This window comes from Nitrospira japonica (assembly GCF_900169565.1).
Taxonomy (GTDB): Bacteria; Nitrospirota; Nitrospiria; order Nitrospirales; family Nitrospiraceae; genus Nitrospira_C; species Nitrospira_C japonica_A.
Map to the genome: position 1 here is coordinate 1,485,125 of NZ_LT828648.1, position 56,366 is coordinate 1,541,490.

Annotated in this window: 53 protein-coding genes (2 of these 53 running past the window's edge); 24 read left to right on the forward strand and 29 right to left on the reverse strand. The window is 60.6% G+C overall.

What is annotated here, in order from left to right:
* The 3 genes from NSJP_RS07120 to NSJP_RS07130 all read left to right on the forward strand — a co-directional run.
* Window positions 1-177: the 3' end of an ATP-binding cassette domain-containing protein gene (locus NSJP_RS07120; protein WP_080886220.1), read on the forward strand. 795 nt of this gene lie to the left of the window's left edge; the window shows 177 of its 972 coding nt (coding positions 796-972); the start codon falls outside the window, past its left edge; it ends in the stop codon at window positions 175-177.
* A 78-nt stretch (window positions 178-255) separates the two neighbouring features.
* Window positions 256-1,035: an ABC transporter permease gene (locus NSJP_RS07125; RefSeq protein WP_080886221.1), complete on the forward strand. Its 780-nt coding sequence runs from the start codon at window positions 256-258 to the stop codon at window positions 1,033-1,035.
* A gap of 66 nt (window positions 1,036-1,101) precedes the next feature.
* Window positions 1,102-1,965: a transglutaminase-like domain-containing protein gene (locus NSJP_RS07130; protein WP_080886222.1), complete on the forward strand. Its 864-nt coding sequence runs from the start codon at window positions 1,102-1,104 to the stop codon at window positions 1,963-1,965.
* Window positions 1,966-2,101: 136 nt separating this feature from the next.
* On the opposite strand, the gene NSJP_RS07135 is transcribed toward NSJP_RS07130, so the two are convergent.
* From NSJP_RS07135 to NSJP_RS19205, 3 genes are read right to left on the reverse strand one after another with little or no spacing between them, the layout of a single operon-like run.
* On the reverse strand, window positions 2,102-2,857 hold the full coding sequence (locus NSJP_RS07135; RefSeq protein WP_080886223.1) for an MBL fold metallo-hydrolase: 756 nt from the start codon (window positions 2,855-2,857) through the stop codon (window positions 2,102-2,104).
* Between the two features lie 21 nt (window positions 2,858-2,878).
* The gene (locus NSJP_RS07140) at window positions 2,879-3,343 is read right to left on the reverse strand and encodes a MarR family winged helix-turn-helix transcriptional regulator (protein WP_231989507.1); all 465 of its coding nucleotides are present in this window, start codon (window positions 3,341-3,343) and stop codon (window positions 2,879-2,881) included.
* A gap of 53 nt (window positions 3,344-3,396) precedes the next feature.
* Complete coding sequence (locus NSJP_RS19205) at window positions 3,397-3,543, reverse strand: hypothetical protein (RefSeq protein WP_155969968.1); 147 nt, start codon at window positions 3,541-3,543, stop codon at window positions 3,397-3,399.
* 18 nt (window positions 3,544-3,561) lie between these two features.
* Between NSJP_RS19205 and NSJP_RS07145 the strand changes: the two genes are divergently transcribed.
* On the forward strand, window positions 3,562-4,200 hold the full coding sequence (locus NSJP_RS07145) for a HEAT repeat domain-containing protein (RefSeq protein ID WP_080886224.1): 639 nt from the start codon (window positions 3,562-3,564) through the stop codon (window positions 4,198-4,200).
* Window positions 4,201-4,218: 18 nt separating this feature from the next.
* Here NSJP_RS07145 and NSJP_RS07150 read toward each other — a convergent pair whose 3' ends face one another.
* Together NSJP_RS07150 and NSJP_RS07155 are read right to left on the reverse strand one after the other, a co-directional pair.
* A complete protein-coding gene (locus tag NSJP_RS07150; RefSeq protein ID WP_080886225.1) occupies window positions 4,219-5,076 on the reverse strand; it encodes a metallophosphoesterase in 858 nt (285 codons plus the stop codon).
* On the reverse strand, window positions 5,073-5,705 hold the full coding sequence (locus tag NSJP_RS07155; protein ID WP_080886226.1) for a hypothetical protein: 633 nt from the start codon (window positions 5,703-5,705) through the stop codon (window positions 5,073-5,075). Before NSJP_RS07155 ends, NSJP_RS07150 begins: the two co-directional genes overlap by 4 nt.
* 90 nt (window positions 5,706-5,795) lie before the next feature.
* Between NSJP_RS07155 and truD the strand changes: the two genes are divergently transcribed.
* From truD to NSJP_RS07170, 3 genes are all read left to right on the forward strand, one after another.
* Window positions 5,796-6,824 (forward strand): tRNA pseudouridine(13) synthase TruD, encoded by a 1,029-nt coding sequence (gene truD / locus NSJP_RS07160; RefSeq protein ID WP_080886227.1) that lies wholly within the window; start codon window positions 5,796-5,798, stop codon window positions 6,822-6,824.
* 83 nt (window positions 6,825-6,907) lie between these two features.
* Window positions 6,908-8,152, forward strand: a complete 1,245-nt coding sequence (locus NSJP_RS07165) for an ornithine cyclodeaminase, nickel-pincer nucleotide-dependent (protein ID WP_080886228.1) — start codon at window positions 6,908-6,910, stop codon at window positions 8,150-8,152.
* A gap of 159 nt (window positions 8,153-8,311) precedes the next feature.
* A complete protein-coding gene (locus NSJP_RS07170; protein WP_080886229.1) occupies window positions 8,312-9,112 on the forward strand; it encodes a dimethylarginine dimethylaminohydrolase family protein in 801 nt (266 codons plus the stop codon).
* Window positions 9,113-9,157: 45 nt separating this feature from the next.
* On the opposite strand, the gene NSJP_RS07175 is transcribed toward NSJP_RS07170, so the two are convergent.
* Window positions 9,158-9,529, reverse strand: coding sequence for a zinc ribbon domain-containing protein (locus tag NSJP_RS07175; RefSeq protein WP_080886230.1), 372 nt, complete (start codon window positions 9,527-9,529; stop codon window positions 9,158-9,160).
* Window positions 9,530-9,602: 73 nt separating this feature from the next.
* On the reverse strand, window positions 9,603-10,304 hold the full coding sequence (locus tag NSJP_RS07180) for an outer membrane beta-barrel protein (RefSeq protein WP_080886231.1): 702 nt from the start codon (window positions 10,302-10,304) through the stop codon (window positions 9,603-9,605).
* A 310-nt stretch (window positions 10,305-10,614) separates the two neighbouring features.
* Between NSJP_RS07180 and NSJP_RS07185 the strand changes: the two genes are divergently transcribed.
* Complete coding sequence (locus tag NSJP_RS07185) at window positions 10,615-11,631, forward strand: NAD(P)H-dependent glycerol-3-phosphate dehydrogenase (RefSeq protein ID WP_080886232.1); 1,017 nt, start codon at window positions 10,615-10,617, stop codon at window positions 11,629-11,631.
* Window positions 11,628-12,404: a nickel pincer cofactor biosynthesis protein LarB gene (gene larB, locus NSJP_RS07190; RefSeq protein ID WP_080886233.1), complete on the forward strand. Its 777-nt coding sequence runs from the start codon at window positions 11,628-11,630 to the stop codon at window positions 12,402-12,404. Before NSJP_RS07185 ends, larB begins: the two co-directional genes overlap by 4 nt.
* Here larB and NSJP_RS07195 read toward each other — a convergent pair.
* On the reverse strand, window positions 12,401-12,955 hold the full coding sequence (locus tag NSJP_RS07195; RefSeq protein ID WP_155969969.1) for a hypothetical protein: 555 nt from the start codon (window positions 12,953-12,955) through the stop codon (window positions 12,401-12,403). The two genes, larB and NSJP_RS07195, sit on opposite strands and share 4 nt — an antisense overlap.
* Before the next feature lie 154 nt (window positions 12,956-13,109).
* Here NSJP_RS07195 and larC point away from each other — a divergent pair, with 154 nt between their 5' ends.
* Genes larC through rsmA form a run of 5 tightly spaced genes read left to right on the forward strand, consistent with a single transcriptional unit; the run spans window position 13,110 to window position 17,552 of the window.
* On the forward strand, window positions 13,110-14,312 hold the full coding sequence (larC, locus tag NSJP_RS07200) for a nickel pincer cofactor biosynthesis protein LarC (protein WP_080886235.1): 1,203 nt from the start codon (window positions 13,110-13,112) through the stop codon (window positions 14,310-14,312).
* Window positions 14,309-15,316, forward strand: a complete 1,008-nt coding sequence (locus NSJP_RS07205) for a sodium:calcium antiporter (RefSeq protein WP_172834218.1) — start codon at window positions 14,309-14,311, stop codon at window positions 15,314-15,316. Before larC ends, NSJP_RS07205 begins: the two co-directional genes overlap by 4 nt.
* Before the next feature lie 13 nt (window positions 15,317-15,329).
* Entirely contained in the window at window positions 15,330-16,391 is a 1,062-nt protein-coding gene (pdxA, locus tag NSJP_RS07210) for a 4-hydroxythreonine-4-phosphate dehydrogenase PdxA (RefSeq protein ID WP_080886237.1), read from the forward strand.
* A 15-nt stretch (window positions 16,392-16,406) separates the two neighbouring features.
* Window positions 16,407-16,733 carry a hypothetical protein gene (locus tag NSJP_RS07215; protein ID WP_080886238.1) on the forward strand — a complete coding sequence of 109 codons (327 nt, stop codon included), beginning with the start codon at window positions 16,407-16,409 and terminating at the stop codon, window positions 16,731-16,733.
* A 3-nt stretch (window positions 16,734-16,736) separates the two neighbouring features.
* Entirely contained in the window at window positions 16,737-17,552 is an 816-nt protein-coding gene (rsmA, locus tag NSJP_RS07220) for a 16S rRNA (adenine(1518)-N(6)/adenine(1519)-N(6))-dimethyltransferase RsmA (protein ID WP_172834219.1), read from the forward strand.
* 63 nt (window positions 17,553-17,615) lie between these two features.
* On the opposite strand, the gene NSJP_RS07225 is transcribed toward rsmA, so the two are convergent.
* Complete coding sequence (locus NSJP_RS07225) at window positions 17,616-17,996, reverse strand: PilZ domain-containing protein (protein ID WP_172834220.1); 381 nt, start codon at window positions 17,994-17,996, stop codon at window positions 17,616-17,618.
* A gap of 189 nt (window positions 17,997-18,185) precedes the next feature.
* Between NSJP_RS07225 and NSJP_RS07230 the strand changes: the two genes are divergently transcribed.
* The 3 genes from NSJP_RS07230 to NSJP_RS07240 are packed head-to-tail and all read left to right on the forward strand — an operon-like array spanning window position 18,186 to window position 22,133.
* The gene (locus NSJP_RS07230) at window positions 18,186-20,612 is read left to right on the forward strand and encodes a DNA translocase FtsK (RefSeq protein WP_080886241.1); all 2,427 of its coding nucleotides are present in this window, start codon (window positions 18,186-18,188) and stop codon (window positions 20,610-20,612) included.
* Entirely contained in the window at window positions 20,609-21,319 is a 711-nt protein-coding gene (locus NSJP_RS07235) for a LolA family protein (RefSeq protein WP_080886242.1), read from the forward strand. Before NSJP_RS07230 ends, NSJP_RS07235 begins: the two co-directional genes overlap by 4 nt.
* Before the next feature lie 55 nt (window positions 21,320-21,374).
* Entirely contained in the window at window positions 21,375-22,133 is a 759-nt protein-coding gene (locus NSJP_RS07240; protein ID WP_080888533.1) for a phytanoyl-CoA dioxygenase family protein, read from the forward strand.
* Window positions 22,134-22,215: 82 nt separating this feature from the next.
* Here the strand turns inward: NSJP_RS07240 and NSJP_RS07245 are convergent, their stop codons facing one another.
* Window positions 22,216-22,581 carry a hypothetical protein gene (locus tag NSJP_RS07245; protein ID WP_080886243.1) on the reverse strand — a complete coding sequence of 122 codons (366 nt, stop codon included), beginning with the start codon at window positions 22,579-22,581 and terminating at the stop codon, window positions 22,216-22,218.
* A gap of 153 nt (window positions 22,582-22,734) precedes the next feature.
* Between NSJP_RS07245 and NSJP_RS19850 the strand changes: the two genes are divergently transcribed.
* Window positions 22,735-22,857 carry a hypothetical protein gene (locus NSJP_RS19850; protein ID WP_269457719.1) on the forward strand — a complete coding sequence of 41 codons (123 nt, stop codon included), beginning with the start codon at window positions 22,735-22,737 and terminating at the stop codon, window positions 22,855-22,857.
* 285 nt (window positions 22,858-23,142) lie between these two features.
* On the opposite strand, the gene NSJP_RS07250 is transcribed toward NSJP_RS19850, so the two are convergent.
* The 4 genes from NSJP_RS07250 to mpqE form a co-directional block, all read right to left on the reverse strand.
* Complete coding sequence (locus NSJP_RS07250) at window positions 23,143-23,652, reverse strand: DUF4149 domain-containing protein (protein ID WP_080886244.1); 510 nt, start codon at window positions 23,650-23,652, stop codon at window positions 23,143-23,145.
* A gap of 86 nt (window positions 23,653-23,738) precedes the next feature.
* On the reverse strand, window positions 23,739-25,124 hold the full coding sequence (locus NSJP_RS07255; RefSeq protein ID WP_080886245.1) for a radical SAM/SPASM domain-containing protein: 1,386 nt from the start codon (window positions 25,122-25,124) through the stop codon (window positions 23,739-23,741).
* Between the two features lie 27 nt (window positions 25,125-25,151).
* Window positions 25,152-27,236, reverse strand: a complete 2,085-nt coding sequence (locus NSJP_RS07260) for a universal stress protein (protein WP_080886246.1) — start codon at window positions 27,234-27,236, stop codon at window positions 25,152-25,154.
* Window positions 27,237-27,930: 694 nt separating this feature from the next.
* Window positions 27,931-28,692, reverse strand: coding sequence for a methyl-plastoquinone biosynthesis methyltransferase MpqE (mpqE, locus tag NSJP_RS07265; RefSeq protein ID WP_231989508.1), 762 nt, complete (start codon window positions 28,690-28,692; stop codon window positions 27,931-27,933).
* Window positions 28,693-28,832: 140 nt separating this feature from the next.
* On the opposite strand from mpqE, the gene uvrA reads away from it, so the two are divergent.
* Both uvrA and NSJP_RS07275 read left to right on the forward strand, forming a co-directional pair.
* Window positions 28,833-31,340: an excinuclease ABC subunit UvrA gene (gene uvrA, locus NSJP_RS07270; protein ID WP_080886248.1), complete on the forward strand. Its 2,508-nt coding sequence runs from the start codon at window positions 28,833-28,835 to the stop codon at window positions 31,338-31,340.
* Between the two features lie 1,272 nt (window positions 31,341-32,612).
* A complete protein-coding gene (locus tag NSJP_RS07275) occupies window positions 32,613-33,005 on the forward strand; it encodes a beta/gamma crystallin domain-containing protein (RefSeq protein WP_080886249.1) in 393 nt (130 codons plus the stop codon).
* A 96-nt stretch (window positions 33,006-33,101) separates the two neighbouring features.
* Here the strand turns inward: NSJP_RS07275 and NSJP_RS07280 are convergent, their stop codons facing one another.
* A complete protein-coding gene (locus NSJP_RS07280) occupies window positions 33,102-34,238 on the reverse strand; it encodes an AI-2E family transporter (RefSeq protein WP_080886250.1) in 1,137 nt (378 codons plus the stop codon).
* A gap of 195 nt (window positions 34,239-34,433) precedes the next feature.
* Between NSJP_RS07280 and NSJP_RS07285 the strand changes: the two genes are divergently transcribed.
* Window positions 34,434-36,941, forward strand: a complete 2,508-nt coding sequence (locus NSJP_RS07285; protein ID WP_080886251.1) for an ATP-binding protein — start codon at window positions 34,434-34,436, stop codon at window positions 36,939-36,941.
* A gap of 19 nt (window positions 36,942-36,960) precedes the next feature.
* Here the strand turns inward: NSJP_RS07285 and NSJP_RS07290 are convergent, their stop codons facing one another.
* The 8 genes from NSJP_RS07290 to NSJP_RS07325 form a co-directional block, all read right to left on the reverse strand.
* Window positions 36,961-39,600: a patatin-like phospholipase family protein gene (locus NSJP_RS07290; RefSeq protein ID WP_080886252.1), complete on the reverse strand. Its 2,640-nt coding sequence runs from the start codon at window positions 39,598-39,600 to the stop codon at window positions 36,961-36,963.
* Between the two features lie 16 nt (window positions 39,601-39,616).
* Window positions 39,617-41,053, reverse strand: a complete 1,437-nt coding sequence (locus NSJP_RS07295) for a patatin-like phospholipase family protein (protein ID WP_080886253.1) — start codon at window positions 41,051-41,053, stop codon at window positions 39,617-39,619.
* A 40-nt stretch (window positions 41,054-41,093) separates the two neighbouring features.
* Window positions 41,094-42,188 (reverse strand): hypothetical protein, encoded by a 1,095-nt coding sequence (locus NSJP_RS07300; RefSeq protein WP_080886254.1) that lies wholly within the window; start codon window positions 42,186-42,188, stop codon window positions 41,094-41,096.
* Between the two features lie 32 nt (window positions 42,189-42,220).
* Window positions 42,221-42,781: a TIGR00645 family protein gene (locus NSJP_RS07305; protein ID WP_080886255.1), complete on the reverse strand. Its 561-nt coding sequence runs from the start codon at window positions 42,779-42,781 to the stop codon at window positions 42,221-42,223.
* 227 nt (window positions 42,782-43,008) lie between these two features.
* Window positions 43,009-43,689 (reverse strand): response regulator transcription factor, encoded by a 681-nt coding sequence (locus NSJP_RS07310; RefSeq protein ID WP_080886256.1) that lies wholly within the window; start codon window positions 43,687-43,689, stop codon window positions 43,009-43,011.
* Window positions 43,689-45,761 carry a sensor histidine kinase gene (locus tag NSJP_RS07315; protein ID WP_080886257.1) on the reverse strand — a complete coding sequence of 691 codons (2,073 nt, stop codon included), beginning with the start codon at window positions 45,759-45,761 and terminating at the stop codon, window positions 43,689-43,691. Before NSJP_RS07315 ends, NSJP_RS07310 begins: the two co-directional genes overlap by 1 nt.
* A 75-nt stretch (window positions 45,762-45,836) precedes the next feature.
* Window positions 45,837-46,514 (reverse strand): response regulator, encoded by a 678-nt coding sequence (locus NSJP_RS07320; RefSeq protein WP_080886258.1) that lies wholly within the window; start codon window positions 46,512-46,514, stop codon window positions 45,837-45,839.
* Window positions 46,511-47,323: a sensor histidine kinase gene (locus tag NSJP_RS07325; protein WP_155969971.1), complete on the reverse strand. Its 813-nt coding sequence runs from the start codon at window positions 47,321-47,323 to the stop codon at window positions 46,511-46,513. Before NSJP_RS07325 ends, NSJP_RS07320 begins: the two co-directional genes overlap by 4 nt.
* A gap of 205 nt (window positions 47,324-47,528) precedes the next feature.
* Between NSJP_RS07325 and NSJP_RS07330 the strand changes: the two genes are divergently transcribed.
* Window positions 47,529-48,266 (forward strand): acyl-homoserine-lactone synthase, encoded by a 738-nt coding sequence (locus tag NSJP_RS07330; protein ID WP_080886260.1) that lies wholly within the window; start codon window positions 47,529-47,531, stop codon window positions 48,264-48,266.
* Between the two features lie 85 nt (window positions 48,267-48,351).
* On the opposite strand, the gene NSJP_RS07335 is transcribed toward NSJP_RS07330, so the two are convergent.
* The gene (locus NSJP_RS07335) at window positions 48,352-49,167 is read right to left on the reverse strand and encodes a helix-turn-helix transcriptional regulator (RefSeq protein WP_172834221.1); all 816 of its coding nucleotides are present in this window, start codon (window positions 49,165-49,167) and stop codon (window positions 48,352-48,354) included.
* A gap of 212 nt (window positions 49,168-49,379) precedes the next feature.
* Here NSJP_RS07335 and NSJP_RS07340 point away from each other — a divergent pair, with 212 nt between their 5' ends.
* Window positions 49,380-50,729, forward strand: a complete 1,350-nt coding sequence (locus NSJP_RS07340; protein ID WP_080886262.1) for an OmpP1/FadL family transporter — start codon at window positions 49,380-49,382, stop codon at window positions 50,727-50,729.
* A 23-nt stretch (window positions 50,730-50,752) separates the two neighbouring features.
* Here the strand turns inward: NSJP_RS07340 and uvrC are convergent, their stop codons facing one another.
* The 5 genes from uvrC to NSJP_RS07365 form a co-directional block, all read right to left on the reverse strand.
* Window positions 50,753-52,567 carry an excinuclease ABC subunit UvrC gene (uvrC, locus tag NSJP_RS07345; protein ID WP_080886263.1) on the reverse strand — a complete coding sequence of 605 codons (1,815 nt, stop codon included), beginning with the start codon at window positions 52,565-52,567 and terminating at the stop codon, window positions 50,753-50,755.
* Window positions 52,568-52,661: 94 nt separating this feature from the next.
* A complete protein-coding gene (dapF, locus tag NSJP_RS07350) occupies window positions 52,662-53,546 on the reverse strand; it encodes a diaminopimelate epimerase (RefSeq protein ID WP_080886264.1) in 885 nt (294 codons plus the stop codon).
* Window positions 53,547-53,799: 253 nt separating this feature from the next.
* On the reverse strand, window positions 53,800-54,198 hold the full coding sequence (locus NSJP_RS07355) for a VOC family protein (protein WP_080886265.1): 399 nt from the start codon (window positions 54,196-54,198) through the stop codon (window positions 53,800-53,802).
* Between the two features lie 11 nt (window positions 54,199-54,209).
* A complete protein-coding gene (locus tag NSJP_RS07360; RefSeq protein WP_172834222.1) occupies window positions 54,210-54,659 on the reverse strand; it encodes a GNAT family N-acetyltransferase in 450 nt (149 codons plus the stop codon).
* A 20-nt stretch (window positions 54,660-54,679) separates the two neighbouring features.
* Window positions 54,680-55,387: a polysaccharide deacetylase family protein gene (locus tag NSJP_RS07365; protein WP_080886267.1), complete on the reverse strand. Its 708-nt coding sequence runs from the start codon at window positions 55,385-55,387 to the stop codon at window positions 54,680-54,682.
* A 71-nt stretch (window positions 55,388-55,458) separates the two neighbouring features.
* Between NSJP_RS07365 and NSJP_RS07370 the strand changes: the two genes are divergently transcribed.
* Window positions 55,459-56,366: the 5' portion of a site-2 protease family protein gene (locus tag NSJP_RS07370; protein WP_172834223.1), read on the forward strand. Its footprint extends 238 nt past the window's final position; the window shows 908 of its 1,146 coding nt (coding positions 1-908); its start codon is at window positions 55,459-55,461; its stop codon lies off the right edge, out of view.

The following is a 56,366-nucleotide window of genomic DNA, read 5'->3' on the forward strand; positions in this document are numbered from 1 at the left end:
TTGGACATCCGGGTCGAGTCGCCCGAGAAAGCGTTGCCGGCGATTCTGGAGTCTGCAAACCGGCTGGGCTGCGGGCTCAAGTTCATCCGATACAACCGTCCGCGGCTGGACGACGTGTTTATCGCCCATACCGGGCGCCGCATCCAAGAGGAAACTCCGAATGCGGGCAGTGAGTAGGTTTTCATTTTGTAGGGTTCAGTTCGCTATCGATAACTTACACTTCCAAACATAGAACTCAAACCCCCCTAGGAAACGATGAACGAGTACTGGCAAGAAATTCATGCCTTGACCATGCGGTGGGTACGGCGGTTGAGCCGTGAAAAATTCAGCATGCTGTTTACGCTGGTCCAGCCGATGCTGTTCTGGCTGATTTTTTTCGGCAATCTGTTCCAACGCGCCGCCGACTCGCAGGTCATGCAGGCTCCGAACTACATCAGCTTCCTTGCGGCCGGCGTCGTCGTCATGACGGTGCTCAACAACGGACTGGCCGGAGGGGTGGATCTCCTCTTCGACAAGGAAAACGGGTTCCTGGAGCGGTTGATGTCCACGCCGATCCGCCGGAGTTCCGTCATCCTGAGCCGGTTCCTCTTTGTGATGACGATCACCTCGCTTCAAGTACTGGTCATCCTGGGCGTGGCGTTCCTGTTCGGCGTCCGTCCGGCGACCGGCTTGCTCGGCATCGCCGTTATCTTATTGATCGGCATTTTGTTCGGCGTCGGATTGACGGCGATCTCGATGGCCATGGCCTTCTCTGTCAAAAGTCACGGGGATTTCTTCTCTGTCCTCGGGTTTCTGTCGCTCCCCATGATATTCTTGAGTTCGGCATTGGTGCCGCTCGCGGCGATGCCGGGATGGATGGGATTTCTTGCCCAGTTCAATCCCATGACCTGGGCCATCGATGCCGTGCGGCCTTTGATCCTCTCGAGTTGGGCCGACGCGCTTCCGCACGTGGGAATGGTCGTAGTGGTGATGATCGTCTTCGACGCGCTGTGTCTGTACGGCGGGGCCAAAGCCTTTCGCCGCGCGATGGGTTAGCGCGCATCGATTCCGCAGCGGTCGCGGCGTTGACCATCTTGCCGACGGGGTGGTAGAGAGTTCACCATGGTGGTCATTCCAGAGAGTCAGATTAGAGCCCTCATCAGATTGCTGGCCGATGAGGATGAGAGAATCGTCCAGACGATCAGCGACAAGCTGATCGACATCGGTCCTTCCGCGGTCCCCCTTCTCCAGGAAGCTGAAATCGAACAGCCGGAAATGGCCGAACGGATCGCCTCCGTCTTGGAAGAGATTCGGGGAGGCAAACTCGAAGACGAGCTGCTTCGCCTCGTCGCTGGACCGGATGATCAAGTGGATCTGGAACAGGGCGGGTTTTTGATCGCCCGGTACGCGTATCCCTCGCTCGACGTGCCGATCTATACCCGGCTGCTCGACGAGATGGCCCAAGAGGTACAGGACCGCATAGGCCCGCGCGCGTCAGGAGAAGAAACCGTCAAGACGCTGAACCGGTACCTTTTTACGGAACAGGGCTTCAAGGGAAACACCAAGAACTATTACGAGGTCGAGAACAGCTATCTGAACCGCGTGATCGACCGGCGAACCGGCATTCCCATCAGTCTGTCGGTCATCTACCTCCTGATCGGAAAGCGGCTGCGCCTTCCGGTCCACGGGATCGGCATGCCGGGGCATTTTCTGGTCAAGTACGAGTCGGATCGATACAAGATCTTCGTCGATTGCTTCAACGGCGGAGCCTTGCTCACCGAGAAGAATTGTCAGCGGTTTCTCACCGAAGCCGGATACGGGTTCGACGAGAAGTATCTGCAGCAAAGCCCGGTTCGCGCGATCCTCTCGCGTATGACCAAGAACCTGTTGGCCATTTACGCCAAACTCGACGATCCGATCAGAAAGTCCCGTCTGAACCGGTTTATCGAGATCCTGGGGTGTGACAACCGCGAAGGCGGTCTTTAAAGACTCGACGTACCAGCAAACGTGCGACTCGCCTTTTCGCTCGTTGCGGCCTTGCGCAAAACGATTGTGAGCAGCCTGCAATTCGGTAAGGGACTGGCTCCGGCGCGGCCGCGGCCTGTCCCTGTCTTCACGGGCGTTAAACTCTGATCGTCAACAGATCCTTCCCGATCGTGATCGGTCCGGTAAATTCCTCTCCCGCCTGTGCCCGCACGTCATACCGTTCGGCGATCGGATAGAAATGAGACAACACGAGGCGCCCGATCCCCGCCTCCTTCGCAGCCAGGCCACATTGCCCCGCATGCAGATGCGCTGCTCCCGGCTTGTTCGCGGGGAAGGAGCAATCGAGCACCGCGACATCGGCCCCGTCGCATAGCCGCAGCAGATTGCCGCAGTATTGGGTATCGCCTGAGTAGGCGACGGTCTTGCCGCGGTATTCGACGCGATAGCCGACACAATGCAGATCCGGCACGTGGGTCATGACACGGGGAGCGATCCGCGTCTCTCCGATCATGAAACTGCGGTCACTCACTTCTTTGAAGAACACACGAAAAGGCGGGGCGGAAAAGCTCGGGAACGTGGCCATGATCGTTCCAAGCAGCCGTTTCGATCCGCGCGGGCCGATCAGCGTCAGGTCCGGCCGCCAGCCTCCTCCGTATTTCATATAGATCACCGCATCGAAAAAAAAAGTGATGAAATCCGAGAAGTGGTCGGCGTGAAAATGGGAGAAGAGAATATGGGTGATCCGGTGACGGTTCAGACCGGTCTTCAGCAGGTTCGTCAACGTCCGCGGTCCGAAATCGAGGAGCAGCGTCTGATCTGTCCGGACCAGGTAGCCTGCGGCCGCGCGCGTAGGATGCAGGTTCGTGCCGGAGCCGAGAATCGTCAACTGCATGGTCTCAGAGCATACCTCGGGTTACGGAGACACCGGTTGATCAAAGCTGTCGCGCAACCTGGTCAGGAGGACGCGCGCCGTCTCCGCTTCTTCTGAATTCAATGCGCGTTCGAAATAGGGCCTCAGGAACGCGATGTGAGCCGCAAAGGTCTTTCTGAAGAGGACGGTCCCTTTGTCCGTCAGCGTGATCTTGATGCTTCGCCGGTCTTGAACGACCTGCTCGCGTCGGATCAATCCCTTTTTGACCAGGCGATCCAGTACGCCCGTCAGAGTGCCTTTGGTCACGAGTGTCCGCGCGGAGAGCTCGGAACAGGTCATGCCGTCCGTGTCGCCGAGCGTGGCAATGACGTCGAATTGCGAGGGCGTCAACCGCATCGTTCGGATGTGCCGGCTGTCGATACGCCAGAATGCCAGGTAGGTTTCCACGAGCGGGCGAAGCACACGAAGATGGGGATCGTCTTTCGGGTTGGGTAATTCCATAACCATCAGAGTAGTCCGTACTAGAACGAAGCGTCAAGAGCGAGCAAGGGACGGTCCGGTCATCCTCCGGCTCGCGGAATGCGCGCGATGAAGCAATGCTCGTTCGACGCGCGTATTCGAGGATCAACCAGACCGTCCTCGATGAAAGAGACGGCCGCGCGCAGCATCTCCTGTTGCGCCTGTCCGTTGACGGATAACGTTCCCATACCTATGATGCGGCTCCGATGAAGCGGTCAGAGTCCGGTCAGGTCAACCTCACGTCGATCTTCATTCTGTTGGGCGCGGTGATCGCCTGCGTCTGGATCTGGAAGCGCCTGGACCTGGAGACGCAGGAGTACGTGATCGACCAGGCGATTCCACTCGCTTTCGCCGGTATCCTGATCGGCGTGGCCGTGTGGGTGCTGGTGAGAGCCGTTCGCCGGAGGAAGACCAAGCGGCGCCGGCGAGAGCGACTTATGGCCCTGTTTCAGCGCGAGACCGCTCGTGACAAGCAGTTGGAGGTGGCGTTCGCATTGATCGAAGTGAACGAATATCGGACCGAAGGGTTGGAGCCGGTCATCCCGGCTCTGAAGGAACTCTTTTCAACCACGCTTCAACGCTCGCTCGGCGACAAGCAGCACCGCATCCGTGGAATGGCTGCCAGCCATCTGGGTGTTCTGCAGGATAAAAGCATCGTTCCCCTCCTGATCAAGGCTTTGGAAGACGATCATGCCTATGTCCGATCCTGCGCCGCATTGGGCTTGGGCCGTCTTCGCGCGGCCGAGACGCGCGATCGGTTGGTGCGTCTGATGGAGGAGGATTGGGATCAAACCGTCCGCAGCCGTGCACGCGAGGCGGTGGAGCGGATGAGGATGGGTACCTAGGACAGAGACACCGGATTCTCAGGCCGCCCGCGCACCCGCCTGCTCATTCACCCAATCGATGACCCCGATTTCCGGCTTGCAGCGGTACCGAAACGGCATGAACGACCACCCGATTCCCCGGTTGATATACAGGCGGTGGCGGCTGGTCTCATGCTTTCCCGCGATTCGACCGTTGCAGCCGGGGGGAAGCCAGAACGTAGGGATGCCGGGAAACCGCCATTGACCGCCATGGCTATGCCCGCAGAGGACGAGATCGACGGCATGATGTTCCCTCAGCTGGTCGAGGATGTTCGGCGCATGGGCCAGGAGCAGCGTAAAGCGCCGGTGTGCGGGCGGAGGGACGCACGAAAGATCGGCGCGATGGAGACTGGGATCGTCCACTCCCGCAATGGCCAGTTCCCCGACACCGGTCGGAATGTAGGCGGTCTGGTTCACCAGCAGCGTGATTCCGTGACGGTCCGCCAAGCGTGAAAAATCAGACGGTGGGACCCCGCTGTAATGGTCGTGATTTCCCAGGGTGACGAAAACCGGAGCGACAGAACGCAAGTTGGCGAGAAAGCGAAACAGATGCGGCAGCCCTTCCGGAACATTCAACAGGTCGCCTGTAATGAAGATCCAATCCGGCGAAAGTTCCTGGACCGCCTCGACGATTCGGTCATGGCGCGGTTGGTAGCGGTCGAGGTGCAAATCGGTCAGGTGAACGGCGCGGCGTCCCGCGAGCGGGCCATGGACTTGCGTGATAGTGGTGACTTCGTGCTGGCCCAGACCGACTTCCAAGTCCGGTACCAGGCTGAAAAGGCGATAGAGCGGCTCACTCAAACAGGATCCGACCCACGAACGGATGCGATCGGGCCAACTGATCTGCCGGACCGTCATTTCATGATCCGATCCAGGTCCGCCCGGTCCCCGGCCGTGACCCGATATCCTTGGTCGTAGAGGAGACTCATGCCTGTCATGACTTCGTCGAGACTGCGGACTTGATACCAACGGTCGAATCGTTCCGTGAGAGTGGCCACGGGACCCTGCGTCGGATCGCTCGGGTCCAGTGTCAGCGAGAGGGACGCAAAAAGATCGCGAAGCTCGGTCGCATTATACGTATAATCGTCGTTTCGATCGGCCACCAGGGCCAGTTCATATACCGTGAGACCGATGGACAGTTGGGCCTGGGTTTTGGCGAAATCATCCCTCGCTGCATCCATGCCTTTCGGGTAGATGGCCGGACAATCCTTTTCCGGCTTCGAAAAGGCGCTCGGCTGCCAGTGAATGCCTTGAACGACCGGCGGAGGGGTCTTGGTTCCTTTGTAGAACCACGACAAGCAGGTACTGGCTTGGGCGAAAGCCACTTTGTCCCGCTGGACATAACGGATGACGTGCCGTGAGAATCGCGGGAAAATGCTATCGTCGATCGCCGGCGTCGCTTGCGCAGAGGTGAACGCGGCGGTGACGGCGAGAAAAATAACGACCGGGGCGGCCGGACGTGTGCATCGCAAACGCTGAGCCAGCATGTGCAAAGTATACCATGACGGGTGTCGAAATCTGACGGCCAGGCCGACCGGTTACGGGCGTCTTCGTCGACGGTACGCAATGAGGTTGTCATGAGCCATCCCTATCTCACCGCCGCACTTCCCGGGATCGGCGGACGCATCAGGGTCGTCCCGGAGGATTTTCAGGTGGAAGAGATGCCTTTGTATCTTCCCTGCGGGGAAGGCGAGCATCTCTATATCAAGGTCGCCAAGCGATTACTGTCCACGCCGGATCTGATTCGTCGACTCTCGTCGGTCTTGGGCGTCAAGGTGCAAGGCATTGGATCCGCCGGTCTCAAGGATGCACGGGCCGTCACGACTCAAATGCTGTCTCTGCATGGCGTCACCGCGGAACGCGCGGCCGGGATCAAGATCGACGAACAGGTGTTGTCAGTGGAGATTCTGGGCCGGCACCGCAACCGGCTGCGCCCCGGACATCATGCGGGGAACCGATTCCGACTGGTGATTCGGGATCTGGAAGACCACGCGCATCGGACGGTGCCGCTGGTGTTGCAGATACTCCAGGAGCGGGGGGTGCCCAATTATTTCGGTCCGCAGCGGCAGGGCAGGCGCGGAGACAATTATCAGGTTGGGGCCGAACTCTTGGCGGACGAGGCCAGGCGCCGAAAGATGAGCCGCGCCAAGCGCATGTGGTATCTGAACAGTCTCCAGTCTCACCTGTTCAATCAAATTCTGGCCCGGCGGGTCGATCGGTTGGACCGGGTGTTCGCCGGCGATTGGGCAATGAAAACGGAGAACGGGGCGTGTTTTCCGGTCGAAAACGCCGAGCAGGAGCAGCCACGGGCGGATCGATTCGAGATCAGTCCGACGGGGATTCTGTTCGGCTCGCGTGTGTCCTGGGCGGATGGGGAGCCGGGAATAATTGAGCGGGAAGTGGTCAGCGAAAACGGCGCGACACCGGAGGGTCTCACGGAAGCCGCCAAGGCCTGCGGATTTCGAGGCGAACGTCGGCCGTTGCGCGCGAAATTGGATCAGGTCGAGTGGGCTTTGGACGGCAACGTGTTGACCTTGGGTTTTCCCCTTCCCCCGGGCGCGTACGCGACCAATGTGCTCCGGGAGCTCATGAAGACTCCCGAGTAACGGGCATCCGCCTACCCCGCCGTGTAACGGTTCCTCTCCTGCGCCGATTGGCCTCGCATGATAAAATCGATGAGAGACTTCGTATGGCAGAAGCGCAGGAAACTGTCGTCCTCAAGGGCCACATCATCGATTCGCTGATTCTGGCGAAAGTGCTGGATACGATTCTGATGATGGGCGGCACGTTCGATCTGCGCGATGTGTCGATCGGGAAAACCAGACAGGAGCCTTCCCTCGCACGCATTCTCGTGCGGGCCTCGTCCTCTCAGCTCTTGACCGACATTCTTCGCGCCGTCCAGCCTCATGGCGCCGCCGTCGAGCGTGAAACCGACTGTCACTATGAGCCCGCTCCGACCGACGGGGTGTTCCCGGAAGACTTCTATGCCACGACGCACCTGCCGACCCAGGTGCGGTTGGAGGGCCGATGGCTGGATGTCGAGCGCATCGAGATGGATCTTGGGATCGTCGTGGATCCGAAGGCCGGGCGTGTTCGAGCGGCTCCGATGGGTGATGTGAGGCGGGGTGAACTGGTCGTGTGCGGCCGGTCCGGCGTCCGTGTGAGCCCGCTCCAACGTCCCCAGGAGCACGATGTCTTCAGCTTCATGGAGTCGCAGGTTTCAGCCGAGCGGCCGCACGGTCACATCATCGCCGACGTGGCCTCGCGGATGAAGATCCTGCGTGACCGAAGCCGGCAGGGACTTCCTGACAGCCACGTCCTGCTGGCGGGTGGGCCCGCCATCATTCATGCGGGAGGGAGAGAGGCCCTGACGTGGTTGATCGAGGCGGGCTTCATCCAGGTGCTGTTCTGCGGCAACGCCCTGGCGGCCCACGACATGGAGGCGGACCTGTACGGCACCTCCTTGGGGTACGGCCTCTCGGCCGGCCGAGCCGTCCCGCACGGACATGAGCATCATTTGCGGACGATCAATCGCATACGCGCCATTGGCGGCATTGCCACCGCCGTCGAGCGCGGGGTGATCAAACAGGGAATCATGGCAGCGTGTGTTCGGCAAGGGGTGCAAATCGTCATGGCCGGTACGATTCGCGATGACGGACCGTTGCCCGGGGTCATCACGGATTCGATTCGTGCACAGGCGGCGATGCGGGCGGCGATCCCAGGAGTCGGATTGGCGTTGCTCGTCGCGTCCACGCTTCACTCCGTCGCGACAGGCAACTTGTTGCCGGCCATGGTTCCGACGGTCTGCGTCGACGTGAATCCGGCCGTCCCCACCAAGTTGGCCGACCGAGGGAGTTTTCAAGCCGTCGGGTTGGTCATGGATGCGGCCTCATTCCTTCGGGAACTCGCGCGCATCCTGGGTGCGGTGCTGTAAGTCGAGCATCTTCCGCGAGCACCTTTGCGAGCACCTTCGATGGATGTCGCGGTACCTGTCAGGAAGACCCTGCGATGAGCCGATGCCGCTCAGACATTCGAATGACTGAGACCGGCGCATGAGGCACGAGATTGACCACAATTCGTACGGAGTCATGGGATGAGCCGGCTATTGGTCTGTCCGCCGGACTACTTTGCCGTCGATTACGAGATCAATCCGTGGATGCACCGGTCCAACGTGGTCAACACAGAACGGGCGATCGCACAGTGGCATCGCCTCGTCCACGTATTGGAAACGGAGTTGGGCGCGACGCTCGAGCGGATGAAGCCGGTTTCGGGCCTGCCGGATCTCGTCTTCACCGCCAATGCCGGCGTGGTCTTCGAGGGGAAGGCTGTTCCAAGCCGGTTCCGGTATCCCGAGCGGCGGCCCGAAGAAACCCATTTCGAAGCCTGGTTCCGGGAGCACGGCTACGGCGTGACGACTCTGGATGAAGGGCTATACTTCGAAGGCGCCGGGGATCTTCTGGGTTTTCCCGACGGCTGGTTCGGGGGTTACCGGCAGCGGTCGGACATTCGCGCCTTTCCCGTCTTGAGCGATCTCTTCGGAAAAGAAATACTCCCGCTCGAATTGGTGGACGGTCGATTCTATCACCTGGACACCTGCTTCTGCCCGTTGAGCGGAGGAGAGTTGTTGTACTACCCGCCTGCGTTCGACGACTATGGGCGAGCCACGATCAAGGAACGGCTCGATGGCAGGCGGCGGCTCGAGGTGCCGGAGGAGGAGGCGCTCAAGTTTGCCTGCAACGCGGTGTGCATTGGCCGGCAGGTGGTACTCCCCGAGAATTGTCCCAAGACCATGACCCTCCTGGAGTCTCAGGGCTATCAGCCTTATTCCCTCCCGCTGGACGAATTCATGAAGTCGGGCGGGTCTGCCAAATGCCTGACGTTGGCGCTCTCATGATACTCAGAAAGGCCGCGTGCTGCGTTCTCGAATCGCCCGATACTCTTATTTCTTCCTGAGTAGAAACGCACCGTACAGCCCGGCGATGGCGATCGTCACGAGTTCGATCGTCAACAATAGGCGGCTGACGATGGCGTCAGGGGCCGGAGGATCAAGCATGAATCGAAGCCCGAGAAATTCCGGTTCCTGCGAAGGAGGGGCTTCCCAGGGAGGAAAGATCACGGCCAGGATGAGAGCGGCCACCATGCTATACAGGGCACGAAGATTCAAGGATTCCGGTGTATCTTGAGGCGCGACCGGCTTGGCCGCCGCCGGCGGCTGATCCTGAAATGAATAGGCATCGAGACGCTGGCCGCATTGCGTGCAATACCGGTTCAGCTCCGGGAGTTCTCGACGGCAGGATGGACAGAGTTTCATAGGCGATTGCCGTGGCAGGCTACACGGAATCGCGGCAATTTTCCAGATGGCAGATTCCTGGAAACCTCGCCCGTCAGAAATGAAAGCTGACGCCGAGGCTGAGGTTCAATGCTCCATAGTTGGCCTTGAATGCGAACGGATCCGCGGCGGGATTGTTATCGTTCGATGAGTAGTTCATTCTGGCCCAATGATACTGGGCCTCGCCGAACAGCGCCCATTTGCGGGTGAGGTAGTAGCGGCCTCCTCCTTCCACGTTGAGGCCGATGTTCGTCGCCGACTGCCCGGGAGGAGCGGTCGGACCGGTCAGTTTTCCGAAGAACAGCGCCGGTCCCACGCCGACGTAAGGCTGAAAACGGTATTTCGGGTATCGGAACATGAGCGTCGCCACATCCCAGATGATCATGCGTTGATAGACGCCGGAGAACGTTCCCAGGTTGGCTGTTCCGCCGGGACCGCTGAGCGTCAATGGTCCCTGCTTGATGTGGGGGTTGGCAAAGGACACGCCGGTCTCGACGCCGATCCAACGCGCTTTCGAGAAATAATGACCGAGCTTGGCTCCCAGCATGATCGAGTTCTTCAACGCCTGGTCCGAGTCGATGGTGAGGCCTCCGATGCCGTTCTGTGTGACTTCGCCGTTGCTCAGGGGTTGTGGGAACGTCATCCCGACCTGGCCGCCGACGTAGGTCTCCGCCCGCAGGGAAGTCGTCAGTGCGAACGTGCAGCTCAGAATCGTCGCCAATCCGATCGGCCAACTGCTCAGTCGTATGATGCGCATGTGTCGGTTCCTCGCTGGCTTTGTGTAGTTCGGGGATATCCTATCGGTCGATCGGATTCCCGCGAAGACAATTGTGAAATCCAGGAGAGGGTGAGCAAGCCATGTGCCATCTGCCTGCGACCCAAGGGCCTGAATATGCGCCGATCGGGTCGACTCATCTTTCCGCACTGTCTGTTTCGTCACTCTGATTGTACGGGTTGTGAACACTCGTCGATTGACAGCGGAAAGAGCGGATTTCTATAATCGGCTTCCACCAACGTGCGGCTGCCCGAATCAGCGCAGGGCAGCTCCGACCTGAAATCTAGTCACCATGCCAATCACACGTATCGGAGTCATCGGTGCCGGAGCCTGGGGAACTGCCCTCGCCAAGCATTTGGCCGAGAAAGGGCTGCTCGTACGGCTATGGGCCTATGAACGGGAGGTCGTCGAGTCGATTCGCGCGTCACGCGAAAACCGGCTCTTTCTTCCCGGTGTGATGTTGCCGCGGTCGTTGGCCGTCACCAATATTCTGGGAGAGGCGGTGCAGGATTGCGACGGCCTCCTGTTCGCCGTTCCGTCGCATGTCGCCCGTCCCGTGTTGCGAGAGATGGCTCCGCTTCTTTCTTCGGGCATTCCGGTCATCAGCGCGACCAAAGGGGTGGAAGAAGATTCACTTCAGTTGATATCCCAGATCATGGACGACGTGCTTCCCCGGCATATGCGTGACCGAATTCTGGTCCTCTCAGGACCGAGTTTTGCCGCAGAGGTGAGCCAAGGCCAGCCGACCGCGCTGTGCCTGGCCGGCCGCGACGGTGAACTGGCTGCCGCCTTTCAAGCCGCGTGCATGACCTCGGCGTTGCGGATTTATGCCGACAGCGATCTCATCGGAGTCCAACTGGGCGGCGCGCTCAAGAACGTCATGGCGTTGGCCGCTGGAGTCGTCGACGGCCTGGGCCTCGGCCACAACACGCGGGCGGCGCTGATTACCAGAGGCCTTGCCGAAATGGTCCGCCTCGGTACGGCGATGGGTGCGGATCCCAGAACCTTTTACGGCCTGTCCGGGGTCGGGGATTTGGTGCTGACCTGCACCGGAACTTTGAGTCGCAACCATACGGTCGGGGTCCGGTTGGGCAGGGGGGAAAAGCTGGAAACGGTGTTGAGCGGCATGCAGGCCGTGGCCGAAGGGGTCCGAACCGCAAGGGCCGCGCTCGGGCTCGCCCGCCGGTCGGGAGTCGAGATGCCCATCGTACAGGAAATCAACGCCGTGTTGTTCGATGGAAAGTCCTGTCGTCGCGCCGTGACCGATCTGATGGAACGTGGCGCAAAACCGGAGAAGGGCATCGCATGACCAGGCAGACTCTCGAACGGATGTTGGAGCGTGTCCGCCTCGGACGATTGTCGGTCCCGCAGGCCCTGGACCAACTTCGCTCCCTGCCGTTCGAGGACTTGGGCTTCGCCTCGCTCGACCATCATCGGGCGATCCGGCAGGGATTTCCCGAGGTCATACTCTGCGAGGGAAAAACGCCGGCTCAGGTGAGAAGCATCGCCAAATCCCTGCTCAAGCATCACCGGCCGTTCTTGGCGACAAGGGCGACCCCGGAGGTGGCCGCGGTCATCACCAGGCTGCACCGCCGGGCCCTCTATCACAAGGATGCCCGCGTCGTCGCCGTCCGTGATCCCGGCGTCCGGCCGGTTGGATTGGTGCTGGTCGTCACGGCGGGAACGTCGGATGTACCGGTCGCGGAAGAAGCCAAAATTACGGCGGAAACCATGGGAAGCCGGGTCGAAACGCTCTATGACGTCGGCGTAGCCGGGATTCACCGGCTCCTGGATCGCCGCAGCCGCTTGCTGGCGGCGAGGGTGATCATCGTGATCGCCGGCATGGACGGCGTGCTGCCGAGCGTCGTGGGCGGGCTCGTATCCTGTCCGGTCGTGGCGGTGCCGTCGAGCCGCGGCTATGGAGCCAGTTTCGGAGGAGTGGCGGCCTTGCTGACCATGCTGAATTCCTGTGCGGCGGGCGTCGGCGTGATGAACATCGACAATGGATTCGGCGCCGGATGTCTGGCGCACCGGATCAATGTGCTTGGCACCGACGGTGATGACCCGGGCCGCGCCGGCTAACGCACCTCGATCGTTCCCCGCTTCGGCCAGGAGACCATGAGCGTTCTCGGCCCCTTCTCGCCGTTGGCCAGGAGCTTGGCACGCATCTCGTAATGATACAGGCCCGCACTGGCCGGCATCTTCTGGTGGTCCATCCCATCCCAGGTCAGGACGATGGGAAGCCGCGGAAACTCCGTGTGAGTGGCCGTGGGAATCTCATGATCGTCGAGCGGCTTGCGCGTGGAAATGAAGCGGATCGACGTCTTGGACGGAGACGTCAGCAGCGATGAGATCTCGAGCAGGGTTGCGCCGTCCAAGTCCTTCGGGAGCTGCACCACGGCGGAGAATTCCAACTGGCCCGCCGATGCATTGTACGGCGTCGGATTGATCTTGAACTCCAGGATCTTCAGATCCGGTTCCGGCCGCGGCGTCCGGGGAATTTTTGATTTCGCGAGGACCGGTCCCGACGTGAGGAACAGGATCGCCAGAGAAAGGCAGAGCCAGCCACGAGCGCCACGGCTTGACACGCCGGTCTTTACGGTCTTCTCTGGGACAGGGAGCGACACCAACATGCGGCTGTCTGACGGTTCACAGATTGTCGTGAGGCGGATGATTCGCATCCGTGGATAACATAGCGCTCCGTACCTGTCAATGCGCGCATTGCCGTTCCGGACGGCCTTGGGTAAGATGGCGCGCTTCTTTTCGCCGTGGCCTGTGAGGTAACCGATGGGCGCGCACCTTCATTTCGATTGTTTCTCGGGAATCAGCGGCGACATGACGCTGGGCGCGCTGGTGGACGTGGGATTGCCCTTCGGCGATTTGGTGCGGGGACTCAAGCGGCTGGGTATTTCGGGATTTCAGTTGCGCCGCCGCCGAGTGCGGCGGGCCGCGCTCCATGCGACGAAGATCGACGTGGTGCTTCGCGCCGGCCTACGGGCGCCCCTGTCCCTGAAACAAATTCACACCGTCCTGTCGAAGAGCCGGCTGTCCGAACAGGTCAAATTGCAGAGCCGGACGGTGTTCGATCGGCTGGCAGAGGCCGAGAGCCGAGCCCATCGCGTTCCGAAAGCTCACGTGCATTTCCATGAAGTCTCCGTCCTGGATTCCTTCGTGGACATCGTCGGCAGCCTCATCGGCTGTGAAATTCTGAACGTCTCGCGAGTCACGGCGTCTCCCGTCAACGTAGGGAGCGGAACGCTTCAATCGGCTCACGGGATATTGCCGGCTCCGGGACCGGCCGTGGCGGTTCTTGCCGAGGGAATTCCGATCTACAGCGCGGGGCCGCCGCGCGAGTTGGCGACTCCGACCGGGGTGGCGCTCTTGCGGAGCCTCACCACCGAGTTCGGTCCCATGCCGCTTCTCTCGCCCGACGCGGTTGGCTACGGCGCAGGTGACGCCAATCCCGAAGGCTGGCCAAACGTGCTGCGGGTGTTTCTCGCCTCGCCGAAGACTCGGCAGCCCCGTGAACAGGATCGGGTCGTGCACATCGAAACCAATCTCGACGACGTGAATCCTCAAACGTATGAACACGTCGTGGAACGGCTCTTTCGGCGTCATGCGCTCGACGTGACGTTGACCCCCGTCATCATGAAGCGCGGACGGCCCGGGATCGTGCTCACCGTGCTGGCCGCTCCGGACCATGCACAGGCTGTCCTGGACGTGTTGTTCGAGGAGACCACCGCGCTCGGCGTCCGCGTGCAGGAGATCGCCAGGCAGGTTCTGCCCCGTCGATTCGTGACGGTGCAACTCCCCGGGGGCTCGGTTCGGGTCAAGGTGGCGGGTCTCGATGGAGGGCGCACCAAGGCCGCTCCCGAGTACCTGGATTGCAAACGCATCGCCGAACGGACCGGCCGTCCCGTAAAATCGATCCTGGAAGAAGCAGCCACGGCGTATCGCCGGAGTCGCGCGAACAAGAAGGATCGCGCGTGAATCTGGCGTTGTACGGCCTGTTGTTCGTGGCCTCGGTAGTCGTGACCCTGGGTGCCTGCGCGCTGTTCACGAACGCCATCGAGTGGCTGGGAAAGCGGCTCAATCTGTCCGAGGGCGCCGTCGGGAGCGTGCTCGCCGCAATCGGGACCACGCTTCCGGAGACCTCCATCCCGATCGTCGCCATCTTTTTCGGCGGAACCCGCGAAGAAGCGGAAGTCGGCCTCGGCGCGATTCTGGGTGCCCCCTTCATGCTCAGCACGCTAGTGATTCCGATCCTCGCGCTGTTGCTTGTGCTCTATGCCGGACTCGGAAAACGGAACGCCGTCTTCCGGCTGAACTACAAAGACGTCTCCGTCGATCTGGCTTTCTTCGCTGCGGCCTATGCCGTGGCCCTCGGTTGCGTGTTCGCTCCGGCTCCCGTCCATGTCGCGGCGGCGGTGGGCCTTATCGCCTGGTATCTCTACTACGTCAAGTTGAAGTTCACCGAGACGGGCGATGAAGAGGAGGGAGAGCTGAACGAACTGGGCGCGTTGTTTTTTTCCCGGAGGGCTGACACTCCGTCGTACGGCATGATCGTGCTGCAGGCCCTGACCGGGTTGGGCGGCCTCGTCATCGGCGCGCACATGTTCGTGACGGCGGCCGAATCCACGGCCCAGTATCTGTCGATCTCCCCGTTGATCCTGGCACTGCTCATTGCCCCATTGGCGACCGAATTGCCCGAGATGTCGAACAGCTTCCTCTGGCTCTACCAGAAAAAGGATCGTTTGGCCGTCGGAAACGTCACCGGCGCCATGGTGTTTCAAGGCACCATTCCGGTCTCCGTCGGATTGTTGGGTACCGAGTGGGCGCTCGCTCCATCCGCGCTTCTGACGATGATGCTGGCGGTCCTCGCTACCCTCACGCTCTTGTTCCAGTCGGCCGTCGGGCGGACGTGGCGGCCTTGGTTGATGAGCGCGTGTGCGCTCCTTTATATAGGGTATGCGGTCTATCTGTATCGGACCTGAGAGGACGTCATCGATGGGCTCACGCAAGGCATCCGGAGCCGGACGCAAGCGCATCCGCAGTGAATCGAAACCGCTGTTGGGCATTACCATGGGCGATCCGGCCGGAATCGGTCCGGAGGTGATCGCCAAGGCGCTGGCCCAGCCGCGCGTGCGACGGCTGTGTCTTCCGTTGGTGATCGGATCGCAGTCGATCATGCGACAGACCGTCAAGCGTCTGGGTCTCAGGCTCGACGTGGTTGCGGTGGACGGGCACGGGGGGGCTGCGTTTCGAGCCGGTCAGATTTCGGTCTTGGATCCGGCGGAACAGCCGCTCTCTCGCGTCAAGCCGGGCGTCGCGTCTTCTGAGGGCGGAGCCGCGTCCGTGGCCTTCATCAAGAAGGGGGTACGGCTCGCCCAGCTCGGATGTATCGACGGGATCGTGACGGCGCCGATCAACAAGGAAGCGATCAATATGGCCGGTTGCCATTTCCCCGGCCACACGGAACTGCTGGCCGATCTGACGAAGGCGAAGGAATCGGGCATGATGATTGTCGGCGGACCGCTGAAGATCATGTTCGTGACGACCCATCTGGCGATCAAGGATCTCCCGGCGCAGTTGACGAGACCCAAGATTGAAAAGGGCATCCGCCTCGCGCACATGGCGTTGACCCGGTTGTTCGGCTTCAAACGGCCTCGAATCGGGGTGGCGGCGCTCAATCCCCATGCCGGCGAACACGGCCTGTTCGGCGACGAAGAGGGGCGCCTCGTCCTTCCCGCCGCCCGAGCGGCCAGAGCGAAGGGCATCCTGGCGAGTGATCCGCTTCCGGCCGACACATTGTTCGGCAAGGCCGCACGCGGAGAATACGACGGCGTGGTGGCGCTGTATCATGATCAAGGGCTCATTCCCCTCAAGCTCGTGGCCTTCGGCACTTGCGTCAATCTCACGGTCGGGCTGCCGATCATCCGCACGTCCGTCGACCATGGGACGGCCTTCGATATTGTGGGTAAGGGGGTCGCCGATCCGGGAAGTCTTGTCGAAGCCATCGTGTTGGCCGCGGGCCTCGCCGCGCGACGGCAGCGTGCTCAGACGACGTAGGAGGACATCGAAACCATGATGCAGGATGCGTCCAAAGGGTTGGCAGTCATTCAACAGCAGTTGAAGGAACTCGATCGGATCATGCAGGAGACGATTGAAACGCTCAATACTACGGCGGGCACCGAGCGGGTCGCCAAGTGGAGGGTCAAAACGGTGGCGGTGCTGACCGACGCGTTGGGACAGAAAACCGGGCAGGATTTTTCCAAGATCCAGCCTGGCCCTTCCTTTTCGAACGATTTGGTCGAGGAATTCACCGATCTCGTCGAATGTTTCAGGGGCCCGCTGACGGCGTTGTCGAAAACGACGGCTCAAGCGGCTCAGCGTCCGGCTGGCGGCGGGTGAGTGGTGCCGGACCATCCGTTCCCTCCGGCGAACAAGCGTCTCGGACAGCACTTTCTCATCGATCCCAATATCATCCGTAAGATCGTCACCGCCGCCGCGGTGACGCCCGATGACACGGTGTTGGAGATCGGTCCGGGCCGGGGGGCCTTGACCGCGGCATTGTCGAAGGCGGCGCGCCGGGTGGTGGCGGTGGAGATCGATCCCCTCCTACATCGCCTGCTTCAAGATCGGCAGACGGAATGGCCCAACGTCGAACTGATCTGCGCCGACGCCTTGAAGTACCCTACGGACGGTTTTCCAACGGGCACGGCGGTGGTCGCCAACCTGCCGTATTACGCGTCCACTCCGCTGCTGTTCCGGTTACTCGAACAACGCACGAGATGGTCGCGGATGGTGTTGATGTTGCAGGAAGAGGTCGTCGACCGGTTGATCGCCGGCCCAGGCCGCCCGGACTATGGGGTTCTCTCCGTGATGGCCCAGCATGTCGCGGAGATGACCAAGGAATTCTACGTCTCTCCGCACTGCTTCAGGCCGAAACCCGACGTCGGTTCCGCGGTCGTGTCGGTCCGTCCGAAGACACTGCCGGATCGGTCCGTGGAAGAAGAGTCACGATTCGGCGCCTTGGTGCGCGGAGCCTTTGCGCACAGACGGAAGACGCTCGTCAATTCGCTGCGTGACGAAGCCTATGATCAGAAGTCGGTGACGGCTGCGTTGGACGCGCTGGGAATTTCGGTCACCGCGAGGGCTGAAAATCTTTCCGTCGCACAATTCGTCTCCCTGGAGGCGAGACTGTCCGGGTCTCCATCGTCACACGGATGATCCGAATGAGGCGGGGTGAGAAGGAACGGCTCGGAACGGGATGGATGCGTGCAGTGGATGATGTCAGGCGACGTTCGAATGGAGGTAGCGGAGGAATTCATTTAACGATTGTTCCTGTTCCTGATGCATCGCGATGAACATGACGCCGAAAGTGTGCGTTCCCTTCCATCGGGCAATTGCCGATTCTACCGTTACCGGCCGGCGGAAGTCGGGCAGTTGTATGATCAAGGTATAGGGTTGCTCGAGCATGACGCTGGTCTCACTGCTCACGCGGCAGCCGCCCTGCGAGAGATCGAGAAGAACCCCCTCTCCCTCCACATCAAACGCCCCGTCCAAAGAAGCAGAGACTGGGGAAAACGACAAGAGGGACCCCGGCGGAAGCATGCTGCGCCGGTGCTTGCGGCGTTCAATGATGCGATCCAGGGAACGATCCGAGAATGTCATGGTTCTATCCGATACATGATGCGAAGGGGTCTCAGGTGTTTTCCTTATCATAGCCGTCCGGCCTCGGACGGCAAGTGAAATCCGGTTTCGGTCGAGAGACCGCGACGTGCCGGCTGAATCGCTGTATCAGCGCGCGGAAAGGCCTCCAATCGTTTGAAATGACCTTTCCCCTGTGTTAGCATCCGAGCCATGGGCGTCACCAACCCGGGCAAGCGCAGCGAGGCCCGCCGTGCCCCCGCTCCCCCCTCCCATATCAAACGAGAAGTCATCGGCGTGGTTCTGATTGCGCTGAGTCTGCTCACATTGCTGAGTTTGCTGTCGTTCGTTCCGGGCGAACCGAAAGCGGTTGCCAAGGGTGGGGTCGTGAGCTCCCCTCCGACGCATAACCTTATCGGCACCGCCGGTGCCGTCTTCTCGTCGGTATTGTTTTCCCTCATCGGGGGCGCGGCGTATCTGTTCCCCGTGTTGCTGGGTCTGCTGGGGGCGCGGTGCTTCACGCAGAGCGATCTGTCGATCCGTCTCCGCAACGCCGGTGCGTCGCTTGTGGCGCTGCTCTTTCTGAGCGCGTTCCTCCATCTGGAAGTCATGGCGGTCCCGACGGTATCGAGCGGCTTGGTCCATCGCGGTCTGGCGGGAGGCCTCTTCGGACAAGTGTTGGCGGACGGCCTGCGAACCTACTTGGCGAGCACCGGGGCGCATATCGTCATTCTGGCCGGGTTTCTGATCGCGATGCTCTTTACGGCGCCCTTGTCTCTGGCGCAACTGACCATCCGTTTGTCCGAATGGAGCCAGTGGATGCTGAAGCGCATTCGCGCACCGAAGGCGGTCCGCGCTTCGGAGGATCATGAAGAATCCGCGCCGAAGACTCCGCGGCCGAAAAAATCGAAGTCCCTCCGCAGCGTCATCGAAGAGGTGCTGCCGACGGCGGAAGACCTGCCTGCTTCGGCTCCCGCCGTCATCCAGGCGCCTCCGGAGCCGGATATGGACGAACCGGTCGTGATCGAGCCGGAACCCGTCCGCGGCGGCAGCAATAAGAGGGGCTCGGGTGCGGGAAGCTACCAATTGCCTGACGCCGCCGAGCTCCTGAGCGAACCGAGCGGCACGTTCTCAAAGGTCACGGAGGACGAACTCAGAATCCAATCCGAGATCCTTGCGAAGGCATTGGCGAGCTTCGGGATCGACGGCAAGGTCACGGAAGTGCGACCGGGTCCCGTCGTGACGATGTACGAATTCGAGCCGGCTCCCGGGACGAAAGTGGCGCGGATCGTGAATTTGGCCGACGACCTGGCGCTGGCGATGAAAGCGATCAGCCTGCGCATCGTCGCTCCGTTACCCGGCAAGTCCGTGGTGGGCATCGAAGTGCCGAACCAGTATCGCGAGACGGTGTCGATGAGAGAAGTCGTGATGAGCGACGCCTTTGTCCGGGCTCGGTCCAAACTCACCTTGGCGTTGGGAAAAGACATCTTCGGCGCGTCCGCCACCGCCGACTTGCGGACGATGCCCCATCTTTTGGTCGCTGGTGCAACCGGAGCCGGGAAGAGCGTCAGTTTGAATACGATGTTGCTCAGCGTGCTGTTTTCCGCCAGGCCGGATGAGGTGAAACTGTTGCTGATCGATCCCAAGATGTTGGAATTCCAGAGCTACGACGGGATTCCGCACCTTCTGAGGCCGGTGATCACCGATCCCAAGTCGGCCGCGCGCGGGTTGGGATGGGTCGTCCAGGAGATGGAGCGCCGTTACAAACTGCTGGCCGAAGCGGGCGTGCGAAATGTCGATGCATACAACGTAAAAGTCGCGGGGGCACAGGGTGTGCTCGGGGATGGTCCGAGCGGAAATAAACCTGAGCAGCCGGAATTGCCGATCCAGTATTTGACCGAAGAAGAGCGATTGGCCGCAGGAGAAAGCGCGATCCCCGATGGCAGTCCGGGGTCGTTCGCTCCACCGCCGACGCCGCCTGAACCGCTGCCGTACATCGTCGTCATGATCGACGAGCTGGCGGATCTCATGATGGTGGCGCCGAAAGACGTCGAAGACAAGATCGCCAGGTTGGCTCAAATGGCCAGGGCTTCCGGCATTCATCTGGTTCTTGCCACCCAGCGTCCTTCCGTGGACGTCCTGACGGGGCTGATCAAGGCAAACTTCCCGGCCCGCATCGCGTTTCAAGTATCCTCGAAGACGGACTCCCGCACTATTCTCGACGCCAACGGCGCGGAAGCGCTGCTCGGTCGGGGCGACATGCTCTATCTGGCGTCGGGCACCGGGCGCCTCAATCGGTTGCATGGCTGCTTCGTCTCCGACGACGACGTCCGCCGCGTCGTCGAGTTCGTGAAGGAGCAGGCCCAGCCGAGCTACAATCAGGAGTTGCAGTCCTTGAAGCTGGACGAGGCCAAAGAAGAGGAGGCGCAGGATGAGGTCTACGAACAGGCGAAGGATCTGGTCCTGTCCACGGGCCAGGCGTCGGCCTCGTTGATTCAACGGCGCCTGCGGGTCGGTTACCCCCGCGCGGCGCGCATGATCGAGCAAATGGAAAGCGATGGATTGGTCGGAGCTGCCGGCCGCGACGGCCGTCGGGAAGTGCTGGGCAGACGCGGTCCGGTGGGAGAGGCGCAAGGATGAGACGAATCATCGTGATGGCAATGGCGGTGTGTCTTCTGGCCGGTCCCTGTCTCGTGTCGGCAGAGGAGCCGGCCGATCCGCAGGAACGGAAAGAAATTCAGGACATCGTCAAGCGTTTGCAGGCACGGTATGAAAAAACAAAAGACCTGCAGGCGGACTTTACGCAGAAGACGACCATCGAGGGGTTCGAACGGCCGATGTTGTCGACGGGGAAGGTCTATATCAAGAAACCCGGGCGGCTGCGATGGAACTACCTGGATCCGTCCACGGAAGATATCTACGTGAATCGGGACGACGTCAAGGTCTATGTGCCGGAGCACAAGCAGGTCCTGGTCGGCAAGCTGACTCAGATGGCCGCCTCCAGGGCTCCGTTGGAATTGCTCCAGGGGGCGGCAAAACTGGAGGAATCGTTTGTCGTCGAGCCGACGCCGGGGAAGGCCAAAGGGCTCGGCGGCCTCCGTCTTCTCACGTTGCTTCCGAAAGGCGAGGGGCATGAAACGGTGCGTTCACTGCAGCGGATTGTGATAGAAGTCTTTCCCAAGACCTACTTCATCCGGACCATTTCGCTTCATGAGCACAGCGGGAACGTGTCTTATTTTGAGTTTTCGTCCCTCCAGGACAACGTCGGGTTGGGTGACGAGGTGTTTGAGCCGAAATTCCCCGCGGATGTCGAAGTGGTGAAGGCGCCGGTGCTGAGCCAGCCGTAAGCGCAACCGGTGTACGGGTATCCAGACTGTTCATGAAGGGATGATGGGTGGAGCGATGACGACTCAGACACTCGATACGATCGCGGAGGCCGTAGATCAAGCCGTGGCGCGCTTGGATTTCGATCGCCTTCACCGGGAATATTGGGAACAAAACGAATTCCTCGTGATCCCGCAGTTCCTCGATCGGGCCATGGTCGAGGAATGGCTGGTCCCGCAGGCTCAGGGAGTCAAAGGCGACCTCAACCGTAACTATATTCCCGGCCATAAGAAAGGCGGGAGCGTCAGTTACTACACGGTCATGGAAAAGGCGCCCCGATTTCTCGATCTCTATCGCTCACAGGTCTTCATTGAGTTCCTCAGCCGGCTGTCCCACGCAAAGTTGAGACTCTGCCCGGACAACGATCCCCACTCCTGTGCGCTTTATTACTATACGGAACCGGGCGATCATATCGGCTTCCACTATGATACGTCGTATTACAAGGGAAGCCGCTATACGATTCTCATGGGTCTGGTTGACCAGTCTACTCACTGCAAACTGGTCTGCGAACTCTTCAAGGACGATCCCGTCAGACCTTCCAAGCGGCTTGAACTCATTACCCAGCCGGGCGACATGGTGATCTTCAATGGGGACAAGTTGTGGCATGCCGTGACCCCGCTCGGCCCCAACGAGGAACGGATTGCGTTGACGATGGAATATGTCACCAATCCCGACATGGGAACGTTCAAGCGACTGTATTCCAATCTCAAAGACTCCTTCGCGTATTTTGGCCTTCGGGCCGTCTTCAAGCGCGCGTTGTCGTTGCCTCGCCGCTAGATGATCCGTCCGACTACCGGGCTTGTGTCATGCCGGAAGTCGGACGCGTTCCTTCCACCCATCGATCGATCCTCGTCGCCGGTCATGGTCTGTCCAGGGGACCGACGGGCAAGGCTTTGCCGCTCATCTGAAGATTCATCGTCTGGCCGGTCAATTTCGGTCTTCCCGCCCGAAGGGGTCTCGACCGCCTCGGGAAGGGACCGTGATTGGTGGAGTGCATATCGGCCAGCGAGATCCGCATGGCTCGCGCGATCAACCAAGCGATGGTCAGCCCGGGTGTCCAGAAGACCGCATCACGAACCTGTTCGACCAAGTCCTGCGGCAGATTGACCGTCAGTCGAACTTTGCGTGGCGGGAGTTGGCGGCGTTTTTCAGGAACTGATGCCATCATGGCATTGCCGAGGGATCGTTCGTCCTGGACCGAGGGCACTGACATCGGCGCTCCCATAGAGTTCCTCCGCGGCTAGAGATGAATAATCGGCGACGGTGATCCGTGCGGGTCGGGCCATGCGGGCGTCGACGATGAAAGGCCGCGCGCCCTTAGCGGCGCACGCGGCCTCATCGGCATGAGCGCGCGGCGATAAAGTCGCTTCGGATGGGCATGATCCGAAGGTCATTCCACCTGGTGAACAGTCTGCTGTCTCTCTCGGTGGACATTATCGGCGTCTCGCTCCGCCGGCTCATTCAGCACGGCGCAAGTTGTCTCGTCCCGTCGGCGGCGTAGAGCAACCGGCATACCAGGGCAGTGCAAACCGAATCCTTCGTCCCAACCCATTGATCGGATGGACATTTTTTCGAGGATTTCAAAACAAGGATATCAATGAGCCCATTCGCTTAGCAATACTAATCAGTATCGGATCTGGAACCGCTATTATCAAAAGAGATACATCGCCGCTTCTGCTTCACTGGCAGTGAGGAGAAAAGAGGACGAAAGCAAAGGGAACTTTGAGTGATTCGGCGGAGAGACGGTGGTCGAAAGGTCGGCGTGACGCCGACTATATGATCGAGTCTACTGGTGCAGGTGCTTCATGGCGGCGGCGCAGAGGATGATAAAGAATCCCATCCAGAGGGCCGCCCGTTGGAACGGAATGACTTCATAGGTCTCCGTCTCGTCGTCCTCACCCTCATCCTTAAAGATTACGGTGTACAGGAAGAGCGTCAGGAGACAGAGCACGAGAAACAGCTTGATGAAAAACACGATGAGGTATTTGGGATGATGCTGGACGCCGGCGCCGGTCTGCGACACCAGCACCTGATTGACATAGTGTAGATTGATCCCTCCCGTGAACAGCAGGACGACTAGGAGGATACCGGCGACTTTCTTGTAGTGCTGATAAAAGATGTCGGTGATGGGCTTGATTTGCTGCCTGGGCACGGCTTTTTGCAGCCCAGGGGTCACCGCCATCACAAGAAACGCGAGGCCGCCGATCCATATGACGGCGGAAAGGAGGTGAAACCAGTGGTTGACGATGGGAATCAGCGTATTGAGATCTGTGACGATGCTTTGAAGCGCGTCCATAAAGACAGTAAAGAGAAGAAATACCGTATTGAATGTTGGGTGCTGAAGTCTGAGCTATCGGAAACTACACACTCACGACTCAACACTCAAAACTTGAAGACAGGAGCGTCATTCCCGAACCGCTTCTTGCGCAGCTCCTCCATCAACTCCACGGTGATGAGCGTGACGTGATGTTCCCGGGCGTGCTTTTCGACGCCCTTTTTGACCATGGCCCTGAGAAAGTAAGGGATTCGGCTCAATCGCAGCGCGGAAGCATCATCCCATAGGACTTCCGACTCTTCCGGTGTATTGAAGGCGACCTTGATCTTCTCGCCTCCCTTGGGCGTATAGAGGCACCATTGATCTTCGTCCAGCCAATCCCCGTGGTCGACGTACGGCCTGGCGCGGCAGCCGCCGCAGATGTCCGTATACTCACAGTCGCCGCACTTGCCCTTCAGCTGCGGGTAACGGAACGAATTGAACACGTCGGATTGCTCCCACAGATCGGCGAAACTGTTCGAACGGACGTTGCCGGCCGACAACGGCATGTAGGGGCATGGCGTGAGCTCGCCATTGGGTGTAACGCGGGCGTAGTTCGTTCCGGCGAGACATCCGCCGCCCATGTAGCCCGTCGCCTTTGTGATCGGAGAATTGGGATCCTTCTCATAGGCGAGCCGCTTGAAATGTGGGGCGCAACGGGCTCGCACTAACATTCCTTTGTAATTGTCCTGGCAGGTCACGAGGTACCCGAGCACTTCTTCATACTGAGCCGGAGTGATGTCGGTCAGTTCCTCGCCCCGGCCGGTACAGACCATGAAAAAGACGTTCAGCACTCTCGCGCCCAAGCCGTGCGCCCACTCGATCACCGCCGGCAGTTCCTGGTAGTTCATCGGCTGTGCGCTGAAGTGGACCTGGAATTGAAGCCCATTTCGCTTGCTGGCCTCGATGCCGGCAACCGCGGCTTCCCACGCACCCGGTACCCCTCTGAACCCATTGTGCTTGGCTGCGTCGAGGGAATCGATGCTGATGCCCACTCCCATGACGCCGATGTCTACGAGCGTGCGGGCCATCTGGTCGTCAATGAGCATGCCATTAGTCCCGAACACGACCATGAAGCCGGATTGCACGGCATAACGGGCGATGTCGAGAATGTCCGGGCGCACCAACGGTTCTCCTCCGGTGATGACGAGGAGGCACCCCTTGTTGACTTGGGCGATTTGATCGATGAGCCGGAAGCATTCTTCGGTCGATAACTCGTCGTCGCCGCCCGCGGCTTTGGTGGTGGCGTCCAGATAGCAGTGATCGCATTTGAGGTTGCAGCGCTTCGTCAGGTTCAATGCCACCAGATACGGTTTGAAGTCGTCCACCGTCCGGCCGTCCAGGGGGCCGTCCCCCTGCTTGGCGGGAGTGAAAACATTCGTGATCTGTTGTTGAAACGAACCCAGCGCTCCGGAGAGCGCAGGGTTATTCAAAATTGGAAGTGATTTACCCATGGTGTCGGCGAATTTGGTCGCGGGAGGTTAGGAACTCAATTTCCCGGTGAGGTTTGCGATCATATCCTTCAAGTTGCCGGTCTTCATGGCGTCGGCCATGTAGCCCTTGGCTTGCTCGATGCCTTCGTTGGCCACTTCCACCGTGATCATCGTCACTCCGAGCTTTTCGGCATGCTTGATGATGAGCGCCTTGGTGCAGTCCCGCATGAATCCTTCCGGAGCGCGGTCCAGTCTGGCTTGGGCGTCGGCCGTCCATGTATAGGGAGAAGACTCGGTGTGACCGTTGTCGGCCGCATGGCCGTTTTCATGCGTGCCATTGGCGCCCACGGCGGCCACCTTGGCTTCCGCCTCCGCCGAGGTCCCGGCGCCTTTGTTGGCGAAGATCGGTTCGTAGTCTTCCTCCGCGGCTTCCTTGATCGTCGGCGCGGCGTATTCAAGCGTGATAGTGGTCATGCCCAGCTTGCGGGCGCTTTTCTCGATCTTGGCCTTGGCCCGCCGCCGTTGGAATCCGGCCGGAACGGCGCGGATCGCCTCCTTGGCATCCTTGGTCCATTGCATCGGCACGTCGTCGTAGGCGACGTCGGTCTCAAGGTCGCCCTCCGACTTGGCGGCCGCTTCGAAGATGCTCTTGTCCACCTGCTTGAACCTGCCGCCTTCGGCACCGCACACCGGACATTTCACCGGCGTGTCGCCCTTGCCGATGTATCCGCACCCGTCGCATACGAAGTAGTTCTGGTTCATGCGGTCGAGATAGGCCTGGGTCGCGTCCGATGCGGCCGGCTTTTCCTCGACCACCTGAGTCATCATGCCGCTGAGCGTCGAACCCATGAGATCTTTGGCGACGGCGTCATCAGCCTGCATTTTGTCGCGGTCGATACCGGCAGCATCGAGATTGCCGCCGAGCGCCCGCATCGCGTCCATGGCGCCTTTCGGCAGGATATGGCCCACAGCCGCATCCACGACCGTATTGCTGATGATGGTGTGCCCTTTTTCAATGGCATAGCGATGAATGGCGGTTTTGGCCACGCCGCGGGCGAACACGGGAATCCTTTCCATGCGGCGCAAGGCTTCCTCGGTCCAGGCAATCGTGTACTCGGCCTGCGTGTCGATCGGGGGCACATACTTCCGATTGGAGACCAGCACGTTGCAGGGGGCGCTCCGGAGCAGATTTTCCGTGTTGCTTCCGACGTCCATGTCTTCGTCGCTGTGGACGCCGATCCGGCCGACGATCAGCAGGGCGGGAACATCCTTGCGGACGTATTGAATGATTTTTTCGAACGCCTTGCCGTCGAGCAGAGTGGTCTTCACGTCGGTCTGCTCCGCCTGGGCGATCTCGCGCGAAATATCGAGGTGCGATTGGTAAATCTTGGCGAGGCCGCTGTCGATGATCTCCTCGTGCAGCTTTTCCTGCTCTTTGAAGCGGAACACCTTGCCGGCTTCCTCGTTCAGGACGCCCGAAATACTGTGGAACGCCGCGTAATGGAAATAGGGATCGAAGGCCGAAATGACCTCGACCGGCATATTGAAGGCCTTGCCCAACGACAGCCCGGTCATGAGGCCGCCGAACGAATACGGGCTGCCGTCCACCGCGACGACGATCTTTCCGCCCTCGAACGGCTGAATGTTCTTGATGATGAGCATGTCGGAATTGCGGACCCGGCGGATCACCCGCTCGGTGTTGCTGCCGATCACGCTGTCTTTGACAGCGCCCACGCCGAGGGCGCCCATGATGACGAGGTCATACGCGTTAGTGTTGATGTCCTCGGCCAGCACCTTCCAGTTACGGCCCTCGAGAGACCGCCGTTCGACCGGCAGGTTCGCCTCATTACACTTCTTGTCGACGTAATCGAGGTAGGAGTCGGTGATGATCTGCAGGCCGCGGGTGATCAGCGAATCATGGATCTGCCGCTGCCGGTCGAGTTCTTTCTCGTCGTGATACTCTTCCGGGAGTCCCGCTTCCATCTGTTTGAAACGTTTGTCATGCATTTTCGCCGCGTAGACATGGCTGCCGACGATCTTCGAGCCGAATGCCTTGGCCAAATGCACGCCCATATCCACGGCGGTATTGGAATGGTCGGAATTATCGACCGGAACATAAATCGTCTTATACATCGAGATGCCTCCTCCGGGCCCTCTCACCGTCAAGGTCGAACCGTCATAATTGCCAGAAAAACCAAACGGTTGACAAACCTATCCAGTGTAAAAGAAGCGGCATGATAGCACCGACCATCTCGGGAATGCAAGGCGACCCGTAGATAGCCACATCACCGCCGGGCTGGCTCCGAGCGACAACCATCTGATCAATTCGGAGATCTCGATTCATGACGCGCAAGCTTAGTGCCAAGCGAGCATGAACGCCGGATTTCTTGAAAAAGATGTCGGAACAAAGGGACACAGGCAACGGGCGCGTGACCGGACAAGAGAGAAACGCCGGCTCGAATACAGTGGGAATCGTGAAGGAAGGCGATTTGTGACGAAGAGGCGCGGCCCTTCGCGGAAAGATTAGCCGGTGGGTTGAGAACCCAACCACGCTGAGCGCGGTCATGTGGAAGAGTGCGTCAGCGATGTTCCCTTGTCGATCGATGAGGCACGGGACCTGGACGCTCGGAGGATTTCTTCGAGCGAAAGCAAGGCGTCGCGCCCGGAATTGCCTTCAATGCCGCGGGCGAGGTTGGCGTCGGCATATTGGCCGTGATTCCAATCGGATAGATCTTTTTTTGCAGGGCAGGAAAATGTAAAGGATGGAGTTCATGGCCGTGAAATTGTGAGCGGTGATTTTAAAACTGAAAACTCACAACCGAACACTTTATTTCATGGCAATATGGATGGCGACGATGCCGCCCGAGAGGTTTCGATAGGAGACCTCCCGGAAGCCGGCTTCCTTCAGGATCACACAGAGCCGTTCCTGATCGGGAAACGTCCGGATCGAGGCCGGAAGATATTCGTAGACCCCCGTCCTGTCATGGGCGACTTTCGTGCCGATCCACGGCAGCAACGTAAAAGAATACCAATCATAGAGGGCGCGAAGCCATCCGAAAACCGGCCGGGAAAATTCCAGGCAGACGAACGTCCCGCCCGGTTTCATCACACGGCGGATCTCTCTCACGGCCTGCGCCAGGTTGCCGACGTTGCGCATGCAAAAGCCGGTTGTCACCGCGTCGAATATATCGTCGGCAAACCCCAAATGCTCGGCGTTCGCCTGGAGACAGGTCACTTTTCCCGCCAAGCCCTTGGCGGTCACCTTTTTGAGCCCTTCCGCCAGCATGGCATGGTTCAGATCGGAGGCCACGACGCGTCCCTTTGCGCCCATGCGAGGTTCCAGCAACAGCGCCAGATCGGCCGTGCCGGCTCCGACGTCGAGGGCAGTGCCGTGCTCCACCGGCGGTACGCAGCGAGCGGTTCGTTTTTTCCAGCGGTGATGGAGGCCGAAGCTCAGTAGCGTGTTATTCAGATCGTAGACGCCCGCGATGGCCGTAAACATCCGCTGCACGGCCTGCTCGCGGGCTTCGCCCGACCAGGTCGAGATGGTGCGGGCTTCCGCGTCGTTCCCGGGTGGAGACTGTGTCACGGATTCCTCCACGGACAGCATGCCCAGCGTGGTAGCACCCGCTTTGCCGCGGTGTCAAGCCGAACACCGTCTCGGTTCAAATTCATAGTCCGCCGAGAGCGGGCGATGGAGACAGGGTCGCATGCTATAATTCCCTCCCCATGGGAAATTCCATCGTCATCAAGGGCGCCCGCGAACACAATCTCAAGAACATCGACGTCGAAATTCCCCGTGATCAGTTGGTCGTCATCACGGGTTTGAGCGGATCGGGCAAATCGTCGCTCGCCTTCGACACGATCTACGCCGAGGGTCAGCGGCGCTATGTTGAATCGCTGTCCGCCTATGCGCGCCAATTCCTCGATCAAATGGGCAAGCCCGACCTCGATTCGATCGAGGGCCTGTCGCCGGCCATCTCGATCGAACAAAAGAGTACGAGCCACAATCCCCGTTCCACGGTCGGGACCGTCACCGAGATTTATGATTATCTCAGGCTGCTCTTCGCGCGCGTCGGCCGGCCGCATTGTTTCCAATGCGGTCAGGAGATCACGGCCCAGACCGTTCAGCAGATGGTCGATGCGATTTTCGCCCTGCCGGAAGGCATGAAGTTCCAGGTCCTTGCGCCGATCGTTCGGGGGAGAAAGGGCGAATATCGGAAAGAACTGCTGGAGATGCGCCGCGCCGGCTATGTCCGCGCCCGCGTCGACGGCAAGCTTGTCGATCTCGCCGACGACATCGCCCTCGACAAGCAGAAAAAACACACGATCGAGATCGTCGTCGACCGGTTGGTGATGAAGCCGGGCGACGCGCTGATGCGCCGGCTTGCCGATTCGGTGGAGGCGTCGCTGAAATTGTCCGGAGGCTTGGTCGGCGTGCTGACCGACGAGGGCAAGACGCTGCTCTACAGCGAGAATCTGGCCTGCATCCGATGCGGCGTCAGTTACCCGGAGGTGACGCCGCGCATCTTCTCGTTCAACAGCCCGCACGGAGCCTGTCCCGCCTGCGACGGCATCGGGTATGCCGTGACGCCGGGCTGTCCGGAGGACGAGGATCTCACGCTGCTGGAACTCTGCGACGTGTGCAAAGGGGCGAGGTTGCGGCCCGAAAGTCTGGCCGTCAAAGTGGCCGGAAAATCGATCGCGGCCGTCACCGAACTGTCAGTGCGGGCCGCGGCCGACTTTTTCAGCGGCTTGAAGTTCACCGATAGGGAACTGGTGATTGCACATCGAATTCTAAAAGAAATACGCGAGCGCCTCGGCTTCTTAGTCAACGTGGGGCTCGATTATCTGACACTGGATCGGACGGCGGCCACCTTGTCCGGCGGGGAGGGTCAACGAATCCGATTGGCCACTCAGATCGGATCGGGTCTCGTCGGCGTGCTCTACATTCTGGATGAACCGTCGATCGGACTGCACCAGCGGGACAACCGACGGTTGCTGCAAACGCTGTTGCGGCTGCGGGATCTCGGCAATACCGTCGTCGTGGTGGAGCACGACGCGGAAACGATGCTGGCGGCCGACCACATTGTGGACATGGGACCGGGGGCCGGCTCGCATGGCGGGCACGTCATCGCGCAGGGCAGCCCCAAGCAGGTCATGGACGATCCTCGTTCCTTGACCGGACAGTATTTGCGGGGAACGCAAACCGTTGCCGTGCCAAGCCGGCACCGAAAACCCAAAGGGTTCCTGTCCGTCGTCGATGCGCGGAAACACAATCTCAAGGGCGTGACGGCCAAGATTCCTCTCGGGTTGTTGACCTGCGTCACGGGGGTCTCGGGTTCGGGCAAGAGTACGTTGGTGCTCGAAGTCCTGTTTCACTCCCTGTCCCAGTTGCTGTACCACAAGAAACCGAAGATCGACGGGTGCAAGGAATTGCGCGGCGTCTCCGCGCTCGACAAGGTGATCGACATCGATCAGTCGCCGATCGGGCGCACGCCTCGTTCGAATCCCGCGACCTACACGGGATTGTTCGGGTATATCCGCGATCTTTTCTCCAACCTGCCGGAATCCCGGATGCGGGGTTATAAGCCCGGCCGGTACAGCTTCAACGTCAAAGGCGGCCGTTGCGAAGCCTGCCAGGGCGACGGACTCATCAAGATCGAGATGCATTTTCTGCCGGACGTGTACGTCACCTGCGAAGTCTGCAAAGGGCAGCGGTACAATCGGGAGACCCTCGAGATCTTGCATAAGGGAAAGAGCATCGCCGACATCCTGAACATGACGGTCGACGACGCGCTGGAATTTTTCGAGCACATCCCGCTGATCAAAGCGAAGCTCCAAACCCTGCACGACGTCGGGTTGCATTATGTGAGACTGGGACAGTCGGCCACGACGCTGTCCGGGGGTGAGGCCCAGCGAGTCAAACTGTCGCGCGAGTTGTCGAAGCGGGCGACCGGCCGTACGATGTATATCCTGGACGAACCGACCACTGGATTGCATTTTGCCGATGTCCAGCGCTTGCTCGATGTGCTCGACCGGCTGGTCGAAGCGGGAAACACCGTGCTCGTCATCGAGCACAATCTTGACGTCATCAGGAATGCCGATTGGATCATCGACTTGGGGCCTGACGGAGGAGACCGGGGAGGCCAGATCGTTGCGGAAGGCCCACCGGAAGATATCGCCGCGTCGAAACGGTCGTACACGGGGCAGGTATTGAAGGAAGCGGGGCTATGAGGAGCCTAGCTCTGCCGTAAGGCGGTGCCTGTCGCCGTTCGGAAATTTCAAAGGCAGGACAAGAAAGCGGGTCCTGTCGCGGCGAACAGCCCCACCGTGCTCACTCCACCAATCCCCCAGTGGGTCCCTTCCGTTCGCACGGTGGGGCACCCAGCTCGCCACGCCACCCGCGAGGTGAAGCAATTGACACGTTGCCTGGACCTCGTCATTGGTCCCATGCGCGGTACCCAGTCAGGAAGTCTTCACAAAGATAGAATCGAACCGGCTTCGAGGGACAAGTTGTCCACGATGTCCTAACCAATTAATTAAAAAAAGAAAAAACATCGATCCCTTCTCTCATTCTCTGACAAGCTGTCAGTCTCATCCAAGCCTCAGCTGCTCACATCACACAGTCCGATCGAGCTGAATCCTCACGATTTCCCAAGAATTGAACTCGTTGCCGACGAAAGTCTTTTCTGGCCCGTCCCTTGCGTTGTACCAGGGCGTGATGAAGGGCGGCGGAAGAACAATCTTCTGATGGCCCGGGCGGGAGACGAGAGGAGGGCCTCGATATGAAGCGATTACTGAACTGGACAGTCGCCTGTGGGGATGGGCTTTGCCAGGATGCGGCATCTAGGCATGGCGCCTATCTCTTGTCTTTAGACCGTGCCCTGAAGGATGGACCGGATCGGACTTCGAACCAGGCGGGGCAGCCTGGCTCGCAACATGACCGATCTGGGACTGTGTCGAAATAATCGTATCGAACAATAAGATGTATAGGGGGCTCGATACGCTATGCGGATACTGGGACAAACGGGTCGTTCACTGATCGAGATCTTCAAGCGTCGTCGAATGGCCACGCTTCAACCTGTCGATCAGCATTTGCACGGACCACATGAAGCGCCCTGTGAGGAGCTGGAGGCGGGAGTGGAGTATGGCGACGGATTTATTTCCCGGATGATCCAGCTTTCGCAGATGCCGAGGATTCGCTCTCCAAGAGACAGGAACACGTTTTCAATACGATCGGTGCCTACGCGACCGGCTTATGGTGTGTGAGGGATGGCGCGGTCGGTGGTTGATTAGATAGGCCACCTGCCGCCCTGGGTCACTTAGCCGAAGAGAGGTGTGTGATGGGAACGTTGGGAAAAGGGTTTCTCTTATGGATTCTGGGCATTCCAGCCGGAGTCATCATGCTCCTCTGGCTGCTGGGAATCCTGCGTTAACGATCGGGGCGGTCTTCGCGTCGTTAGCAAGGGATAAAAGTCCGGTTGCAAAACCGCAAGGAGGTACGGGATGTCATACATGAAGGTGTTTGCCGCTGGCGTCGGGATCACGATGGGTCTGTTGGGAGGCCTGCCGGCCCAGGCCGCGGACGTCGAAATGCAGGTTGTGGACAAGAACTGCTACATCGAGATTTTCGAGGACGACAACTATGATGCCGATGACCCGCACATCAAGATTCAGGGACCAAAAGAGTTCGCAACGTTAAAAAGTTTGCAGGGAAAGGACTGGGCCAATGACATTGAAAGCGTGATCGTGGGTTCCAATGCCACCGTGTATGCGTATGAGGACAAGGATTTCAAAGGGACGGAGATTGTGTTTGCTCCGGGTCAGAAAGTGCCGAATCTTGGGAAGCTCGATATGGCCAACGACATCGAGTCCATGAAGATTGTCTGCGGTAAATAGCATCGCACGTCCGTGATCTCGTCGCCGTGACGTCACGTCGCGGCGACGAGATCCGTCAACCCCGTCCAGGCTCCCCGGCTCCATCGCGACCAGCCGTCATCCACCACCCTCGCGAGCACCGAGAAACTCGCCGATCGGCGCTAGCGGCTCGATGTGGTCGCAGAAGATCTTCACGCCGACCATCAAGGGCACGGCCACGAACGTGCCGCCGATTCCCCAGATCCAGCCCCACAACATGAGGGCGACCACAATAATCACCGGATTTAACTCAAGTCGATGTCCGACGATCATCGGATTGACGAGCGTACCCTCGATGACGGCGAGCGCCCAATACAAACCGCCGACGGTGAGAATCTGTCCCAGGTCGTCGAACGTCACCGCCGCAACGAGCGTCACCACGCTGACTCCGATCATGTGGCCCAGATAGGGAATGAACGTCAGCATCGCCGCCATGACCCCCCAGAGCGGCGCATTGGGCATGCCCAGCAGGTGCATCCCCACGCCGACGGCGATGCCTAGTGCGATATTGATTCCGCTGACTGTCACGAGGTAACGAGCCAGGCGGTGTTCGATCTCGCGGACGATTTCCACGGCCCGCTTCTTATCCTCGAATGTCGGAAGGATCTTGACCAATTTTTCCAGAAAGAGATCTCCCGAGGAGAGCAGGAAGAACAGCAAGATGAGCATCGTCGCCCCGCCCATCAGCAGCTCGCTCGTGATCGTGAACATCCTGGCGGGCCAGATTCCGTTGTGGATTTCGACTTTCTGGACTTTCTTCGCCTCATCCAAGGTCGTGGCCGTGGCGATCAGTTCACCGGCCTTACTCAATTCCTGCATCGGCTTTTTGATCACGCGCAGTTTGTACTCGGCTTCTCGGAACACGTGAGGGGCTTTCTCCAGCCACCCGGCCGCGGGTTCGGCCAAGAACGTCATCCCGTAACCGAGTCCGAAGACGACGATCGACAGGAGGAGGGTCGCGGAAACCGGTTCCGGGACGTGTATCCGTCTCAGCCAACGTGGAATGGGAGCCAAGAGCACGGACAACATCACGGCGATGGTGAGAGGCAGGAACACGACTTGGCCCAGATGCAACGTATAGAGAAGAGCCAGGATAAACAGCCCGGTGAGCGCAACCGAGCGAATGGTCTGTCCGCCGGAAGGTGGGATGTCCCCCTGGATATTCGGCGGACGAGGCTTGTCGCCCGGAGGAAGACATGAATCGACCGCCTGCATGACCCCCTACCCTTCCCCTTACGCGCTCCTCGCATGAATCGCTGTGATCACTCTAGGGGGACGGTGCAGAGCCGAAGGACTGGATAAATCCCCAGTCTCGGTCGGGGACTGCCCCGGGCGTACGAGCTTGCAGGAGGGAAATACCGATCATACAATGCGGCCATCGTTCACGTCCGACGGTACTCGGAGGATTCGATGCCACGGAAAAAAACGCCAGGTTCGAACAAGTCGCAACCGGAGACGCTTCGATCGCCTTCGCCGCCCGCCGATCACGTGGAAGACTTCGAAAAGCTCGGCCTGTTCTATCTCGGCCGCCCGTATGACCTTGCCGGCAGGCGGGCCGAGCCGGGGTGGTTGCTCTACGATTCGAAGGACCTCGTGACCCACGCGGTCTGCGTCGGCATGACCGGCAGCGGAAAGACCGGCTTGTGTCTGGCGCTCCTTGAAGAAGCCGCCATCGACAATATTCCGGCCATCATCATCGATCCGAAGGGCGATTTGGGCAATCTGTTGTTGACGTTCCCCAACCTCACGGCGGACGATTTCCGCCCCTGGATCAACGAGGATGAGGCCGTGAATAAGGGGCTGTCCACTGCCGACTATGCCGCAGCACAGGCGAAATTGTGGAAAGACGGACTTGCCGCCTGGCATCAGGACGGCGCCAGGATCCGGCGTTTGAGGGAAGCCGCGGACTTCGCGATCTACACTCCGGGAAGCCATGCCGGCCTGCCGGTCTCGATTCTGAAATCGTTCACGGCGCCGGCTCCGGACGTCCGGCAGGACACGGAGCTATTAGCGGAAAGGATCGGTACGACCGTCACCGGCCTTCTGGGATTGCTTGGAGTCGCGGCCGATCCGATTCAGAGTCGCGAGCATATTCTCCTGTCGTCGATCCTCGATCACGCCTGGCGCAAGGGGGACGACCTGGACCTCGCCGAGCTCATCCATGCCATTCAGTCGCCACCGGTCTCCAAAATCGGGGTGTTGGACGTCGAATCGTTTTTCCCGGCCAAGGACCGCTTCGCGCTGGCCATGAAACTGAACAATCTGCTCGCGGCCCCGGGCTTCCAGGCGTGGATGGAAGGCGAAGCGCTGGATATTCAGCGCCTGCTCTACGGTCCGACGGGCAAGCCGCGTCACGCGGTCTTTTCCATCGCACACTTGAACGACGCGGAGCGAATGTTCTTCGTCACGCTGCTGCTGAGTCAATTCGTGGGATGGATGCGGGCGCAATCGGGCACGACGAGTCTGCGGGCATTGCTCTACATGGACGAGATTTTCGGCTATTTCCCGCCGGTGGCCAATCCGCCGTCCAAGCTGCCGCTGATGACGCTGCTCAAGCAGGCCAGGGCCTTCGGCGTCGGGATCGTCCTCGCGACACAAAATCCCGTGGATCTGGATTACAAGGGACTCGCCAATACCGGCACGTGGTTCATCGGCCGATTGCAGACCGAGCGGGACAAGGCGCGGGTGCTCGAGGGGCTCGAAGGCGCGTCGCTCGGCGCCGATCACCCGTTCAATCGGAGCCGGATGGAGCAGTTGCTGGCTGGACTCGGCAGCCGGATTTTTCTCATGAACAACGTGCATGAGGACGAACCGGTCGTTTTCGAGACCCGCTGGTGTTTGTCCTATCTGCGGGGACCGCTGACCCGTTCACAGATCAAACGACTCATGGACGAGCAACGCAATGACCGGGAACGACCGGCATCTCCGCCCGCCGCCCTTGCACCGGTTGGACGTGAAAAGGGCGGCGCTCGTCCGGTGCTGCCTCCGGACGTTCCTCAACAGTTCATTCCGGTGCGCGGCGCGCCGCCCGAGCGTGGCGAACTCGTCTATGTGCCCATGGTGGCAGGGGTGGGACGGATCAGGTTTTCCGACACAAAGATGGGCTTCGACGAGACGCAAGAGGTGGCCGCTCTGGTTCCGATCGGAGAAGGCGCGCTGCCGGTCCGATGGGATCGCGCGTCGACGGTTTCATTGTCCGTCGAGGACTTGGAGTCCAATCCAATGGACGGGGCGATCTTTCTTCCCGTTCCAGCCGGCGTGGTTACGGCCAAGAGTACGGCCGGATGGAGCAAGGAGTTCGGGGCCTGGCTCTTCCGCACGCAGAGCCTGACCTGTCTCAGAAGTCCCAGCATGAAAGTGGTGTCGAAACCGGGAGAGTCCGAACGGGATTTTCGGGTCCGTCTTCAGCAGATCGCCCGCGAACAGCGGGACAAGTCGGCGGAAGCCCTGCGCCAGAAATACGCGCCCAAGCTGGCTTCGCTGAGAGATCGGATGAGACGGGCCGAGCAAACGCAGGAGCGGCAACGGGCCGAATCCAGGTCCAGCCAAGTGCAGGCCGCCATCACGGTCGGAGCCTCGATTCTCGGGGCATTCCTCGGACGCAAGACGATCAGCGCGGCCAACGTGGGGCGGGCCACCACGGCGATTCGTGGCGCGGGCCGGGCGATCAAGGAAGCACAGGACGTGAGCCACGCGGAAGAAAACGTCGGCGCGCTCCAGCAACAGCTGCTCGGCATGGAACAGCAGCTCAAGTTGGAGACCGACGCGCTGGCAGCCTCGCCAGATCCGCTGAACGAGGCGCTCGACGCGCTTGCCGTCCGCCCGAACAAGTCCAACGTGACGGTCACGCTCGTGACGTTGGCCTGGGTGCCTCAGTGGAGGGATCAGCAAGGAGCGCTGAGCGAGGCTTGGGCCTAGCGGAGGGGAACGTCGCCCGTTATCCGCTTCCATGCGAGTAGAGCAGGTCGAAGAGGCGATCATCGGCCAGCCCCGTCTCCGCGGCGACATCGAGGAACACCTCGTTGACCGTGTGCAAGCCAAGTTTGCGATAGGATTCGAACTGCGATTCGTCGAAAAACTGATCGCCGGTCGATTCGTGCGGAAATTCCGGATGGCTCGCCGCATAGTCGAGCACGTCGGTCGGTTCCCGACCGGTCAGCGATGGCTTGAGATACAGCAAGAGGCCGCTGGTCGCCCCGGGATCGACCAGGTCATAGCGGATTCGTCCGACCGCGTGGCGGCGCTCGCTGTAGGGTGAACCGGCCTTGCGCCGCACCTTCTCGACGTCCAACTCGATTTCAATGCCCAAATCGATTCGAATCTTTCGGATGGCGTTGCCCAGGTCGGAAAATCTCGAGAGCTGGTCGCAGCCGGCGTCGCTGACGACGATGATGCGGCATCGCCGCCGGACCATCTCGTAGAGCGCGAGATTCTCGAAGTGCCCACCGTCCGAAAGATAGACGTAGCGCCGCTCGTCGTTGGTCAATCCGAAGGCTTCGGACAGGAGGGGTCCCACGGCAAACTCCGGGCAGGATCGGCGATAGGCCGTCTTGCCCGCTTCTCCGGGATTTCCGAGCCACCATCCGAGCCTGATATTGAACAGCGTCAACAGCAGGGTTACCGCGGGAGACGAATGATAGCCCATGTTGGGACTCGCGGCGGCGCCTGAGATGGCCAGTGCGGTGCCGATCGTGATGGCCTGATTCACCGCGGGGTTCTTGCCGTATTCCTTGGTCAGACGGTAGCCGCCCGGCGTCATGTTGCCGCTGCCGCAGTGCAGCGGGCTGACGGTGAACGATTGGGCCTTCCGTTGCTGCCATGCCAGGTTTTTCCCACGCACGAGGTTCAGAGCGATATTGACGACGTGGAAGGGGCGCTGAACCGCGGCGCCTTCCGGGGCGAGGTCTGCCATCTGAAAATTGTCGTGGGAATCGAATCCGGTGAAGGGATTCGGGACGCGTTTGAATCCGCGCGAAGCCCCCAGATAGGCGCGTATCAGCCGGTTTCGGTACATGGCATGGAGCGAAAACTTGTTGATATTGATGTAGAACGACATCAAGACGGCGAACAGCGCCAGGCCGATGATGTATTGACCGATCTGAAGCGCCGGCGCGCTCTGCAGCACGGCGGCGTTCACCCGGGCGAGCGTCATCAGCACCAGGACGACCGTCAACGGCGCAAGCAGGAGCACATATCCTTTCGCTCCGATTTTTGCCAACAGGCTCGGCCGCTCATGGTCCTGCTTGCCCGCCGTTCGTGCGCTGAATCCCAGGGCGATCGTCACGATGCCGGTGATACCTCCCGCCGACGTCAGCCAGCCGGGGATCTGTGCCAGCACCAGGGGTCCGAAGATCACGATGCCGCACATGCCGGTCCAACTCACGGTGGCGATCAGCACCCAGGAACCTGAGCGCCCCCACCATTCGCGGTCGTCGTCCCCCGTCGAACGGCTGGCGATGCCGATGAATACCGAGGCGGCGAGGAGAAACAGGGATAAGAATCCCGGGACGGCGCCGCAGGCGTACCAGTCTTCGAAGCGTGGAAGGCCTGATAGGGGCGCTGACTTGGACAGCGCGAGCCACAAGAGTCCGCCGCCGAGCAACCCGCTGAGGACGATGGTCAGGAGTTCGAGATAGCGCCAGACGTCGTTCCAGCGGCGCCGCAATACCAGTGCGGCGATCAGCCAGGCGACCGTATGCATGGCCGCGGCTCCTAACGAGAAGATCGCCAGACTCGACCATCCGTTGAGCGTCATGTGCTCCAAGGTTCGCTCGGCTTGCAGGTGCCAGTACCAGCCGAGCGACAGGCTGGTGACGCCCAATAGGAGGGGAGTCAGACAGAGGCCCAAGAACGCCGGTTGGCTCTCGAACCACCGCCACGACGGAGACGTCCGCAGTTTCCAAAGGCTCGGCCGGCACAAGTGGAGGTAGACGAGATGGCCCAGCAGAAAGGTGCTTCCCAGAAACGCGCAGAAGCCGGCCAGTGCGTCCGGCGCGTGACTCCTCAGCGCCGCCCGGTACAGAAGCGGAACGGCCAGCAATGCGAGCAGAAACGGAATGAAGACCAGCCAGTTGAGGACGAGATTGCGGAGATAGGTTCCCACCAGGGTCCAGGAATCGGCGGACATGAGTCCCAGGCGAGGGCTGAGATAGTTGCTGTAGGCCCGCAGATAGGCGATGGGCAGCGGTTCCACGCAGTCCGGTTGCGGTGGTTGCCGCAGCTCCTCCGCGACTCCGGCAAGACCCCGCTGGTGATTCTTGATCCAGGCGGAGAGCCAGCTGCCAATATAGCCGCCCCCTGAGACCGTCGACAAATAGTCGAACCGGTCCAATAGTTTGAGTCTCGCCAGCCCTTGGATGACGCCGAGTGCGAACGTCGCACTTCGGATGCCTCCTCCGGACACGCACAACGCCGCCTGGCGGCGCGGAAGGCCATGGATGCGGGCGTAGGCGGAGGCGAGCCGATCGGCGTCGGAGGCAGCGGGATCCCCGGCCGGCAGCGGCCCGTGGAGGGCTGCATATTCCTCCTCCAGCACCCTGGAAAGGGGATAGGGACCGTGTTCCTGTGCGTCCGCCATGACCCCCCGGCGCCCGTTACTGGGCTTCGATGAAGTTGACGATCCGATGCTTGTATTGCTCGACCACCTTGCGCGCCGCTTTGACGAGCAGAGCCCCGTGGCACGGCGTCTTGATCTTGAATAGGGTCGGAATCAGGGCGACCGCTTGCTTGATCTGGAGCGGTGTCACGTCCGCGGCGAAGTCGTCGCGGCAGGATTCGGGAAGATCCTGATAGCCGGTCCATTCGGCGTCGACATGCTTGAGCACGACGATTCTCAGATGCGCAAAATCAGGCAGGATCACGCCCTGCGTCCGCAGGCTGTGCCAGAGGAGCGTCTGATACGTGTTGGCCCGCTCCTCCATGATCCCGACGACGCGCGAGGGATCTTCGCGGAAGACTTGAAAGCCCTTGTCGTTGTGGTCGAGGGCGGCGGCTCCGGCGTCGAACGGGAACGAGGTATCGATGACGATGATCAGGCCCCGCTTCGGCGAACCCTGCGGGATTTTCTTCAGAAACAAGGTGGTCAACGATTCCGTGCCGAGGTTGTCGAATAGTCCGCCGTCCCCGATGTGCAAATACCTCGGTGTTCCTTCGATCTGATAGGTGACCGGGCCGACGACGGGTGGAAACGAAGCCGAGGTGGCGACGGCGAGCGACAGCCGAAGGTTTCTATAGTCCGCCCCGATACGTTCGAAGGTCAGAGGGAGAAACTGCCGGCTCGCCTCGTCCAAGCCTTTTTGGATGATGGCCATGCCCTCGGGCGTGAGCGGGACGGGCCGGTTCGGGTTTTTCAATTCCTTGGTGAGGAGGCTGATGAAGTCGTAATCGAAATCGGCGGCGGGTAACGTGGTAAACGCGAAACGCTGGCCGGAGTTATAGACCGTACCGTTGAGAATGACCCGGGGAATGTCGCCGCGGAGTTCGCGCTCGTACAGCTGGGCGAAGGTGATCTCATCCAGAAACTGTGCGTCCCACACCTCCGACAGCGAGTAGGCCAACTTAGTCGGATTCAGCGCGCGGAAATACGTCAGTTGCCGGATCAGTCCCCGCTCCTGGAAATTGGTTTGCATGGCCTTCTTATAGTCGGAGAAAAATTCACGGTAGCGCGGGGAGAGTCCCTGTTCGCCCAGGACCGCCTCGGATTTCGGCGGCTTCTTGGCTACGTAATAGGCGGTCGCCAGGCTTCCTCCCGAGACGCTCGACATGTAGCTGACCGTCTCGAGCACGCTGCGTGCGCTTCCTTTGAATTGCACCGGCGTTTCCGCGAGCGCTTCCAAGGCGCCGGCCGCGAACGTCGCCGCTCTGCTCCCACCGCCGGAGACGGCCAGGCCGACCATGAAATCCTGGTCGGGCAGGGGAGCGAACAAAGCCTCCGCGCCCTGCGGTTGTGCCGGCAGGTGTTGGATCTTGGCGAAGCATCCGGTCAAGACCAATCCGGCGCTCACGAGCATGGTGGCGAGGATACTCTTCATATGGTGACCTCTCGAATCGACCCGACTGGTTCCATGATTCTCAGTGCCCCTGCGTCGCGGGCGGTTTCACTTGCAGATAGCAATAGCCTCCGTGCTCGACCAGCTTCTTGGCCGTGACTCCTGCGGCGGTTTCCAGGGACGCCGCCAACGTCTCATTGCCCGTTCCGGCCACGCTGCCTCCCCGGACGGCCTCGCCCACCTTGGTCATGACGACCGCTTCGACCCGCAGGGCATCGCGCGTCACCCGAGCCATGCCGGAAAGCGGAATACCCGATTGATCGGGCCGGAGCTCCGGAAAGGGTCGTTCCGCCGCCCAGTCGACCTGCAAGGCGGTTGCACCTTCGACGGCCGGTACTTCGAAGGCCGCGTCGAAAAACGCTTCGATAAAAATCCTGGTCAGATCTGCGCCGATCCGTTGAGAGGTGGCGGTGCTTCCCGGTTCCGCCGTGAAGGCGTCCGATTCCAGGCTCGCCTGGAATGGCAACCCGGGAAACAGAAAACTGCGTCCGCTTCGATCGACGAACCCGACGGAGGTGGCCGGCCTGACTCCGCCGGCCGTCTCTCCGGGAGGCGGCTCAGCCTCGACAAGACGAAGATTGCCGAAATAGGCCTTGTTGTACGCAACGAGCAATCGGGCGAATCGGGACGCTCCTTTTGCAAGGTCCTCTTCCTCCACGTCGATTCGCTCTTGCCAGAGACGTGCCGCGGCGACGACTCCCTTCAGCGAGACAATGTCCAATGACCGGCCTTTGTCTTGGATCAAGCCGGCCACGAGGTCTTGAAGATTCGAAAGTGAATCGCCTGCCACGGGGTCGCGCTCGCGGACTTTCCTGATCAGAGCCCGCACCGGTGTGATCGGCTCATCATCCGCTTCCGGATCGCTGTCTCGAACTTGCGCAAGGCAAGCGCGGAATTGACGGGAAAGCACCGGTTCTGCCGCCAGCCGCTCGCGATAGGATTGCAGATGGAGATCGAACGGCTTCGGTCCGTCGGGACCCGTGGATACGCATCCGACACATACGGCGGTTGCCACCGTGCAGAGGAGAAGCCGGACGGATTTCCCGCACGCCTCGGCGCGGACGGGGGCAGTCGGCCGATCGACTGACTGCGGCAACCCTTGAGGAAAGAGCCTCATTGGATACGAACAGGATCTTTTCCGATCCACATCTAGTGCTTTTTCAGCATGAGCCGGTCCGTCCAGGCCAACAGAATGGCCGAACTGAGGAAGGTCACATGGATGAAAATTTTCCATTTGATGTGTTCCGGATTCTCGTTGGCCACGTCGACGAAGGCCTTGAGCAAATGGATGCTTGAAATACCGATCAGGGAGGCCGCGAGCTTGATCTTGATCGTGCCGGGATCGACATGGGTCAACCAGTCCGGCCGATCCGGATGGGTCTCAAGATTGAGTTTGCTGACGAACGTCGCATAGCCTCCGATGATCACCATCGTCAGGAGATTGGCCACCATCGTCACGTCGATCAGACCCAACACCCCCAACATGAATTCCGTTTCTTGCAATTGCCGGATATGGATCGCCATCTCCCACAATTCGACGAGAAACTTATACGCGTACAGCAGTTCGGCGATGATCAGGCCCCCGTACAACGGCGCTTGAATCCAGCGGCTGGCAAATACGACGGTTTCGAACGCGTGCTCAATAGGATGGATGACCTCCTGGCTGGATTCGAGAGCATTATCGGACGCGGGGGGAGTTCCGCTGGACATAATATCTCCTCAGGGCATGGATCCGTGCGAATAGGTTCGCGTGGAAGTATGGGAACGGATGGTCGCCTGCCATAGGCTGCTTGCCGGACCGATCCAAGTGAGCGGTATCCTAGTGGCGAGCGGCGATGCTGTCAATTGTTCGAGCCGTCCTCGCAACCTGGATCGCGTGGCAAGAACATCGGAGCGATGATGGTCATGTCGGGTCCGCCGGCGCCCAGGTGGACGGGTTACTTGGAGGGAAGCGGTGCGCTGAGATTTTTGAAGCTTCCGGCGTAGAAGGCCGCAACCTGAGACCGTCGTCCGATCTGAAGCTTGGAGTAGATATTTGCCAGGTAGTTTTTGACGGTCTTTTCGCTCAAATTCAACTGTACGGCGATCTCCTTGTTGGTCAACCCCTCGGCGACAAGCGGCAGCAACCGTTGCTCCTGCGGCGACAACAGGGGGCGCTTCGACGCTCCCGACTGCGCCGGGCCATGCTTGATCAGGTGCAGCGTGTACTTGGTCAGTCGGGGATCCATCAGCGGCTGACCCGACGCCACCGTTTTGATCGCCTTGACCAGGGAATCGGACGCGATGTCCTTGAGCACGTACCCCTGTCCTCCGGACAGGATCGCCTCCAGAACCGTATGGTCGTCCGCAAAACTGGTCAGAAACAAGACCCGGGTATTCGGACAGGCCGCTAGAATGTCGCGCGCGGCCTCCACGCCGCTGCCGTCGGGGAGGCGGATGTCCAGGAGGACCAGATCGGGTTTGAGTTTGAGGCTGAGCTGCTTGGCTTCGTCCTTTCGGGAAGCCTGGCCGACGACCTTGAGGCCGGGCGTCAGATCCAAGACGGCGCCCAAGCCGATCCGCACGACCTCATGGTCGTCGACGATCAAGAGCCGAATGGGTGCGGTGCGTGCGGCCATTACGACTCCGTTTGCGACAGATCCACGGTGATGCAGGTGCCCTGATCCGGCTTACTGGTCAAACGCAGCCGGGCGCCGATTTTTTTCGCCCTGGCGGCCATGTTCACGAGGCCATGACCCTGTTTGCGTTTGAGCTTGGGGACGAAGCCGATGCCGTCGTCACAGACTTGCATCCGCATGCCCGAGGCCCCCAATTGACTCAGCCGGACAGATCGATGCGTTGCCTTGGCATGACGCACGCTGTTGCTCAGCGCTTCACGTGCAATGTTCAGCAGCTGCTCGGCCTGCTCCGTGGTGATGAGGTCGAGCACACCGTCTTCGATCTCCAGCTCGGGAGGACGATGTCCGGCCGTCGAAAAGGCCGACACGAGCTGGCGTAGCGCTTCGCGAAGGTCCATCTTTGCGCTTCCGCCCCGGTTCAGCAAGGCGATGAAGTGGCGTACCTCGCTCACCAGGCGGTTCAACTGGTCGATCGCCTGACTGGCGTGGATCTTCGCTCGTCTGGGTGACTTGCCGGACGCCAGCTTGCTCGCTTCCAGCTGCATGCCCACCGCATAGAGGGACTGCAGAATGTTGTCATGCAGGTCCTGGCTGAAGCGCTCGCGTTCCTCCGTCGCGCGTTTTTGGTCGGTGATGTCCTGCACGGCCGCCAGCAGGAGAGGGCCGGGATGATTGGGTAACCCGACGCCGGTGGCCTTGACGGAGACCCAAATGACCTGTCCCGTTTTCCTGATGTAGCGCTTCTCGAGCGTATAGTCTTCCCGTATGCCCCGATAAAATTCGTCCGTGAGCTTGAGATTTGGCGCCAGATCGTCGGGATGCGTGTAGAGATCGTAGGTCCGGCCCAATAAATCTTGCTCCGCGTGACCGGTCAACCTACAGAAGGCCTTGTTTGCGGTCAGCAGCCTCCGCTGCGAGTCCAGAATCACCAGCCCCACGGGAGCCTCGGAGACAAACCGTTGCAGGAGCAATTCGCTGGCGCGCAAGGCATCTTCTGCTCGCTTGCGCTCCGAGACGTCTTCGACGACGGCGATGAAGTACGCCGGGGCGCCGGATGCGGTTCTGGCCAACGAGACGGTCAGACTGACCCAGATCCAGGTGTCGTCGCTCCGGCGGCACCGTTGCTCCGTCGAAAAGGAGGCGACCATGCCCGCCGTCAATTCGTCGAGGTAGCGAAGATTGACCGGGAGGTCGTCCGGATGCGTCAGTTCCTGAAACGTCAGGCTCTGCATGGCGGTCGAGGTGAACCCCAGTGTTTTGCACAGACAAGGATTGACGCAAAGAAACTGCCCGCCGAGGCTCCATTGGGCGATGCCGACTCCGGCATGCTCGAACAGCGTTTTCCAACGTTCTTCACTTTCCCGGACGATGTCTTCGGTCACTCGACGGGCAGTGACGTCTTCGCAGACTACGAGCACCAAGGTTCGGCCGGTGCGGTCCAGGATGCCCTGAGCCCGTTCCTTGACCCAGAACGCCGTGCCGTCCTTGCGGATTTTCTGAATCTCCCATTCAAATAACTTATCGAGGCTCTCCGTGCATACGCCGATCTGCGCGAGCACGGTCTCGTGATCCTCAGGTCTGAACACCGCGAGGACGGAGCGGCCGATCAGGTGCTGAGGCAGATAACCCAGCTGTTCCGCCCCGTAGTTGTTGACCGAAAGGATCAGGCCGTCCGGGGACAGGGTGAAGTACATGGACGGGTTGTTGTCGTAGAGCGACCGGTACCGGTGCTCGCTCTCATGCAGCGCCGAGGCGATGGTTTCCTGCTGGAGCAGGTTGTGCTCCACGTGCCCGATCACCCGTGCAAGCTGCTCATCGCAGTCCTGCATGCGGTGGTGCAGCGCCGAATACAGACTTCGGCCGAGCTCGTCGTCGGATTCGGCGGCTTGCTCCATGGCACGACGGAGGCCGGTCAATTGTGTGAGCAGAAGCTGAAAATCGGTTGCGGCGGAGAGCTCGCTGTCGGACTGCCGAATCATGGGCTGCTCCATGTCGGACGCGTCGGCCGCCTGCCGGATCGGGTATCCGATGCCGAACGGATTGCCAGGGCCGAACGGATAGGCCGCTAGCATAGAACGCTTTGTCCGTGAATTGCTAGGTCAAAGGGCGAGGGATAGGCGGGAGGCGAACGGCGACAGGACGGTTTCCTAGGTATTGGGCCCTGAGTAACTGGAACGGCCTTCCCTGATGAACCAGGCCACCGCTTCGGTGCGACGCCTGACGTTGAGCTTCTCGAAGATGTTGGCGAGGTAGTTCTTGACGGTCTTGTCGCTCAGGCTCAGATGCGCTGCGATTTCCTTGTTGGTCTTCCCTTGCGCCAGGAGCGGCACGATGAGCCGCTCTTGCGGCGAGAGTTTGGGACCCTGGCGGCCGGGACTCTCTGTCCGGTACTGCGTCCGGATCCAGTGGAGCGCCTGCTGGGCTACGCGAGGATCCAAATGGCCCTTGCCGCTGGCGACTGCGCGGATGGCCTGGATCAATTCGTCGGTGCGAATGTCCTTGAGGACGTATCCATGGGCGCCGCTCTGCACGGCCCCGATGATCGACGCGTCCTCCGCATAGCTCGTCAGGATAAGAACGCGCAGGTTGGGTGCGACGGCGAGGAGTTTACGGCAGGCCTCCATGCCGGTCGCGTCCGGCAATTTGACGTCGAGCAGGACGACCTGAGGTTTGACCCGTTCGACCACGGCCAACGCCTCCGCCACTGTCCCGGCCTCTCCGACGATTTTGAAATCTTCTTCCAGGCTCAGCAGCGAGCGAAGGCCGTGTCGGACGACCTCATGATCATCGACGATGACGATCTTCAGCGGCAGGTCTTTTGTCATAGTGCCAGGTGGTCGGGTTCCAAGGCGAATTCCACGAGAATGTGGGTCCCTTCCCCGACGTGCGAGCGGACCAACAGTCGCCCGCCGAGTTTCTTGGCTCGCGCGGACATGTTGGCGAAACCATAACCCTTTGTGCGATTGTCCCCCTGTGTGAAGCCTACCCCGTCGTCCGCGATCGCCAAACGGAGGTGGCGTCCTTGCGCGTAGAGAGAGATACTGGCACGGGTGGCTTTGGCGTGGCGGACGCAATTGCTCACCGCTTCGCGAATGATCATCAGGACCTCCCGCTTTTCTTCATTGGTCGCCAGAGCGACGGCGCGGGGCACAATATCGGTGGTGATCTGGAGCGTGCTGATTTCCCCGTAGGTCTTGATGAGGGTCTTGATCTCGGACGCGAGGTCAAATTCCTGGACGTTGCCCGATTCCAGGGTGCGAATCATGCCGCGGACCTCTTGGATCAGGGTGTTGAGCTGGTCGATAAGCAGATCATCGGTCTGATCCGCTACCGGCCGCCGCTGGGGCTGGGCCCGTCTGGTCGATTCGATGGTGAGGCCGATGGCGTACAACGACTGCAGCACGCAGTCGTGCAAGTCCCTGGTGAGTTGTCCGCGATCCTCGACCAGGGCCGCCAATCGCTGTTCCATCGTGCGTAATGCCACGGCCAGATCATCGCGGCTCTTCGCCGGGCCGAAGGTCTCCGTGGTTCCGATCGCGCTATTCATGCGTTGAGCCGATCGAAAGTGCTGCGGTCTTGTGCCGGATTGTCCGGCGCCCCTAATCACCTGTAACCCATGCGTGCGGTCACCCACGCCTCACCTCTCCCTTTCCGCCAGGCGAATCGCCCTGGCTGTCTCGGCGGCTGCACTGTGCACCGCTCTGAATGCTGGATACCTAACTATCACGGTCGTCGAATCCGATCACCTGGCGAGTCGGCCAGGTGACGGACTAGACGGGAAATGGAACCATTCGCCGCGTCTAATACGGAATTGCACCGCTGCTCAGAAGGAGGACGAGATGAGCGACTCGATGGTGGTGGCCGAGGAGAAGCGGATTTTCTTCCATGAAGGCGCGTTCTCCGTAAAGACACTGGAAACAGAATCCGAATGGTGCCAGGCATACCGGCTCCGCCATCGCGTCTTTGCCGAGCGACTCAAATGGGTGCCGGAACGTCCTGACCGGCTTGAAGCGGACATGTACGACGCCTGGAGTACCTCCATCGGCGTCTTCACCGCCGATTCGATCCTCCTGGGCTTGGTTCGCATGACGCATGCCCCGGTGCCCTTCATGCTGGAGAGTGAATTCAGTGCCTGTTTGACTGGTACGCATCCCATTCGCAAGGAACTTGATACCGCGGAAATCACCCGTCTGGCGGTGGATCCACACGTGGCCGACCGAACAGTCTCGACGCGCGTCATGCAGGCGGCCATCAAAGGCGCCTACCTCTGGTGCGTCGCGAACGACGTTCGCTATACGTACATCGTGGTGGAAGAACGTTTGCTCCGTGGCCTTCGCCTGATGGGATGGCCTTGCCAGTCCCTCGGAGCTCCGGTCTCGCTACCGCCTGCCCAAGCGGTGTCCGTCGCCGCACTGATCGATCTGGAGACGTTCCGTCTGAATGCCTCGGCGAAGCGACCGGAAGTATTGAAATGGTATTCCACCGCGGAGACGGTTTCGACCGGTGCGTCCCGCTGCGACTCGCCCGTTCGCGCCTCGGCTTCGGAAGTGGGCGACGTCCAATACGAAGCCGCCTGAGCTAAATTGGATCGCGGAGCTATTCGGATCGGGACAGGGGGAAAGGACTTGAAGCAGCGGACTGAAACTAGGCGGAGGAAATCCGTTAGACCGCGCTGGGAAGGCCGTGCAGGTTCGGCAGGCCGTGTTCGATGGCCGTTGCCACGGCCTGAGAGCGGGAGGTGACGTCGAGTTTGGAGAAAATACTCTCCACGTGGAACCGGATGGTGCGCTCGGTGACGCCGAGAATTTGAGCGATCTCCCAGTTCGTCTTGCCGTTCTTCATCCAGTTCAGGATGGTCAACTCGCGGACGGAGAGTTTTTTTACGCAGCGATCCAGCGCATAGGTGTGACGGGGTTCCGTCCTCATGAGCGCGAGATGCAGGTGGTAACCGAGGTATTCCATCAGGGGAAGGTAGCGTTCGGCTTCGAGGTCGCTCTCGCCGGCAAATGAGCAGAACGTCGCGATGCTGCAGGCTTGGTCGGCCGATCCGGTGGTGATGCCGCTTTGAAGACCGAACTCTTCCGCGGTTCGAATGAACTCTTTTTCCTTCTTGGAAGTGGCGGAGCGGTAGGTATCCTTCCACAACTGGGTCCCGGGTGCTTTCAGCGCTTTCTGAAAGACCGGGTCAACTTCGAAGAAACTGTTTTGCCAGTACAGCCGCAACCACTCGTCCGGGTAACTCACATTGACGACGTTGGCGAACCCTTCGAATCGTCCGCCGGATCCGAGTCTGGCCAAACCTCCGAGTAATCGGCTAAAGGGGAAATGGGTTTGGATCAGCTCCAATACGCCTTTGATGTCCTCGGACGTTTCCGCCTGGGCCGCGTAATGGAGGACTTCGAGCGAGTGTTCGCACTCCAACCTGGAGAGCGCCGTGAAGACCTGACCCGGGAAGGGATATTTTGAGGCTTCTGCCATGGTGACCATCCCTCAAGCAAGAGGGCCGCAAAGGACCGCAGCTGTGGATAGTATACGCCGCCTACACAAAAAAATGGAATAGAGACGTTAGGCACGACCATAGGGCTGAATAGCCCTATCTAATAATAAGTCCTGAAGCCTCTATCTCCTGTGGACAGGACAGAGGTATGTGAGTACCATCCTGAATTGCTTGTCCGGCCTCATCCTTAAGCATGATCTGGACCATTGGAATTTTTCTGTCAGTCCTCTTACAGTACTCCAATGTCGCCGCTCAAGCGCTACGGTTTCAACCGCAAGGCGCGTCCGCCACAGGCCAAGGAAACGCCTTCGTGGCACAAGCCGACGATCCCTCAGCTATCCACTATAATCCTGCCGGGCTAACTCAGGTCTCGGGCCTTCAGGCGTACATGGGGACGGCGCTTGTCGGCGGCTCGATTCATTTCACCGGTCCCACCGGCGCGACGACACGCGGAGACTTGGGAGGGAGCGTCGCCTTTCCACCTCCCAGCCATTTCTATATGAGCGCGAATCTCGGCGCGCTCGGTCTGACCGGGCTTTCCGCGGTCACGGCCGGCATCGCCGTGACCAGCCCGTTCGGACTCAATACGCGTTATCCTACGGATGGGCCGTTCAATACGGCGGTCACCTCGGCGACCTTGCCGCTCATCGACATCAAGCCGGCCGTGGCTTACAAGGTCACCGACTCCCTCTCCATTGGGCTCAATGCTGACATCTATACGTTTGCCAGCTTTCTCGGCGAAGGGCAGGCCCAGCAACAACAGGTATCGGCAGGAACGGGCGGCATACCGGCCGGTGCCTCATTGGAATTTTTCGGGAACGGTACCGGTGCCGGGTTCGCGGCGAGCCTGCTGTATGCGCCGATGAAAAGTGCCGAAGGCCTGCCGGTCCTGTCGATCGGGTTTACCTATCACAGCCAGGCGGTGTTGCCTCTCAACGGCGCGTTGCTCGTCAACGGGACCAAGGCGGCCGACGCGTCCACGAGCCTGGTGCTGCCCCAGATTTTCTCCGGAGGCCTCGCGCTGTGGCCGATTCGGACGGTCGAACGGGAGTGGAAGCTGGAGGTCGACGTCGAATACGTCGGCTGGAAATCGGCCAGAAATCTCGATATCCGTCTGTCAAACGGGGTGACCGTGCCGCAGCCGCAGCAATGGAAAAACGTGCCGGTCGTGGCCGTGGGGACCGAATATAAATGGCTGAGCCCCGAGTGGTTGCACCATTGGGAGGTCGCCGCTCGAGGCGGATACACCCGGACACAGGATCCGGTTCCCGACCAGACGTTCAATCCTGCCACGATATCCCTGACGGCCAATACGATCTCGGTCGGCGGCGGCATGCTTTGCCGCGAGGGCGGCCGATTTCTCAGTGTGATTCCGTGCGGAGGGGAATCATGGCTCTTGCCGAAGGCGATCGGCGTGGATGTGGCATATCAGGCGTGGATCTACGAATCGCGGACGGTGACGGGCAACATCAATCCGACCGTCAACGGCGACTACCGGGTCTCGGTTCAGGTGGGAATCGTGAGCCTGAGATTCGTCTATTGAGCGAATCCCTCTCGCCGGTAGATTCAGCGAGAGTCCGTGAGCGTTTTACGAAGTTCCGCGACGGTCCGTTCGTCGATCCCGGATTCTCTCAGGGCGTCGTCGCTGGCTGCCGCCACCCGCTCGACGCTGCCGAATCGTTTGAGCAGGCGGGCGCGTCTGATCTCGCCGATTCCGATGATCTGATCCAATTTCGAAGAAAGAAGCGCCTTGCCCCGCAGCGTGCGATGGAAGGACACCGCGAAGCGGTGCGCTTCGTCGCGAATCCGCTGCAGTAGATGGGTGGCAGGCGATTGTCCTCTCAAGGGGATCGGGTTTTTCCGTCCCGCCAGGAAGACGCGCTCGTCCTTTTCACCGCGCGCCTTCGCCAGCCCGATCACGGGAAGATGGCCTTCTCCGACCTGCCTGAGCCCTTCGATGGCGGCGGCCAACTGGCCGAGCCCGCCGTCGATGAGAACAAGATCCGGCCGTGCCAAGCCTTCCATGCCGCCGTACCGACGGGAGACGGCCTCTTGAATGCTGGCGAAGTCGTTGGCTCCCTCGACCGTGGCGATTTTGAATTTCCGATAATCGGCCTTCTTCATAGTGCCGTCTTCCCATACGACCATCGAGGCGACGGATTGGGCGCCCATGGTATTGGAAATGTCGAAGCCCTCGATGCGGCGGGGAGCACGGTCGAGCCGAAACAGGCGCCGGAGTTCCTCGCCCGCCTGACGGTCGATGGCCTCGTCTCGCAAATGGTCGGCCGCCGCCGCCGCCGCGTTTTCCTCCGCCAGTTTGACCAACTGATGTTTTGTGCCACGCTCCGGCACGAGCACTCGCACGCTATCCCCGCGCTTTTCGGACAGCCATCGGGTGATCAAGTCGACGTCCGGAATGTCCGCCGGCACCAGCAATTCGGCCGGCGGCTGGCCGTCCTTGTTATAAAATTGTTCGACGGCGGCGACCACCAATTCGTCGTCGGGCGTATCGGCGGCGCTGGGCCAGAAAAAGTCTTTGCGCCCGATCAGGAGTCCGCCCCGCACGAACAGGAGCTGAAGGTCGACTGCCGCGCCCAGCCGCGCGATGCCGATGACGTCCTGATCGACCGATGCGGTCTGCGTGATTCGTTGCCGCTCCAGGGTCCGCTCGATCTTGAACATGCGGTCGCGCAGCCGCGCCGCCTCTTCGAAGTCCTCCCGTTCCGCCGCGGCCTCCATGCCCGCGCGAAGCTCGTCCAATAATTCGCGGTCGCGCCCCTCCAGGAACTGGCGCACCTGCTTGACGATCTCGTGGTACTCGTCCCTGGATTGATTGCCGGTGCAGGGAGCCATGCAGCGCTTGATCTCGAATTCGATGCAGGCGCGTTCCGCCTTCCCGTCGATCTCGATGCTGCACGTGGCCAAGGGAAACACTTTCTTGATGACTTTCAACGTCTCCCGCAATGCGCCGGCCGGGGTATAGGGGCCGTAATACAACGCCCCGTCCCGCTGCACCCGACGGACGATGGAAAGGCGGGGGAAATCTTCTTTGACCGGCAGTCGGAGGTAGGGATACTGCTTGTCGTCGCGGAGCACCACGTTGAATCGCGGCCGGTGGCGTTTGACGAGGTTGCTCTCAAGGATCAGCGCTTCGAGTTCGGAGCGCGTCACCATAATTTCGAGATCGGCGATCAGGCTGACCAGCAGGGAGGTCTTGGGAGAATGGTTGCCGCCCTTCTGAAAATACGAGCGCACGCGATCGGCCAGCACGGCGGCCTTTCCGATATACACCACGTCACCCGCGGCGTCTTTGAACAGGTAGACGCCCGGCTGGTTCGGCAGGCGGGCCAGCTTGGCTTGAAGATCGGCTGACAAGACCATGGAAGTCGGCTGTCCCGGATAATCCCAGGACGTCAGTCATTGTAACGAGCGGAAGAAATGCGACGCAACCGCCCGAGGCGAGGAGCGAAGCCGATCACTTCCCGCGCTTGGCGCGAAGCTCCCGCAGGAACGAGGCACTGAGTGTGCCTCTGGCCACTTCGGCCACCGGGCCCTTCATGGTGAGGCTGAAGTCCTGCGCGACCTCGATCGTGAGCGCGCCGCCCGGCATCTTGACCGTCACCGGAGAGCGCACGAGCCCGAGTCTGACTGCGGCGGAAGCCGCCGCGCAGGATGAGGAACCGGACGCTTGCGTTTCTCCCGCGCCCCGCTCCCAAATCAGGATGAAGAGTTCGGCGGGGCCGGTGGGAACGGCCAGTTGCACGTTGGTCCGCTTGGGAAAGATCGCATGATTCTCCAGCGCCGGCCCCAGCGCAAGGAGGTCTTCGCGTGACCAGGATTCGCCTGAGGGTTTGAGGACGACGCAATGGGGATTGCCGACGCTGACTCCCGTGAATCGAAGCGAACGCCCGGCCGCATCGATCGGTTCCCGGAGTAATTCGTCGACGCGCAGCGTACAGGGAAGCGCAGCGGGATCGAACGTGGCCCGCCCCATCTCGACGGTGGCGGACGCGGCGTCCCCGTGGCGGTCGAGATGCAAGGCGATGCTCACGAGCCCACCCTTCGTGTCCACCGTGAACCGGGTTTTTTTCGTCCGCCCGGTCGCGTGGAGGTAGCGGGAGAAAATGCGGAGGCCGTTGCCCGATTTTTCCGCTTCGCTGCCGTCGGGATTGAAAATGCGAAGACCGAAATCGGCCCGCTTCGTCGGAACGATGGCCAAAATTCCGTCGCTGCCGAGTCCCCAGTTACGGTCGCATATCCGTTTGATCGAAGCAGGCGTCAGGGAGAAGGTCAACTCCTTGGGGTCCATGACGAGGTAATCGTTCCCCAGCCCGTGCCCCCGAAAAAATCCGTTCTTCATGCAACGTTCCTTTCTCGTCTGCCGTCGTTCGTGAAGCGCGGGAACAATACGTTGTCACTGCGGAATACGTCAATGGGGAGGCGCGGTCTCCGGCCGTCCGGCAAGGGCCGCAGCGAGGAGACTGTCGCCCCTCCGATCGGCGACGGTTCCGTTGCCGTCGGAAACCGGGACAGGCACCGGCTGCGCCAGAGCCAGTCCCCCGTGAGTCCCTGAGCGACGCGGGAACGAAGCCGGCGGACTTTTCAACAGCCTGCTAGACGATCGTCACGCCGTTCGGACGCTCGATCAGTTCGATCTCATAGCCGTCCGGAGCGTCAATGAAGATGAACCGGCTGCCCGACGACGTCGTCGTGGGCCCGTCGGTAATGGGGACACCCTTGGCGCCGAGCGCGACGATGGTGTCGTCGAGGTTCTCGACTTGGAAGGCCAGGTGGACAAGATCTTCCTGCACCCGCACGGGGCCGCTGGGCGGGAAGCTGGTCAGTTCGATCAGTTCATCGCTGTTGGGCACCTTCAAGAAGGCTAGTTGCGATCCCCGGGGGGAGGTCTTTCGTTCCAGTACGTCCAACCCCAGGACCTCCGTATAGAACCGGATCGTCCTGTCCAGGTCAGTGACGCGCATTCGGGTGTGGAGAAATTTGGCGACGCGCATGGTTCGTTCCTTTACTCCCGCATCGAGGGACCGCTGGTTTTTCTGAGGAGCATTTCGGCGGATCCGGGGATGAGCAGATCGGGGATCGCGCCGATTTCCTGATAGCCGTGCTTCCGGTAGAACCGGCGGGCCGGCTCGTTGAAGTCCGAGACACAGATGAAAAGATTCTTGGCCCGCGCAAAGACGAGGGATTCGACGTACGCCAGCAACCGGCCTCCGAGCCCCCGGCTCCTGGCGGCTTCCGCGACGCCGAAGAGTTCCAGATAGTCGCCGAGAAGAAACTTTTGCCGGACGACGGCGACACCGGCGGCGAGGCCGTCCTGATCCACCACGTAACTGTCGCGTCCCTGCGGCAGGGGAGCGAAATACCGGTTCCAATCGGCGGCGGTATGCCCCAAACGTTTCCACGGCTGGGAGGCGAGCAACAGGCGGATAACGGGCTCGCGGTCTTCCGGCCTCATGATCCTGATGGGTGGGAACCTCACGGAGCTGGCGGTTGGCATGAGAGGACCTCGCTGACCGTCATCGGCGTCAAATGTCGTTGCGGCAACAGGTGCTCGTGCAGACGCGTGACGACGTCGTAGGTATGCGCGCCCTTGCCGTTGGCGTGCATGACGATGATGCTGCCCTGCTTGGTGAGTCGAGAGAGTCGTGTTTCGATCTGGGCCGCGGACAGGGCCGGATCGGGATCGCCGGACACGACGCTCCACAGCACGAATCGAAGGCCCAGCGCCTTCACGAGGTCCACCGTTTCAGTGTTGTATTCGCCGTAAGGCGGCCGAAACAGGGGGGCCTGCCGGTTGTATTTCGTCCTCAAGAGGGCGACGGGGCCGAGAATCTCCTGTTTCTGGGATTCAGACGAATGCGCCGGGAGATGGGCATGGACCTGCCCGTGCGTGCCGACTTCGAAAAACGGGACCGTGAGCAGTTCTTTGACCCGATCGTCGTGTTTTGCCATCCAGGTGCCGGACATGAAAAATGTGGCGGCGATGCGGTGTTCGATCAAATAGTCGACCAGCCGTTGATCGTAGCCGCTGCCTCCGCGAACCGGGCAGAGGTCGAAGGTCAGCGCAACTCCCGGACAGGAGGCCGGCCCGGAGGTGATCACCTGCGCGAAGGCGGGTCCGACGGCCAAAAGAACCAGCGTCGGGACGAGGACCGCTCGGACACAGGCGGCAAGTGTCAACATGTCCGTGAGTATACCCGAACGGGTGAGAGTTGACGCCGGAATTCTCCCGCTGATACCGTGACGGCATGTCCATGCCCGCCATCGAAATCGGCCGCGCCCTCGGCATCCCGATCCGCGTCCATATGTCGTGGTTCCTGGTCTTCATGTTCGTGAGCTGGACGCTCGCGACCGGGTATCTGCCCGAGGCCCTGCCGGGCCTCTCCGGTCAACGGTATTGGGGCATGGGCGCCGCGGCCGCGCTGCTGTTATTCCTTTCCGTACTCCTGCACGAACTTGGTCATTCGTACGTGGCCCAGCGGTATCAGATTCCGATCGGACAGATTACGTTGTTCATCTTCGGCGGGGTCGCGCACATGGGGAAAGAGCCGCCGAGCCCGCGCGCGGAATTTCTCATCGCCATTGCCGGCCCCGTCGTCAGCCTTGTGCTGGGCTTGTTGTGTCTGGGAGGGACGATCCTCGCGGAGTCGGTGCTTCATCTTTCCGGCACGCAGGGGTTCGTCGTGCTCGGAGGATTGCTGGGCATCGTCAACGTCAATCTGGGCTTGTTCAATCTCATTCCAGGCTTTCCCCTGGACGGAGGACGGGTGCTGCGAGCCGGCCTGTGGGCTTGGGGAAAAAACTTCCACCGGGCGACCGGACAGGCCGCCACGGTCGGATTTCTGTTCGGGATCGTGCTTGCCGGGTTCGGCGCGTTGGTGGTCGGGGGAACCGTTGCCGGCGCGTTGGATCCCTCCCTGGCCGGCAACGGCGGCTGGCTGTTGTTCATCGGCGCGTTTCTGGGCGGCGCGGCTTGGAGCGCGCGCCGCCAGGTCGGGCTCCGCATCGTGCTCGACACCACGATGGTCCGCGACGTGATGATCCGCAACGTCGTGTCGGTTTCTCCGACCCTCTCCGTGCAGGGTGCCGTGGACGACTTTTTCGTCGCCTACGGATTCAGCGGATTTCCCGTGACGGAGGACGACCGGATCGTCGGCATCGT

Excerpts from the sequence above, each read along its gene's own strand:
- NSJP_RS07125 (WP_080886221.1), top strand. The coding sequence starts at position 256 with ATGAACGAGTACTGGCAAGAAATTCATGCCTTGACCATGCGGTGGGTA.
- NSJP_RS07130 (WP_080886222.1), top strand. The coding sequence starts at position 1,102 with ATGGTGGTCATTCCAGAGAGTCAGATTAGAGCCCTCATCAGATTGCTG.
- NSJP_RS07135 (WP_080886223.1), bottom strand. The coding sequence starts at position 2,857 with ATGCAGTTGACGATTCTCGGCTCCGGCACGAACCTGCATCCTACGCGC.
- NSJP_RS07140 (WP_231989507.1), bottom strand. The coding sequence starts at position 3,343 with ATGGTTATGGAATTACCCAACCCGAAAGACGATCCCCATCTTCGTGTG.
- NSJP_RS19205 (WP_155969968.1), bottom strand. The coding sequence starts at position 3,543 with ATGGGAACGTTATCCGTCAACGGACAGGCGCAACAGGAGATGCTGCGC.
- NSJP_RS07145 (WP_080886224.1), top strand. The coding sequence starts at position 3,562 with ATGAAGCGGTCAGAGTCCGGTCAGGTCAACCTCACGTCGATCTTCATT.
- NSJP_RS07150 (WP_080886225.1), bottom strand. The coding sequence starts at position 5,076 with ATGACGGTCCGGCAGATCAGTTGGCCCGATCGCATCCGTTCGTGGGTC.
- NSJP_RS07155 (WP_080886226.1), bottom strand. The coding sequence starts at position 5,705 with ATGCTGGCTCAGCGTTTGCGATGCACACGTCCGGCCGCCCCGGTCGTT.
- truD (WP_080886227.1), top strand. The coding sequence starts at position 5,796 with ATGAGCCATCCCTATCTCACCGCCGCACTTCCCGGGATCGGCGGACGC.
- NSJP_RS07165 (WP_080886228.1), top strand. The coding sequence starts at position 6,908 with ATGGCAGAAGCGCAGGAAACTGTCGTCCTCAAGGGCCACATCATCGAT.
- NSJP_RS07170 (WP_080886229.1), top strand. The coding sequence starts at position 8,312 with ATGAGCCGGCTATTGGTCTGTCCGCCGGACTACTTTGCCGTCGATTAC.
- NSJP_RS07175 (WP_080886230.1), bottom strand. The coding sequence starts at position 9,529 with ATGAAACTCTGTCCATCCTGCCGTCGAGAACTCCCGGAGCTGAACCGG.
- NSJP_RS07180 (WP_080886231.1), bottom strand. The coding sequence starts at position 10,304 with ATGCGCATCATACGACTGAGCAGTTGGCCGATCGGATTGGCGACGATT.
- NSJP_RS07185 (WP_080886232.1), top strand. The coding sequence starts at position 10,615 with ATGCCAATCACACGTATCGGAGTCATCGGTGCCGGAGCCTGGGGAACT.
- larB (WP_080886233.1), top strand. The coding sequence starts at position 11,628 with ATGACCAGGCAGACTCTCGAACGGATGTTGGAGCGTGTCCGCCTCGGA.
- NSJP_RS07195 (WP_155969969.1), bottom strand. The coding sequence starts at position 12,955 with ATGTTGGTGTCGCTCCCTGTCCCAGAGAAGACCGTAAAGACCGGCGTG.
- larC (WP_080886235.1), top strand. The coding sequence starts at position 13,110 with ATGGGCGCGCACCTTCATTTCGATTGTTTCTCGGGAATCAGCGGCGAC.
- pdxA (WP_080886237.1), top strand. The coding sequence starts at position 15,330 with ATGGGCTCACGCAAGGCATCCGGAGCCGGACGCAAGCGCATCCGCAGT.
- NSJP_RS07215 (WP_080886238.1), top strand. The coding sequence starts at position 16,407 with ATGATGCAGGATGCGTCCAAAGGGTTGGCAGTCATTCAACAGCAGTTG.
- NSJP_RS07225 (WP_172834220.1), bottom strand. The coding sequence starts at position 17,996 with ATGACATTCTCGGATCGTTCCCTGGATCGCATCATTGAACGCCGCAAG.
- NSJP_RS07230 (WP_080886241.1), top strand. The coding sequence starts at position 18,186 with ATGGGCGTCACCAACCCGGGCAAGCGCAGCGAGGCCCGCCGTGCCCCC.
- NSJP_RS07235 (WP_080886242.1), top strand. The coding sequence starts at position 20,609 with ATGAGACGAATCATCGTGATGGCAATGGCGGTGTGTCTTCTGGCCGGT.
- NSJP_RS07240 (WP_080888533.1), top strand. The coding sequence starts at position 21,375 with ATGACGACTCAGACACTCGATACGATCGCGGAGGCCGTAGATCAAGCC.
- NSJP_RS07245 (WP_080886243.1), bottom strand. The coding sequence starts at position 22,581 with ATGGGAGCGCCGATGTCAGTGCCCTCGGTCCAGGACGAACGATCCCTC.
- NSJP_RS19850 (WP_269457719.1), top strand. The coding sequence starts at position 22,735 with ATGATCCGAAGGTCATTCCACCTGGTGAACAGTCTGCTGTCTCTCTCG.
- NSJP_RS07250 (WP_080886244.1), bottom strand. The coding sequence starts at position 23,652 with ATGGACGCGCTTCAAAGCATCGTCACAGATCTCAATACGCTGATTCCC.
- NSJP_RS07255 (WP_080886245.1), bottom strand. The coding sequence starts at position 25,124 with ATGGGTAAATCACTTCCAATTTTGAATAACCCTGCGCTCTCCGGAGCG.
- NSJP_RS07260 (WP_080886246.1), bottom strand. The coding sequence starts at position 27,236 with ATGTATAAGACGATTTATGTTCCGGTCGATAATTCCGACCATTCCAAT.
- uvrA (WP_080886248.1), top strand. The coding sequence starts at position 28,833 with ATGGGAAATTCCATCGTCATCAAGGGCGCCCGCGAACACAATCTCAAG.
- NSJP_RS07275 (WP_080886249.1), top strand. The coding sequence starts at position 32,613 with ATGTCATACATGAAGGTGTTTGCCGCTGGCGTCGGGATCACGATGGGT.
- NSJP_RS07280 (WP_080886250.1), bottom strand. The coding sequence starts at position 34,238 with ATGCAGGCGGTCGATTCATGTCTTCCTCCGGGCGACAAGCCTCGTCCG.
- NSJP_RS07285 (WP_080886251.1), top strand. The coding sequence starts at position 34,434 with ATGCCACGGAAAAAAACGCCAGGTTCGAACAAGTCGCAACCGGAGACG.
- NSJP_RS07290 (WP_080886252.1), bottom strand. The coding sequence starts at position 39,600 with ATGGCGGACGCACAGGAACACGGTCCCTATCCCCTTTCCAGGGTGCTG.
- NSJP_RS07295 (WP_080886253.1), bottom strand. The coding sequence starts at position 41,053 with ATGAAGAGTATCCTCGCCACCATGCTCGTGAGCGCCGGATTGGTCTTG.
- NSJP_RS07300 (WP_080886254.1), bottom strand. The coding sequence starts at position 42,188 with ATGAGGCTCTTTCCTCAAGGGTTGCCGCAGTCAGTCGATCGGCCGACT.
- NSJP_RS07305 (WP_080886255.1), bottom strand. The coding sequence starts at position 42,781 with ATGTCCAGCGGAACTCCCCCCGCGTCCGATAATGCTCTCGAATCCAGC.
- NSJP_RS07310 (WP_080886256.1), bottom strand. The coding sequence starts at position 43,689 with ATGGCCGCACGCACCGCACCCATTCGGCTCTTGATCGTCGACGACCAT.
- NSJP_RS07315 (WP_080886257.1), bottom strand. The coding sequence starts at position 45,761 with ATGCTAGCGGCCTATCCGTTCGGCCCTGGCAATCCGTTCGGCATCGGA.
- NSJP_RS07320 (WP_080886258.1), bottom strand. The coding sequence starts at position 46,514 with ATGACAAAAGACCTGCCGCTGAAGATCGTCATCGTCGATGATCATGAG.
- NSJP_RS07330 (WP_080886260.1), top strand. The coding sequence starts at position 47,529 with ATGAGCGACTCGATGGTGGTGGCCGAGGAGAAGCGGATTTTCTTCCAT.
- NSJP_RS07335 (WP_172834221.1), bottom strand. The coding sequence starts at position 49,167 with ATGGCAGAAGCCTCAAAATATCCCTTCCCGGGTCAGGTCTTCACGGCG.
- NSJP_RS07340 (WP_080886262.1), top strand. The coding sequence starts at position 49,380 with ATGATCTGGACCATTGGAATTTTTCTGTCAGTCCTCTTACAGTACTCC.
- uvrC (WP_080886263.1), bottom strand. The coding sequence starts at position 52,567 with ATGGTCTTGTCAGCCGATCTTCAAGCCAAGCTGGCCCGCCTGCCGAAC.
- dapF (WP_080886264.1), bottom strand. The coding sequence starts at position 53,546 with ATGAAGAACGGATTTTTTCGGGGGCACGGGCTGGGGAACGATTACCTC.
- NSJP_RS07355 (WP_080886265.1), bottom strand. The coding sequence starts at position 54,198 with ATGCGCGTCGCCAAATTTCTCCACACCCGAATGCGCGTCACTGACCTG.
- NSJP_RS07360 (WP_172834222.1), bottom strand. The coding sequence starts at position 54,659 with ATGAGGCCGGAAGACCGCGAGCCCGTTATCCGCCTGTTGCTCGCCTCC.
- NSJP_RS07365 (WP_080886267.1), bottom strand. The coding sequence starts at position 55,387 with ATGTTGACACTTGCCGCCTGTGTCCGAGCGGTCCTCGTCCCGACGCTG.